General features: G+C 70.4%; 59 protein-coding genes and 1 pseudogene (1 of these 60 only partly in view). 40 read left to right on the plus strand and 20 right to left on the minus strand.

Annotation, left to right across the window (positions count from 1 at the left end; translation table 11 throughout):
- Positions 1-120 precede the first annotated feature (120 nt).
- Complete coding sequence (locus JWN97_RS17100; protein WP_297625398.1) at positions 121-564, minus strand: MOSC domain-containing protein; 444 nt, start codon at positions 562-564, stop codon at positions 121-123.
- A gap of 174 nt (positions 565-738) precedes the next feature.
- On the opposite strand from JWN97_RS17100, the pseudogene JWN97_RS17105 reads away from it, so the two are divergent.
- Positions 739-1,011, plus strand: a pseudogene (locus JWN97_RS17105) (DUF664 domain-containing protein); the annotation flags it as partial.
- Here the strand turns inward: JWN97_RS17105 and JWN97_RS17110 are convergent.
- A complete protein-coding gene (locus tag JWN97_RS17110) occupies positions 984-1,793 on the minus strand; it encodes a GntR family transcriptional regulator (protein ID WP_363321308.1) in 810 nt (269 codons plus the stop codon). The pseudogene JWN97_RS17105 and the gene JWN97_RS17110 sit on opposite strands and share 28 nt — an antisense overlap.
- A 172-nt stretch (positions 1,794-1,965) precedes the next feature.
- On the opposite strand from JWN97_RS17110, the gene JWN97_RS17115 reads away from it, so the two are divergent.
- The 25 genes from JWN97_RS17115 (at position 1,966) to JWN97_RS17235 (ending at position 31,731) form a co-directional block, all read left to right on the plus strand.
- Complete coding sequence (locus JWN97_RS17115) at positions 1,966-2,307, plus strand: PaaI family thioesterase (protein ID WP_297625403.1); 342 nt, start codon at positions 1,966-1,968, stop codon at positions 2,305-2,307.
- A 27-nt stretch (positions 2,308-2,334) separates the two neighbouring features.
- Positions 2,335-3,270, plus strand: coding sequence for an FAD binding domain-containing protein (locus JWN97_RS17120; RefSeq protein ID WP_297625406.1), 936 nt, complete (start codon positions 2,335-2,337; stop codon positions 3,268-3,270).
- The gene (locus JWN97_RS17125) at positions 3,267-5,597 is read left to right on the plus strand and encodes a xanthine dehydrogenase family protein molybdopterin-binding subunit (protein WP_297625409.1); all 2,331 of its coding nucleotides are present in this window, start codon (positions 3,267-3,269) and stop codon (positions 5,595-5,597) included. Before JWN97_RS17120 ends, JWN97_RS17125 begins: the two co-directional genes overlap by 4 nt.
- A complete protein-coding gene (locus JWN97_RS17130; RefSeq protein WP_297625411.1) occupies positions 5,594-6,103 on the plus strand; it encodes a 2Fe-2S iron-sulfur cluster-binding protein in 510 nt (169 codons plus the stop codon). Before JWN97_RS17125 ends, JWN97_RS17130 begins: the two co-directional genes overlap by 4 nt.
- Positions 6,100-7,038, plus strand: coding sequence for a polysaccharide deacetylase family protein (locus JWN97_RS17135; RefSeq protein ID WP_297625414.1), 939 nt, complete (start codon positions 6,100-6,102; stop codon positions 7,036-7,038). The genes JWN97_RS17130 and JWN97_RS17135 overlap by 4 nt, the downstream gene beginning before the upstream one ends.
- A gap of 287 nt (positions 7,039-7,325) precedes the next feature.
- Entirely contained in the window at positions 7,326-7,982 is a 657-nt protein-coding gene (locus JWN97_RS17140) for a hypothetical protein (RefSeq protein WP_297625417.1), read from the plus strand.
- Positions 7,982-8,977 (plus strand): asparaginase, encoded by a 996-nt coding sequence (locus tag JWN97_RS17145; protein ID WP_297625420.1) that lies wholly within the window; start codon positions 7,982-7,984, stop codon positions 8,975-8,977. Before JWN97_RS17140 ends, JWN97_RS17145 begins: the two co-directional genes overlap by 1 nt.
- Before the next feature lie 51 nt (positions 8,978-9,028).
- The gene (locus tag JWN97_RS17150) at positions 9,029-9,733 is read left to right on the plus strand and encodes an SRPBCC domain-containing protein (protein ID WP_297625423.1); all 705 of its coding nucleotides are present in this window, start codon (positions 9,029-9,031) and stop codon (positions 9,731-9,733) included.
- Between the two features lie 23 nt (positions 9,734-9,756).
- Positions 9,757-11,412: a class I adenylate-forming enzyme family protein gene (locus JWN97_RS17155; RefSeq protein WP_297625425.1), complete on the plus strand. Its 1,656-nt coding sequence runs from the start codon at positions 9,757-9,759 to the stop codon at positions 11,410-11,412.
- Positions 11,409-12,428 (plus strand): NADPH:quinone oxidoreductase family protein, encoded by a 1,020-nt coding sequence (locus JWN97_RS17160; protein WP_297625427.1) that lies wholly within the window; start codon positions 11,409-11,411, stop codon positions 12,426-12,428. The genes JWN97_RS17155 and JWN97_RS17160 overlap by 4 nt, the downstream gene beginning before the upstream one ends.
- A gap of 141 nt (positions 12,429-12,569) precedes the next feature.
- On the plus strand, positions 12,570-13,832 hold the full coding sequence (locus JWN97_RS17165; RefSeq protein ID WP_297625430.1) for an ABC transporter substrate-binding protein: 1,263 nt from the start codon (positions 12,570-12,572) through the stop codon (positions 13,830-13,832).
- Positions 13,833-13,908: 76 nt separating this feature from the next.
- The gene (locus tag JWN97_RS17170) at positions 13,909-14,775 is read left to right on the plus strand and encodes a branched-chain amino acid ABC transporter permease (protein WP_297625433.1); all 867 of its coding nucleotides are present in this window, start codon (positions 13,909-13,911) and stop codon (positions 14,773-14,775) included.
- 38 nt (positions 14,776-14,813) lie between these two features.
- Complete coding sequence (locus tag JWN97_RS17175; protein WP_297625436.1) at positions 14,814-15,782, plus strand: branched-chain amino acid ABC transporter permease; 969 nt, start codon at positions 14,814-14,816, stop codon at positions 15,780-15,782.
- The gene (locus JWN97_RS17180; protein ID WP_297625439.1) at positions 15,779-16,543 is read left to right on the plus strand and encodes an ABC transporter ATP-binding protein; all 765 of its coding nucleotides are present in this window, start codon (positions 15,779-15,781) and stop codon (positions 16,541-16,543) included. Before JWN97_RS17175 ends, JWN97_RS17180 begins: the two co-directional genes overlap by 4 nt.
- On the plus strand, positions 16,530-17,246 hold the full coding sequence (locus JWN97_RS17185; protein WP_297625442.1) for an ABC transporter ATP-binding protein: 717 nt from the start codon (positions 16,530-16,532) through the stop codon (positions 17,244-17,246). Before JWN97_RS17180 ends, JWN97_RS17185 begins: the two co-directional genes overlap by 14 nt.
- A gap of 38 nt (positions 17,247-17,284) precedes the next feature.
- Complete coding sequence (locus tag JWN97_RS17190; protein WP_297625446.1) at positions 17,285-19,585, plus strand: xanthine dehydrogenase family protein molybdopterin-binding subunit; 2,301 nt, start codon at positions 17,285-17,287, stop codon at positions 19,583-19,585.
- A complete protein-coding gene (locus JWN97_RS17195; RefSeq protein ID WP_297625449.1) occupies positions 19,582-20,241 on the plus strand; it encodes a (2Fe-2S)-binding protein in 660 nt (219 codons plus the stop codon). Before JWN97_RS17190 ends, JWN97_RS17195 begins: the two co-directional genes overlap by 4 nt.
- Positions 20,238-21,128: an FAD binding domain-containing protein gene (locus JWN97_RS17200; RefSeq protein ID WP_297625451.1), complete on the plus strand. Its 891-nt coding sequence runs from the start codon at positions 20,238-20,240 to the stop codon at positions 21,126-21,128. Before JWN97_RS17195 ends, JWN97_RS17200 begins: the two co-directional genes overlap by 4 nt.
- Entirely contained in the window at positions 21,125-22,405 is a 1,281-nt protein-coding gene (locus tag JWN97_RS17205; RefSeq protein ID WP_297625454.1) for an SRPBCC domain-containing protein, read from the plus strand. Before JWN97_RS17200 ends, JWN97_RS17205 begins: the two co-directional genes overlap by 4 nt.
- A gap of 12 nt (positions 22,406-22,417) precedes the next feature.
- Positions 22,418-23,611 (plus strand): XdhC/CoxI family protein, encoded by a 1,194-nt coding sequence (locus JWN97_RS17210; RefSeq protein ID WP_297625457.1) that lies wholly within the window; start codon positions 22,418-22,420, stop codon positions 23,609-23,611.
- 87 nt (positions 23,612-23,698) lie between these two features.
- On the plus strand, positions 23,699-25,165 hold the full coding sequence (tcuA, locus tag JWN97_RS17215) for an FAD-dependent tricarballylate dehydrogenase TcuA (RefSeq protein ID WP_297625460.1): 1,467 nt from the start codon (positions 23,699-23,701) through the stop codon (positions 25,163-25,165).
- A 772-nt stretch (positions 25,166-25,937) separates the two neighbouring features.
- Positions 25,938-26,582: an urea carboxylase-associated family protein gene (locus tag JWN97_RS17220; protein WP_297625463.1), complete on the plus strand. Its 645-nt coding sequence runs from the start codon at positions 25,938-25,940 to the stop codon at positions 26,580-26,582.
- Positions 26,583-26,690: 108 nt separating this feature from the next.
- Positions 26,691-27,659 (plus strand): DMT family transporter, encoded by a 969-nt coding sequence (locus JWN97_RS17225; RefSeq protein WP_297625466.1) that lies wholly within the window; start codon positions 26,691-26,693, stop codon positions 27,657-27,659.
- Between the two features lie 43 nt (positions 27,660-27,702).
- Positions 27,703-29,112, plus strand: a complete 1,410-nt coding sequence (locus JWN97_RS17230) for an MFS transporter (protein WP_297625619.1) — start codon at positions 27,703-27,705, stop codon at positions 29,110-29,112.
- Positions 29,113-29,286: 174 nt separating this feature from the next.
- Positions 29,287-31,731: an immune inhibitor A domain-containing protein gene (locus tag JWN97_RS17235; RefSeq protein ID WP_297625470.1), complete on the plus strand. Its 2,445-nt coding sequence runs from the start codon at positions 29,287-29,289 to the stop codon at positions 31,729-31,731.
- Positions 31,732-31,809: 78 nt separating this feature from the next.
- Here JWN97_RS17235 and JWN97_RS17240 read toward each other — a convergent pair whose 3' ends face one another.
- The gene (locus JWN97_RS17240; protein ID WP_297625472.1) at positions 31,810-32,205 is read right to left on the minus strand and encodes a hypothetical protein; all 396 of its coding nucleotides are present in this window, start codon (positions 32,203-32,205) and stop codon (positions 31,810-31,812) included.
- A 38-nt stretch (positions 32,206-32,243) separates the two neighbouring features.
- A complete protein-coding gene (locus JWN97_RS17245; RefSeq protein ID WP_297625474.1) occupies positions 32,244-33,347 on the minus strand; it encodes a prolyl oligopeptidase family serine peptidase in 1,104 nt (367 codons plus the stop codon).
- An 87-nt stretch (positions 33,348-33,434) separates the two neighbouring features.
- On the opposite strand from JWN97_RS17245, the gene JWN97_RS17250 reads away from it, so the two are divergent.
- Positions 33,435-34,280, plus strand: coding sequence for a sigma-70 family RNA polymerase sigma factor (locus JWN97_RS17250; RefSeq protein ID WP_297625476.1), 846 nt, complete (start codon positions 33,435-33,437; stop codon positions 34,278-34,280).
- An 18-nt stretch (positions 34,281-34,298) separates the two neighbouring features.
- On the opposite strand, the gene JWN97_RS17255 is transcribed toward JWN97_RS17250, so the two are convergent.
- Positions 34,299-34,916 carry an ATP-dependent endonuclease gene (locus JWN97_RS17255; protein WP_297625479.1) on the minus strand — a complete coding sequence of 206 codons (618 nt, stop codon included), beginning with the start codon at positions 34,914-34,916 and terminating at the stop codon, positions 34,299-34,301.
- Positions 34,917-35,027: 111 nt separating this feature from the next.
- On the opposite strand from JWN97_RS17255, the gene JWN97_RS17260 reads away from it, so the two are divergent.
- Positions 35,028-35,255: a hypothetical protein gene (locus JWN97_RS17260; protein WP_297625622.1), complete on the plus strand. Its 228-nt coding sequence runs from the start codon at positions 35,028-35,030 to the stop codon at positions 35,253-35,255.
- Positions 35,256-35,273: 18 nt separating this feature from the next.
- Here JWN97_RS17260 and JWN97_RS17265 read toward each other — a convergent pair whose 3' ends face one another.
- Positions 35,274-35,588, minus strand: a complete 315-nt coding sequence (locus JWN97_RS17265) for a hypothetical protein (RefSeq protein ID WP_297625481.1) — start codon at positions 35,586-35,588, stop codon at positions 35,274-35,276.
- Positions 35,589-35,687: 99 nt separating this feature from the next.
- Between JWN97_RS17265 and JWN97_RS17270 the strand changes: the two genes are divergently transcribed.
- Complete coding sequence (locus tag JWN97_RS17270; protein WP_297625484.1) at positions 35,688-36,260, plus strand: DUF664 domain-containing protein; 573 nt, start codon at positions 35,688-35,690, stop codon at positions 36,258-36,260.
- A gap of 7 nt (positions 36,261-36,267) precedes the next feature.
- Here JWN97_RS17270 and JWN97_RS17275 read toward each other — a convergent pair whose 3' ends face one another.
- On the minus strand, positions 36,268-37,200 hold the full coding sequence (locus tag JWN97_RS17275) for an MBL fold metallo-hydrolase (RefSeq protein ID WP_297625487.1): 933 nt from the start codon (positions 37,198-37,200) through the stop codon (positions 36,268-36,270).
- A gap of 85 nt (positions 37,201-37,285) precedes the next feature.
- Here JWN97_RS17275 and JWN97_RS17280 point away from each other — a divergent pair, with 85 nt between their 5' ends.
- Together JWN97_RS17280 and JWN97_RS17285 are read left to right on the plus strand one after the other, a co-directional pair.
- Complete coding sequence (locus tag JWN97_RS17280; RefSeq protein WP_297625490.1) at positions 37,286-37,423, plus strand: hypothetical protein; 138 nt, start codon at positions 37,286-37,288, stop codon at positions 37,421-37,423.
- Positions 37,424-37,501: 78 nt separating this feature from the next.
- Entirely contained in the window at positions 37,502-37,654 is a 153-nt protein-coding gene (locus tag JWN97_RS17285) for a hypothetical protein (RefSeq protein ID WP_297625493.1), read from the plus strand.
- Between the two features lie 4 nt (positions 37,655-37,658).
- On the opposite strand, the gene JWN97_RS17290 is transcribed toward JWN97_RS17285, so the two are convergent.
- Positions 37,659-37,868: a hypothetical protein gene (locus JWN97_RS17290; RefSeq protein WP_297625497.1), complete on the minus strand. Its 210-nt coding sequence runs from the start codon at positions 37,866-37,868 to the stop codon at positions 37,659-37,661.
- 106 nt (positions 37,869-37,974) lie between these two features.
- Between JWN97_RS17290 and JWN97_RS17295 the strand changes: the two genes are divergently transcribed.
- Positions 37,975-38,352, plus strand: coding sequence for a DUF1304 domain-containing protein (locus tag JWN97_RS17295; protein WP_297625500.1), 378 nt, complete (start codon positions 37,975-37,977; stop codon positions 38,350-38,352).
- A 19-nt stretch (positions 38,353-38,371) separates the two neighbouring features.
- Here the strand turns inward: JWN97_RS17295 and JWN97_RS17300 are convergent, their stop codons facing one another.
- From JWN97_RS17300 to JWN97_RS17320, 5 genes are all read right to left on the minus strand, one after another.
- A complete protein-coding gene (locus JWN97_RS17300) occupies positions 38,372-40,030 on the minus strand; it encodes an NAD(P)/FAD-dependent oxidoreductase (protein WP_297625502.1) in 1,659 nt (552 codons plus the stop codon).
- Positions 40,031-40,102: 72 nt separating this feature from the next.
- Entirely contained in the window at positions 40,103-41,947 is a 1,845-nt protein-coding gene (locus JWN97_RS17305; protein ID WP_297625505.1) for a Na+/H+ antiporter, read from the minus strand.
- A 47-nt stretch (positions 41,948-41,994) separates the two neighbouring features.
- Entirely contained in the window at positions 41,995-42,546 is a 552-nt protein-coding gene (locus JWN97_RS17310) for a dihydrofolate reductase family protein (protein ID WP_297625508.1), read from the minus strand.
- A gap of 32 nt (positions 42,547-42,578) precedes the next feature.
- Positions 42,579-43,067, minus strand: coding sequence for an SRPBCC domain-containing protein (locus tag JWN97_RS17315; RefSeq protein WP_297625511.1), 489 nt, complete (start codon positions 43,065-43,067; stop codon positions 42,579-42,581).
- A gap of 5 nt (positions 43,068-43,072) precedes the next feature.
- The gene (locus JWN97_RS17320) at positions 43,073-43,447 is read right to left on the minus strand and encodes a metalloregulator ArsR/SmtB family transcription factor (protein ID WP_297625514.1); all 375 of its coding nucleotides are present in this window, start codon (positions 43,445-43,447) and stop codon (positions 43,073-43,075) included.
- A 187-nt stretch (positions 43,448-43,634) separates the two neighbouring features.
- Here JWN97_RS17320 and JWN97_RS17325 point away from each other — a divergent pair, with 187 nt between their 5' ends.
- On the plus strand, positions 43,635-44,531 hold the full coding sequence (locus tag JWN97_RS17325; RefSeq protein ID WP_297625517.1) for a serine/threonine-protein kinase: 897 nt from the start codon (positions 43,635-43,637) through the stop codon (positions 44,529-44,531).
- A 7-nt stretch (positions 44,532-44,538) separates the two neighbouring features.
- Here JWN97_RS17325 and JWN97_RS17330 read toward each other — a convergent pair whose 3' ends face one another.
- Entirely contained in the window at positions 44,539-45,222 is a 684-nt protein-coding gene (locus JWN97_RS17330; RefSeq protein WP_297625520.1) for an alpha/beta hydrolase, read from the minus strand.
- Positions 45,223-45,316: 94 nt separating this feature from the next.
- Here JWN97_RS17330 and JWN97_RS17335 point away from each other — a divergent pair, with 94 nt between their 5' ends.
- Complete coding sequence (locus tag JWN97_RS17335) at positions 45,317-46,276, plus strand: WYL domain-containing protein (RefSeq protein ID WP_297625523.1); 960 nt, start codon at positions 45,317-45,319, stop codon at positions 46,274-46,276.
- Here JWN97_RS17335 and JWN97_RS17340 read toward each other — a convergent pair.
- On the minus strand, positions 46,266-46,898 hold the full coding sequence (locus tag JWN97_RS17340) for a hypothetical protein (RefSeq protein WP_297625526.1): 633 nt from the start codon (positions 46,896-46,898) through the stop codon (positions 46,266-46,268). The genes JWN97_RS17335 and JWN97_RS17340 overlap by 11 nt on opposite strands.
- A 50-nt stretch (positions 46,899-46,948) precedes the next feature.
- On the opposite strand from JWN97_RS17340, the gene JWN97_RS17345 reads away from it, so the two are divergent.
- Positions 46,949-47,119 (plus strand): hypothetical protein, encoded by a 171-nt coding sequence (locus JWN97_RS17345; RefSeq protein ID WP_297625529.1) that lies wholly within the window; start codon positions 46,949-46,951, stop codon positions 47,117-47,119.
- Here JWN97_RS17345 and JWN97_RS17350 read toward each other — a convergent pair.
- Complete coding sequence (locus JWN97_RS17350; protein WP_297625531.1) at positions 47,116-47,715, minus strand: LysE/ArgO family amino acid transporter; 600 nt, start codon at positions 47,713-47,715, stop codon at positions 47,116-47,118. The two genes, JWN97_RS17345 and JWN97_RS17350, sit on opposite strands and share 4 nt — an antisense overlap.
- Positions 47,716-47,834: 119 nt before the next feature.
- Between JWN97_RS17350 and JWN97_RS17355 the strand changes: the two genes are divergently transcribed.
- The 3 genes from JWN97_RS17355 to JWN97_RS17365 all read left to right on the plus strand — a co-directional run bounded on the left by JWN97_RS17355 (position 47,835) and on the right by JWN97_RS17365 (position 51,964).
- The gene (locus JWN97_RS17355) at positions 47,835-48,614 is read left to right on the plus strand and encodes an ABC transporter ATP-binding protein (RefSeq protein ID WP_297625534.1); all 780 of its coding nucleotides are present in this window, start codon (positions 47,835-47,837) and stop codon (positions 48,612-48,614) included.
- Position 48,615: 1 nt separating this feature from the next.
- On the plus strand, positions 48,616-51,168 hold the full coding sequence (locus JWN97_RS17360) for an ABC transporter permease (protein ID WP_297625537.1): 2,553 nt from the start codon (positions 48,616-48,618) through the stop codon (positions 51,166-51,168).
- Positions 51,169-51,268: 100 nt separating this feature from the next.
- Positions 51,269-51,964, plus strand: coding sequence for a hypothetical protein (locus JWN97_RS17365; RefSeq protein ID WP_297625540.1), 696 nt, complete (start codon positions 51,269-51,271; stop codon positions 51,962-51,964).
- Between the two features lie 7 nt (positions 51,965-51,971).
- Here JWN97_RS17365 and JWN97_RS17370 read toward each other — a convergent pair whose 3' ends face one another.
- Positions 51,972-53,030 (minus strand): DNA polymerase IV, encoded by a 1,059-nt coding sequence (locus JWN97_RS17370; RefSeq protein WP_297625542.1) that lies wholly within the window; start codon positions 53,028-53,030, stop codon positions 51,972-51,974.
- Positions 53,031-53,076: 46 nt separating this feature from the next.
- Here JWN97_RS17370 and JWN97_RS17375 point away from each other — a divergent pair, with 46 nt between their 5' ends.
- Both JWN97_RS17375 and JWN97_RS17380 read left to right on the plus strand, forming a co-directional pair.
- Positions 53,077-53,292, plus strand: a complete 216-nt coding sequence (locus JWN97_RS17375) for a hypothetical protein (protein WP_297625545.1) — start codon at positions 53,077-53,079, stop codon at positions 53,290-53,292.
- A gap of 115 nt (positions 53,293-53,407) precedes the next feature.
- Positions 53,408-53,650 carry a hypothetical protein gene (locus JWN97_RS17380; RefSeq protein ID WP_297625549.1) on the plus strand — a complete coding sequence of 81 codons (243 nt, stop codon included), beginning with the start codon at positions 53,408-53,410 and terminating at the stop codon, positions 53,648-53,650.
- 6 nt (positions 53,651-53,656) lie between these two features.
- Here the strand turns inward: JWN97_RS17380 and JWN97_RS17385 are convergent, their stop codons facing one another.
- The 3 genes in view from JWN97_RS17385 to JWN97_RS17395 are tightly spaced (at most 55 nt apart) and all read right to left on the minus strand, a layout consistent with a single transcriptional unit that may run on beyond the window.
- Positions 53,657-54,859 (minus strand): cysteine desulfurase-like protein, encoded by a 1,203-nt coding sequence (locus tag JWN97_RS17385; RefSeq protein ID WP_297625552.1) that lies wholly within the window; start codon positions 54,857-54,859, stop codon positions 53,657-53,659.
- A gap of 41 nt (positions 54,860-54,900) precedes the next feature.
- Positions 54,901-55,935 (minus strand): succinylglutamate desuccinylase/aspartoacylase family protein, encoded by a 1,035-nt coding sequence (locus JWN97_RS17390; RefSeq protein ID WP_297625556.1) that lies wholly within the window; start codon positions 55,933-55,935, stop codon positions 54,901-54,903.
- Between the two features lie 55 nt (positions 55,936-55,990).
- Positions 55,991-56,163: the 3' end of a hypothetical protein gene (locus JWN97_RS17395; protein WP_297625559.1), read on the minus strand. Its footprint extends 310 nt past the window's final position; only the last 173 of its 483 coding nucleotides appear in the window; its start codon lies off the right edge, out of view; the stop codon is at positions 55,991-55,993.

Genomic DNA, 56,163 nt, shown 5'->3' on the forward strand with positions numbered 1-56,163 from the left:
CCTCCAGGTGGTGGAAGCGGTTCTTAGACAGCTCCACTCCACGCCCGGAGGTCTTCGCCTTCCAAGCTCATTCAGATCGTGTCGTCACACGATCTCGACCAACGTGCCCGATCAGTACACCTAGCCCCGGCTCGAGGTGGCCTCGTCACCGACCCGGATGGTCCCGGAGCTGAGCAGCCGGAAGACCGTGCCGCCGCGCGGGGACCGCAGTGCCTGCATCGCGCCCGGACCGAGGTCGTCGTCGAGGAGCCGGCAGGGCGCGGCGATGCGCACCACCTCGAGCTCGACGTCGCCGATCCGGAACCGGTCACCGGGCCTGGTCGGGACGGGTCCGCGGTCGAGGGTGATGTTGCGGCGGGTGAGCCCGGGGTCCACCGGTCGGCCGAGCGCCTCGGCCGCGGCGGCCAGGTCGTCGAGCGCCTGCACGGTCACGTGGCGGTGCCTGCTCCCGTGGTAGCGGTCGCCGACGAGACCCGCGCCGGCCTCGGCCTCGACCGCGTCGACGGACTTCGTCGGCAGCCGTCGGCCGGGGGCGACGTGGAGTGAGTGGACGCGAGATGGCACGTCGCGACCGTACGTCGCCTCGACAATGCGGTCGCCCCTTGTCCGGCTCCGTGGGCATGATCGACGGATGGACCACCACCTCCTGGACCCCAAGACCGCCCTCCAGCGACGCGGCCGTCGCGGACCTGCCGCTCGACGCTCGCGGCGCCGTGCCGTGGTGGCCCGAGGAGCACCGCGACGTCTCCCTGGCCCGCATCGTCGCACGTCATCAGCGACACCACCCGGCACGCCGGCCACGCCGACATCCTGCGCGAGGGCATCGACGGCGCGGCCGGCCTCGCCATCTCGTCCCCCAACCTGCCCGACCTCGACTGGCCGGCGTACGTCGCCCGGCTGCAGCAGGTGGCCGACCGGTTCCCGCAGCAGACCCTCACGACCGAATCGGCCGACGTCCGGGCGCTACCAGGGCGAGGAGTGCCTCACACCGTCGAGTCGGTCGACGCGTGATGGCCGGTCCACAGCTTGAGCCGGATGTTGCGCGACTCGGTGAAGTGCTCGGTCGCCAGACGCGAGGCCTCGTCGCCGTCTCGGTTCTCGATCGCCTCAACCAGGGCGACGTGCTGGTCGTTGCCGCGCTCCCAGCGACCCGGAAATGCAAGCGTGGTTGCCGGGTAGCGACCGAGATGCAGTCCCAGGCGGTTGAGCAGATCGATCATGGACCGGTTGTGGGTGGCCCTCCACACGGAGCGATGGAACCGGTCGTTCGCGGCGGCCATCGCCGCCGGCTCGGGTGAGCCCATGTCGATCATGGTCTGCGCAAGCTCGTGCATCTGCAACAGGTCGTGCATGGTGCGTCGCTCGGACGCCATCCGCGCCGCAGTCGCCTCGAGCGCGATGCGCGTCTCGTAGAGGTCCAAGACGTCTTCGGGGCTGTCCTCGCGCACGCTCAGTCCACGATCGGTTCGCACGACGATGCCGTCCTGCTCCAGGCGCGTGAGGGCCTCGCGGATCGGGGTGCGGCTCATCTGGCACCAGTCGGCCAGCGCCGTCTCCACAAGGGGCTCGCCGGGGCGCAGGTCCCCACTCACGATGGCTTGGCGGATCCTGTCGTAGGCGCCGCGCTGTCGCGCAGTGGATGCCCGTCCCCGCGAGGGCCCAGAGGGTGAGGTTCGTGGGCTGCTGCTCGTCGTCATGACATACCTTCCGGGATACCGAAGCTCGGTGACATCCGTCTCGGGACTCGATCGGTGGCAGTCATCGTGCTCTATGCTGTGTACGTTAGTATGCATGCCCGGTAATGTGAAGCCGTCCCATTCCGGCGCGAGCGCCGATGACTCGTCGTCCAGGTTCTCCAGGCTTGGTGCGCTCGCGCGGGACGCCGAAGGCGGGGTTTCGCCGGCCGAGGTGGTCGACGTTCCGCCCGGCTCAGCCCTCGATCTGGCGCAGGTGCAGTTGACCCGCGTGACCACGTCCTCCGCCGAGAGCCGCGCTCCCGTGTCGCGTGCGCTGCTCAACCAGCGGGGGACCGTGCAGGGCGGGGTGTACTCGGTGATCGCCGACGCGACCGCTGGCTGGGCGACCGAGGCCTTCCTCGGCAACGACTCCTACACGACCACCGCGGTCACCAGTCAGCTCGTCGGCGTGGCTGTCGAGGGCGACGTCCTGGTGACGCACGCGCACGTCGTGCACGGCGGGCGTCGCACGGTCGTGGCTTCTGCTGAGGTCTACCGCCGCCGCCCCGGCTCGAGCGACCGCCTGGTGGCGTTGGTCACCTGCCAACAGCTGGTTCTCGAGGCGTCCTGAGTTACACCCACGTCACAACTGCGCGAAATGCTTGCATGTGACGGCATTCATCTGCATACACTGACAACCCGACGACCTGAGGAGGCCCTTGTGGTGCGTGTTCTACGTCCGACAACCTTGGACGAGGCGCTCGCAGTGCTGCGCCACTCCGACGAGGACACGAAGGTTGTGGCCGGAGGCACCGCGCTGATGCTCATGATGCGCACCGGGTTGCTCTTTCCTGACACCCTCGTCTCGCTCGAAGACATCGCCGGCCTGGACTACATCAACATCGACGAGCGCGAGGTGCGACTGGGTGGTCTGACCACCCTGCGCACGATGGAACGCTCGAAGGACCTGTCGGCGGTCCTGCCGACCCTCACCCAGGCGCTCCCGCTCGTGGCCAACCATCGGGTCCGCAACCGCGCGACGATCGGCGGCAACCTGTGCGAGGCCGACTACGCCTCGGACCCGCCGTCGATCCTCGTCACGCTGGACTGCCAGGTGCGATTGCGCAGCACCCGCGGTGACCGCCTCGTCCCGCTGCGCGAGTTCCTGGTCGACTACTACGAGACCACCATCGAGCACGACGAGCTCGCCGTCGAAGTGATCATCCCGCGACCGGACGCAGGCACGCGCACCCACTACGTCAAGTACGTGAGCCGGACCTCCGAGGACCGTCCCTGCGTCGGTGTCGCAGCCTCGCTGCAGGTCATCGACGGCACATGTCGCGCCGTGAACGTCCAGGTCGCCGGAGCCACCTCCACGCCCTTCAGCGTCCCCCGAGCCCTGGCCGACTGCGTCGGACAGGCACCCACCGATGACCTGTGGGCACATGTCGCGCACGCCTTCGAGACCGAGATCGAGCCCATCGACGACGTGCGCGGTTCCTCTGCCTACCGGCGCCAGGTCACCGGCCGGCTCGTGAAGCGAACCCTGCGTGGCCTGACCCAGAACCACCCGAACGGAGCGACCCGGCTGTGAAGACACCCGCTGAGATCAACCACGACGGTGCCGTTGCGGTCGAAGCCGGCTCGGCCATCGGCAAGTCCGTCGACATGTACGCCGCCCGGTCCCGGGTCGACGGGAGCATCGACTTCGCCCTGAATGCCGAGATCCCCGGCATGCTGCACGCCGCGCTGGTGCGCAGCACCGTCCCGCACGCCGAGATCGTCTCCGTCGACGTCTCGGCGGCCCTGGAGATGGACGGCGTGGTCACCGTGATGACCGCCGCCGACTTCGAGAAGCCAGGCGCCCCGGCGCGCCACTACGGCCCCGTCATCAACGACCAGCCCGTGCTGTGCGGCCGCAAGGTCCGCTTCGTCGGCGACCCCATCGCCATCGTCGGCGCGGAGTCGGCTGAGATCGCCCGAGCCGCCGCCGAGCTCGTCGACGTGGAGTACAAGGAGCTCCCGGCCATCACCTCGGTCGACGAGGCGCTCGCCGCCGACGCCGATCTGGTCCACGACCAGCCGCCGCGGGCCCGCCGGCGCAGCTACTCCGACATCCGTCTGCTGGGTCGCGAGGGCAACGTCTGCACCAAGTTCCAGGTTCGCAAGGGCGACGTGGACGCAGCCTTCGCCGAGGCCGACCACATCATCGAGGACGTCTACTACAGCCCCGCCGTGTCTCACGTGACGATGGAGCCGCACGTCGTCCTGGCCTCCTTCAACCCTCAGGGCCTGCACGTGATGAGCAGCACCCAGGCGCCGTTCGCGGTCCGCGACACCCTGTCCGAGATGTTCGACCTCCCGTCCTCGAAGGTGCGAGTCACCGTGCCGCCGATCGGTGGCGGGTACGGCGGCAAGACGTATGCGAAGGTCGAGCCGGTGACCGCCGCGCTGGCCTGGCACAGTGGCCGGCCGGTGAAGCTCGTGCTGTCGCGGGAAGAGGAGTTCCTCACCACGACCAAGCACGCCGCACAGATCCACATGCGGTCCGCGGTCAAGTCCGACGGCACCATCACTGGACGCGACGTGACGATCTACTTCAATGGTGGCGCCTACGCCGACATCAGCCCGCGCCTCATCAAGAACGGCAGCTACAGCTGCGTCGGCCCCTACCGCATCCCGAACGTGCGCATCGACTCCTACGCCCTGTACACCAACCAGGTCCCTGCCGGTGCGTACCGTGGCTACGGCGTCTCCCAGGCCGCGTGGGGGTACGAGAGCCAGATGGACCAGATCGCCGACGCCCTCGGCATGGACCCCGTCGAGCTTCGCCACCGCAACCTGCTCAAGCCCGGCGACGAGTTCGCGACCGGCGAGATCATGAGCGAGGCCGTCTACGACGAGCTGCTCGACATGGCCGCCGAAGCCGTCGACTGGCCCGACGACGCCCGCGTCGACCTGGGCGAGGACATCGTGCGCGCCAAGGGCGTCGCGGTGATCTTGAAGTCCACCATCACCCCCTCGACCAGCCACGCCGTGGTCCGTCTCGACAACGACGGGTCGGTACACGTCTTGACGTCGTCGGTGGAGATGGGTCAGGGAGCGCACACCGTCCTGGCGCAGATCGCCGCGCAGGAGCTCGAGGTCGACATCGAGCACGTCAGCGTCAGCGCACCCGACACCGCCTACACCCCCTACGACCAGACCACCAGCTCCAGCCGCACCACCCGGGCCATGGGTGGCGCAGTCTCGAAGGCGGCCGCCGAGGTCCGCGAGCGCCTGCTCGAACGCGCCGCGGACATGTTCGACGTGTCCGCTGACAAGTTGGTCCTCAACGAGGGCAAGGTCGAGATCCGCGATGTCCTCGACAGCGGCATCTCCATCCCGGACGTGCTCGCGGAGTCCCGCACCGGCAGCATCGTGGGTCAGGGCGAGGTCATCACCGCCGGTGGCCTGGACCCGGAGACGGGTCAGGGACTGGCCAGTGACCACTGGCACCAGGGCAGCGCATCGGTCGTGCTCGACGTCGACCTCGCCACCGGGAAGATCTACCTCCGTTCGCTCTACGCCGCCGCGCTCGCCGGTCGGGTCATCAACCCGAAGCTGGCCAAGCTGCAGATGCACGGCAGCATGATCTTCGGCATCGGCCACGCCCTGTACGAGGAGCTGATCTTCGAGGACGGGCAGCTGACCAACCCGAACATGTCCGACTACGCCATCACCTCGATGGGCGACCTGCCGAAGCTCGAAGTCGGGCTGCTCGAGGAGTCGGGGGCCGCCACCATTCATGGACTGGGGGAGACCACGCTGCCTCCTGTCATCGCCGCCATCGGCAATGCCGTTGCGCGAGCCACCGGAGCCCGGGTCCGTCGGCTCCCCATCACCCCCGAGCGGGTCATCGAAGCACTGGAGGCGCTGTGAGCGGGACCGAGGAAGTCAAGGACGTCACCTGCCGGATCAACGGCGAAGAGGTGACCCTGAGCGGAGAGGCGGCAGGCTCCACGGTCGCAGCGCTGCGGGCACGTGGCCTGTACGGCGTGCGGGAGACCTGCGGGCTCGGCGTGTGCGGGACGTGCACCGTGCTCCTCGACGGAGAGCCGGTCAGCACCTGCATCCTGCCCAAGTTCGCCCTCGAGGGCCGCGACGTCGTCACTGTCGAGGGAGCCGCCACGGCCGGTGAGCTGAGCGAGCTGCAGAAGCAGTTCATCGAGTCCCAGGCGTTCCAGTGCTCCTTCTGCACGCCTGGCTTCCTCGCCAGCGCCCAGGCGCTGCTGGACCGCACGTCCGGTGAGCTCACCCGCGGCGAGGTGGAGGAGGGCTTGCAGGGACACTTGTGCCGGTGCGGCTCCTACGACGCGATCAACGACGCGATCATCGCGGTCAGCCGACGTCGGGGGGCCAGCGACCCGGACGCGGGCGTCGCATGACCTGGGCGCACGAGCGGCCGTTCGAGCCCGTCCACGACCGACTTCCCTTCCAGCCCATCACGGCCCGGTCTTCGCCGGCGTGGCCTGGCGGGGCGAGGCTGGCGGTGTGGATCGTCCCCAACGTCGAGCACTACGAGTACCTGCCGCCCGCCGGGGCGCAGGACCCCTATCCGCGCGGACCGCACCCCGACATCCGCAAGTACAGCTACCACGACTACGGCAACCGCGCCGGCTTCTGGCGGATGCTGGAGGTGCTGGACCGGTGGGAGATCCCGTGCACCACCTCACTCAACGTGGCCGTCCTGGACCACTATCCCGAGGTCGCAGAGGCGATGGTCACGCGCGGGTGGGAGTTCATGAGTCACGGTCTGTACAACACTCGCTACCTCACCGGGCTCACCCAGGACCAGGAGCGCGACTTCCTCACCGAGGTCGACGACCTCCTCTTCTCCCGCACCGGCCGACACTTCGCCGGCATGCTCGGTCCCAACATCTCGGGCAACCCGTGGACGCCCGACCTGATGGCCGAGCAGGGCATGACCTACCACGCCGACTGGGTTCACGACGAGCGACCCGCGCCGCTGCTGACCCGGTCCGGCCGACGCCTCGTCGCGCTGCCCTACACCTACTCGCTCAACGACGCACCGCTGCTGATGCGCTCGCACCGCGAAGGCGAGGCGTACACGAAGATGTGCACCGACCAGTTCGACGAGCTCTGCGAAGGTGAGGAGCACGTGGGCCGGATGATGTGCCTGTCGCTGCACCCGTTCGCGATCGGCCAACCGCACCGGGTCGAGGCGCTCAACGCCGTCCTGGCTCACCTGCGCTCGCGCGACGACGTGTGGATCGCGACCGGGTCCATGATCGCTGAGCACTACCTGAACACGGCGTTCGAGGACGACCTGTCCCAGGCCACCGGTGGGGGCGCAGCATGATCGGCGGACGTGCCACCGGGGGGTCGCGCGCCCTGAATCTCACCTCCGCGGATCGGCCAGCTCGTCCTGGCTACGACCACGGGTGGTTCCGCTATCGGCCCGTCCACACCTCCTCCGCGCCGGCGTGGCCGGGCGGACGCCCGCTCGCGGTTGCGGTCATCCTCGACGTGCGGTCAGCCGAATGGGAGCGCGTGGCACCAGCAGTTCCGGTCCCCGGAGGGCGCGGAGTCGCGCCCTATCCCGACTACCCGCGCCTGTCGCATCGCGAGTTCGGACACCGTGTCGGCGTGTGGCGCCTGAGCCAGGTGCTCGGCGAGCTGCAGATCCCCTGGACCGGCGTGCTCGACGTGATGACCGCCGAGCACTACGCCCCGGTCCGGGAGCTGGTCGTGGACCAGGCGTCCCAGATCGCAGCTGGCGGACTCAGTGCGAGTCGTCCGATCACCTCCGCGATGGTCGAGCAGGAGGAACGCGCCTATGTGAAGGCAACCCTCGAGCGGCTTGATGCAGCGCTGGGCGCGACACCGACGACGTGGATGGGGCCTGGCTGGTCCCAGTCGGCACTGACCCCCGGCATCCTGGCCGACGCGGGCGTGAGGGTCATGCTGGACTGGGGGAACGACGACGCGCCCTACCGCGTGGAGGCGGCCGCCCCGCTGTGGTCGGTGCCCGTGTCGTGGGAGCTGACCGACGTCGCTGCGATGCTCGAACGCGACGTGGAGCCGGCGGTGTACGCCGAGTCGGTCGAGCGGGCGATCGACGTGCTGGTCCGCGATGGCGCCCAGACCCCCCGCATGCTCTGCCTGCACCTGCATCCGTGGCTCAGCGGTGAGGCGTTCCGTACCCGAGCGCTGCGGCCGGTCCTGGCGCGCCTCGCCCAGCGAGACGACGTGTGGCTCGCGACACCCGAGCAGATGGTCGTGCACGCGGCCGGCGACATCTGATGTCCTCGCGCCCCCGCATCGCGCTGATCAGCACCGGTGGAACCATCGACTCCCTGGGGCACGACCGCACCGATCTGGCGTTCTACACCGAAGCGCGCTCACGTTTGCCCGAGGGGGAGCTCCTCGCCGCCGTCCCCGAGATCACCGAGGTCGCCGACATCGAGCCGGTCCCGTTCGAGCGGGTCCCCAGCTACCAGCTCTCGGTCCAGTCGTGGGCAACCCTCGTGCAGACGGTGCAGCAGCTGACGTGTGATTCCCCATGCGACGGCGTCGTCATCACCCACGGCACCAACAGCCTCGAGGAGACCGCGTTCCTGCTCAGCCTGACCGTCGACTGCCTCAAACCGGTCGTGGTCGTCGGCGCGATGCGACCGTTCAACGCACTCGCCGCGGACGGGCCGCTGAACCTGCTGCAGGCGGTGCGCCTGGCCGCCTCTCCGCACGCGCTGGGTCACGGCGTGCTGGTGGTCTCCAACGACACGATCTTCGCCGGTCGAGACGTGGCGAAGGCGACGACATTTCGTGCCGATGCGTTCACCGGCGCGGACATGGGCCCGGTAGGACACGTCGAGGCCGACGGCAGCGTAGACCTGCGGATGCGACACGACTCGAACAGCACACCCGTCTTCGACGTCGGCGACGTCGCGCGGATGCCTCGCGTGGACGTCGTGATCTCCTACGTGGGCGCAGACGGCGCCTTGATCGACGCAGCGGTGGCCGCCGGTGCGCGAGGGATCGTCTCCGCCGGCACCGGTGGGGGACGACCCACCGCCGCCGAGGACGAGGCACTCGAACGCGCCGTCCGGGCCGGGGTGGTGGTGTGCCAGTCCACCCGGGTCCCCACGGGGAAGGTGCTGCGCTCCCCGCAGATGAAGGCCGCCGGCAAGGTCGTCGCGGGCGCCCGGCCGGCATGGCAGGCGCGCATCGCGCTGGCTCTCGCGCTGACCAGGAGCCAGCAGCCGGACGAAGTCCAGACCTATCTGGACCGCCTCTGAATACAGCTGTATGCTGCGATGTACAACTGATTCCACGGAGGTGGCTGGTCCATGCAGATCGACAACGAGTTCCAGGTGCAGGCGCCCCCCGGTGAGGTGTGGGACTACCTCCAGCGCACGGAGGACGTCGTGGAGTGCATCCCCGGCGCCGCGATCCTGGAGAAGCTCAGCGAGGACGAGTACCGCGGACAGGTGACCGTCAAGCTCGGCCCGCTCGCGGTCGTCCTGCAGGGCACGGTCACCATCGATGAGCGCGACCACGACGCGCGCACGATGAAACTCACCGGACGGGCCAAGGACACCAAGGGCCGCGGCGCGACCGATGCCGGCGTCGTCGTCGACATCGTCGCCCAGGGTGAGGGCACCCAGGTGACGCTGGTGTCCGACGTCAAGGTCACCGGCAAGATCGCCCAGTTCGGGCGCGGAGTGATGAAGGACGTCAGCCAGCGCATCGCCGATGAGTTCGCCCGTAACCTCGAGGCGCGCCTGACCGGCCCCGTGGCGCCCGAGGCACAGCCGGACCCCGTTGCCGAGGAGCTGCCCGGCAGGGCGGCCACCCCGTCGCGCCCGGTCCAGGCGGCCCCGTCGGCCGCGGGCCCCCGGCACGCTGCCGCCGTCCCGGGGCAGGCTGCGCCCTCGGTGGGCGGCATCCGACTGGTCGCTGGCGCGCTCATGCGCGCTCTCGGATCGGCGATCGGCAACATCTTCCGCAAGCTGGCCAAGCCCTTCACCGGCGACAAGAGCGGACGCCGCTGATGGTCAACCGCATCCTGACGCGGTTGGACCCTGTCCAGTCAGAGGGTTACTACCGCGAGGGGCGCTGGCGCGCCGACTCGCTGTGGGACGTGTTCCAGGTCGGCGCGTACGCGCACCCGGAGCGCCCCGCGATCGTCGAGCGCGCACGTACCCACACCTACCGCGACCTGCTCGATGCGGCCGGCCGGCTGGCCGGTTGGCTGCACGAGCAGGGCCTGCGCGACGGTGACCGGGTGGCGGTGTGGCTGCCGAGCCGGGCCGAGGTCGCGGTCGCGGTCCTGGCGTGCGCCCGGTTGGGCCTGGTCTGCTGCCCCTCCCTCCACCGCGACCACACCGTCGGACAGGTCGTGGAGCTTGCCGAGCGCATGCGAGCGGCGGCGTTCATCGGCCAGCCCGGTTACGGCGCTGACGCCGAACGTCACGACATCTTCGCCGAGCTGGGCACGCTGGCCACGTCGCCGGCCACGCTGCACGTGGCGCCGCTCACCGACCCGAGCAGCCAGCCGGACCAGCCGGGGGAGCCGGGGATGTTCGCCGACCTCGCCGCGAGCCCTGCGCCGCCGGCGCACCGCACGCACGCGGACGCTGTGGTCTACCTGGCCTTCACGTCGGGCTCGACCGGTGAACCCAAGGGTGTCATGCACTCCAGCAACACGTTGCTGTCCCCAGTGCGCGCCATGGCCCGTGACTGGGCGCTCGGCGGTGACACGGTGATCTACTCGCTCTCACCGTTGAGCCACAACCTCGGCTTCGGTGCGATGCTGACGGCCTTGACGAACGGCGGAACCCTCGTCGCGCACGACCTTCCGCGTGGCGCCAGCGTCGCCGAGCGCATGGCCGAGACCGCCACCGCGTTCGCGTTCGGTGTGCCCACCCACGTCATCGACCTGCTCGGGGAGATCGAGAGGGGTCACGGGCAGGGACTGCGCCTGCGAGGGTTCCGCATCTCGGGCGCGGCCGTGTCCGAGGACGTGGTCCTGAGACTGCGCGCACGTGGAATCACACCGCAGACCGGCTACGGCATGACAGAGGCCGGCTCCCACCACTACACGCGAGCCGAGGATGCCCCCGAGCTGATCGCCGAGACCTCGGGACGCCCCTTCGAGGGCCACGAGGTCAAGATCGTCGACCGGGAGGACTCCACGCGCGAGCTGCCCGCCGGCGAGGTCGGACAGATCCTGGGCCGCGGTCCGAGCATCACCCTGGGCTACTTCGACGACCAGCGCGCCACCGAGGCCAGCATCACCGACGACGGGTGGCTGCTGACCGGTGACCTGGGGTGGCAGGACGAGAACGGCTACATCCGCATCACCGGTCGCAAGAAGGACGTCATCATCCGCGGCGGTCACAACATCTTCCCCGCACGCATCGAAGGACTGGCCGGCGGCTGCCCCGGCGTGGCGGCCGTCGCGGCCGTGTCCGTCCCCGACCCGCGTCTGGGGGAGAGGGTCTGCCTGGTCGTCACGTCCAAGGAACAGCCGCCCGCGGCCGACGACGTTCTCCAGCACCTGGACCGGGCAGGGCTGTCGAAGTACGACATGCCAGAGTTCTATGCCGTCATGGGCGCACTACCCCTGCTTCCCTCCGGCAAGGTCGACAAGCGCAAGATCGAGGCGCTCATCGCCGACAAGGCCGTCGCCATCGAACCCGTCCGATTCACCGAGGGAGCCAAGGGATGAGCGAGCGGATGCAGGCAGTTCTCATCTCCCAGTTCGCCGACCTCGACGCCGTCGAGGTCGCCGAGGTCGACCGTCCCGAACCGGGCCCCGAGGAGGTGCTCGTCGGCGTCGCGGCGGTGCCGGTGAACTACGTCGACCTGGTCACGATGCGGGGCGACTACCAGTTCAAGCCGACCCTGCCCTACATCCCGGGCAAGGGCCCGGCCGGAACGGTCCTGGCCATTGGTTCTGAGGTCACCGACGTCAAGGTCGGGGATCGTGTGCTCGCCATGGCCGAGTACGGCGGGTACGCCCAGGCGTGCGTGGTCCGGGCTGACCAGGTCTACGTCCTCCCCGAGCAGCTGAGCTTCGAAGACGCGGCGGCGATGTCGCTGGCCTTCGACACCGCCTGGATGGCCCTGGTGGATCGTGCCCGCATCGAACGCGGCGACCGTGTCCTGATCCTGGGCGCGAGCGGCGCGGTCGGCTCCGCCGCTGTGCAGCTCTCGCGTGCGCTGGGCGCTCGCCAGGTCATCGCGGGCGTGTCGCGCCCGGACAGGTTCGACGAGCTGAAGTCCTTGGGCGCGGACGACGTCGTCGACTTGTCGGAGGCACCCCTGCGCGAGACCGTGCGCTCCCGTGTCCTGGACCTCACGGACGGGCACGGCGCAGACGTGGTCATCGACATGCTCGGTGGTGACCCCTTCGACGGTGCGGTGCGCGCCGTGGCGTGGCGGGGTCGGCTGGTGATCGTCGGGTTCGCCGCGGGACGAATCCCCACGCTGAAGATGAACTACGTGATGTTGAAGAACATCGAGGTCTCCGGCGTGCAGATCAGCGACTACCGCAAGCGCACCCCGGATCTGATGCGCCGCTGCTATGCGCAGATCTTCGAGTTCACCGTCGCAGGTGCCATCGCCCCGCCGACGTACGATGCCCGCCCGCTGAGCGAGTGGCGCAGCGCCGTCGAGGACCTCTCCAACCGCGCCACGACCGCCCGGTTGCTGCTGCAGCCGCCGCCGCGGCTAGACGGCTGAACGTCGTAACACAACGGTAACGCGGACACCATTGACGTGTCGTGTACCACTGCATACAGTGGCACAACGTTGCATCCGGGGGGCACGTACCGCTGTCGCAAAGGTCACAGCGGCTTCACCCAGAACGAGGAGCTTGGTCGCATGAACCGGTTTCGCAAGAGCGTTGCACTCTCCGCCACATTGGCGCTCGCAGGTGTACTGACTGCCTGCGCAGGGGCCGACACCGGCACTGCCGGCGGGGACGACGGCGTCTTCAAGGTCGGGCTGTTGCTGCCCTCCGTCGGGCCGTTCGCCGGCATCGCCGAGGACCAGGCAGACGGCTTCCGCCACTACGTCGAGGATGTCGCCGGCGGCGAGTTCGGCGACACCGAGGTCGAGATCGTCACCGGCGACGAGGGCAACGACCCCACCATCGCGCAGGAGTCCATCCAGCGCCTCGTCGAGAAGGAGAATGTCGACGCCGTCGTGGGCGTCATCAGCAGCGCGGTGGCCTACGCCGTCGCTCCTTACATCGCCGAGTCGGGCGTGCCCACGATCTTCACCGCGACGACCGCCGACGACCTCACCCAGCGTCAGCACGCTCCCAACATGTTCCGCGTGAGCAACGCCGCCTCGCAGATCATGCTGCCGTTGGGGGAGTACGCCTGCAAGGACGCCGGCTACAAGACCGCCGCCATGGTCAGCCTCGACTACTCGTTCGGCTGGGAGGCCATGGGCGGCTTCGCCAAGGCCTACGAGGACGCGGGCTGCACCATCAAGCAGGAGCTCTACACCCCCCTGGGCACAGCCGACTGGGGTTCGGTCGCGCAGAGCATCGACAAGTCCGTCGACGTCATCATCCAGACGTCCTCGGGCTCTGACGCCGCCAAGTTCCTCCAGGCCTACCGCGACTTCGGCCTCAGCGACATCCCGATGATCGCCAATGGTTTCGGCACCGACCTCTCCACCCTTCCCGAGGCGTCGCAGCGTAAGCTCGCCACGCCCATCGAGTCGGTCATGTACTACGCCGAGGCCCTCGACACCCCTGCGAACAACGAGTTCCAGGAGGCGTTCCAGAAGAAGTACTCCTACACGCCCGGCATCTACGCCGAAGCCGCGTACGTTGCCGGCATGGTGCTCGACGCCGCCGTCGCCGACCTTGACGACATCAACTACGAGACCCTCAGCGAGGCCATCAGCGGCGTTCAGCTGGACGACGCTCCCCGCGGGGCGCTGCAGTTCGACGAGTACGGGCAGGCCAACCTCCCGGTGTACCTGCGACAGATGAAGAGCGTCGACGGCGAGTTGAAGAACACCGTCGTGAAGACGCTCGGTGAGGACCTCAGCCAGTTCTGGACCTTCGCCCCCGAAGAGGCGATGGACGAGAAGCCCTACAACGACCTCAAGGGCACCTGGGTCAACTGAGTCGACGGCCCGGGACCACCCGTAGCACGTGGTGGTCCCGGGCCGTGCTACTCGGCGACGCGAAACGGAGAATGCAATGGAGATCGAGATGGTGCTCGCACGCACCCTCAACGGCTTGTCGTACGGGGCGCTGCTGTTCTTGGTGGCCAGCGGACTCACCCTGACCTTCGGCCTCATGCGCACCCTGAACCTGGCTCACGGAGCCTTCTACCTCCTCGGCGGATACCTCGCCCTGGAAGTGCTCAACACCACCGGCAGCTACTGGGCTGGACTCGGCGCCGCCATGGTCGCCGTCGGCTTGCTGGGAATGCTGTTCGAGCGCGTCCTGCTCCACCGGTTCATCGGACGAGAGCTGCAGCAGATCATCGTCACGATCGGTCTCGCGTTCTTCCTCTCCGACCTCATGCTCGGCTACTTCGGCGGAGCCCCGAGGAACCCACCGCGTCCGCCCGGGCTGACCACCTCGCTGGAGGTCGGCGGGCTTACCTTCCCGTGGTTCCGCATCGCACTCATCGTGATCGCGCTCCTGGTCTGGTTCGGTCTGTGGTTCCTGGTCAACCGCACCCGCGCCGGCGCCCAGATCCGTGCCGCTGTCGACGACCAGGAAATGGCTCGTGCAGTCGGCATCAAGGTGCCGCTCATCTTCATGGTCGTCTTCGCCTGCGGCTCCGCACTCGCTGCGTTCGCCGGCGTGTGGGGCGGAGCCTTCACCGGCCTCGAGCCCGGCACCGAGTTCCAGATGCTGATCATGGCCCTGGTCGTGGTGGTCGTCGGGGGCCTCGGATCGGTCAACGGCGCCCTGCTGGCCGCCGCCCTGGTCGGACTGGTCGACGAGTTCGGGAAGACGCTGTTCCCCGAGTTCGCGATGTTCACCGTCTTCGCCCCGGTGGCACTGCTCCTGGCAGTCAGGCCGCAGGGCCTGTTCGGAAAGGCGAACGCATGAGCACGCTGACCCAGCCCCGCACGCGAACGGCACTCACCGTGCTCGGGCTCGCGGTGCTTTTCGCGGCCCTGTTCCTGGCGCCGTTCTTCGTCCCGCTGTACTACATGTCCATCGTGACGCGCATCGTGATCATCGGAGCGTTCGCCGTCGCGTTCAACATCGTCTTCGGCTTCGGCGGCATGCCCTCTCTGGGCCACGCAGCATTCTTCGGCCTCGGCGGATACATGATGGGTCTCGGCGTGACCCGATGGGACTGGGGCCTGGGCACCATCCTCCTCGGCGTGGTCGTCGTGGGTGCCGGGCTTGGACTCGTGCTGGGCATCTTGTGCCAGCGCGTCAACGGCATCTACCTGCTGCTCATGACGCTCGCCGTCGGACAGGCGATCTACGGACTGGTGTTCCAGAACGCCCGCATCACGGGCGGCGACATGGGCATCAGCGGAGCCTTCCGGGACGTCCTGCCCTTCGAGATCGCCTCTCGCCAGCAGTTCCACCAGTTCGCCGTCATTGTCTGCGTCGCCGTGATGGCCCTGCTGTGGTTGTTCATGGTGTCCCCGGTGGGACGCGCGATCGTCGGACTGCGCGAGAGCGAGAGCCGTATGGGCAGCCTCGGGTACAACCCCGGCATCTACAAGGCCGCTGCCTTCGTCGTCTCCGGCCTGGCATGTTCGTTCCTCGGCGCGCTGTACGCCCTGCAGCGAGGGTTCGTCGGCACCGACGGCCTCGAGTGGACCCTGAGCGCAACGGTCCTCCTGGCCGCGATCGTGGGCGGCTCACGCTACTTCCTGGGCCCGTTCGTCGGCGTCGCAGTGATCGTCGCCATCGAGGCGTTCTTCCAGGAGTACACCGAGCGGTACACCACCATCTTGGGCATCTTCTACATCCTGACCATCCTGGTCCTGCCCAACGGCATCCTCGGCATCGGACGAGGCCGCAAACCGCCGGGCGACGAACCGGCCCCCCTGGAAGACCACGCCCGACCTACCGAACGTGAGGCAGTCTCATGAGCGCCGCACCCGCCATCGCAGCCCGTGACATCAAGGTCCATTTCGGGGGCCTGAGGGTCCTGGACGGGATCGACCTCACCGTCGACAGCGGCGAACGACGCGCACTGATCGGTCCCAACGGCGCCGGGAAGACGACGCTGTTCAACGTCCTGGACGGGCACATCAAGCCCACCGCCGGCAGCGTCGAGCTCTTCGGCGAATCAGTCGGCGCCCTCAAGCCGCACCAGCGCGCCCGCAAGGGGCTGGCTCGCACCTACCAGATCACCAATCTGTTCGCCGACCTCACGGTGCGTGAGAACGTGCACCTGGCGTTGGCTGCGGTGCGCGGACTGGACCGCAACAAGTTCTGGAGCCCGCTGACCCGCATCCCCGGCGTGAAGGCCCGCGCCGAGGAGCTCCTGCGCACCTGGGAGCTGTGGGACCGGCGCAGCACCACCGTCGCCGAGCTCGCCTACGGGCAGCAGCGGGTCCTCGAGATCGTGATGGCGCTGGCCAGCAACCCCAAGGTCCTCCTGCTCGACGAACCGACCGCCGGCCTGTCCCGGCGAGACGCCGAGATCCTGGCCCAGGTCGTCGACGCCCTGCCCACCGACCTTGCCCTGCTCGTCATCGAGCACGACATGGACATCGCATTCCGACTCTGCGGCCACGTGACTGTCCTGGCAGCAGGAGCCATCCTCGAAGAGGGCAGCCCCGCACAGATCCGCAAGTCGCGTGCTGTCATCGAGACCTACCTGGGAGAACACGATGACGTTGCTTGAGTGCGAGGGACTCGACACCTACTACGGCGACAGCCAGGTGCTCCACGACACGTCGCTGAGCATCGGCCCCGGAGAACACATCGGCGTGATCGGCCGCAACGGCATGGGCAAGAGCACGTTGGTCTACACGATCATGGGCATCGTGCGCGCCCGCCGCGGACGCGTGGTGTTCAACGGCAAGGACCTCACCGGCGCGGCCCCGGAGAAGGTGGCAGCCGCCGGCATCACCCTGGTGCCCCAGGGCCGGCGCGTGTTCGGTTCCCTGAGCGTGGGGGAGAACCTGCGCGTCTCGCACGTCGACCGCGGGTCTGGGGGGTGGACCGTCGACGAGGTCTGCGACCGTCTCCCGATCCTGCGTGACCGCTGGTCCCAGCCGGCCGGTCAGATGAGCGGCGGTCAGCAGCAGATGCTCGCCCTGGGCCGTGCGCTGGTCGGCAACGGCGACCTCGTGCTCATGGACGAGCCCAGCGAGGGCCTCGACCAGCACCACCTCGCGTTGGTCGTCGACGTCGTCCATGAGCTCCGCCGACGTGGCACTGCGGTCCTGGTCGTCGAGCAGAAGCTGCGCTTCGCCCTCGACATGGTCGACGAGCTCAACGTGATGGTGCGCGGCCAGTTCGTCCAGACCATCTCCACCGAGCAGGCCCGCAACGACCCGAGCGTGCTCATGGAAGGCCTCGGCTTCGGCTCTGCCGCCGTCTGAACCACCCGCACACACCATCGAGGGTTGGAGGTAACACCGTGCTCGACGCGCGAGACCGGGTGACGGGCCGTACGCCGTACGTCATCAACCACGACCTGCCCGGCATGCTGCACTGCCAGGTCGTGCGCTCGACGCTGCCACATGCGCGGATCCTGGGGGTCGACACCTCGAGGGCATCCGCCGCGCCTGGCGTCCGAGCCGTGGTGACCGGCCAGGACCTGCTCGCGATGGACGACGTGGGGTCGCGGTTCGGTCCCGTGCTCACCGACCAGTCGGTCCTCGCCCACGACGTCGTGCGCTACGTCGGCGAACCGGTCGTGGCCGTCGTGGCCGAGACGGCCCGCGCTGCCGCCCTGGCCGCGGAGCTGGTCGAGGTGACCTACGAGGCGATGCCCGCGGTCTTCGACGCCATCGAGGCGTGCAGCGGTCAGGCGCCCAGGCTGTTCACCGAGGTGCCTGAGCGCGACCCGATGTTCGTGGACATCACCTTGCGCTCGGATCATGAACGCAACATCTGCAACACCTTCACCGTCGAGCGAGGAGACGTCGAGGCCGGTTTCGAACAGGCCGACCACGTCTTCGACGAGTGGTACGACAGCCCCGCCGTGGGGGCCGTCCCCTTGGAGACGCATGCCGTGGTGGCCGATTGGCGCCCCGACGGCGTCACCGTGTGGACCAACACCCAGACCCCGCACATCGTCCGCCGCCAGCTGGCCTTGCTGCTGCGCACCACCTTGAGCAGGGTCCGTGTCATCGTGCCCGCAGTCGGCGGGGGGTTCGGCGCCAAGGCCTACGCCGCCATCGAGCCCGTCGCCGTGCTCATGTCGAAGATCTGCCGCGCACCGGTGCGCATGCACCTTCGCCGCGACGAAGAGTTCGTCACGATGACCAAGCACGCCATGAAGGTCCGCCTGCGCACCGGCGTCACCGATCAGGGCGACATCGTCGCTCGTGAGGCCACCGCGTACTACAACGCGGGCGCCTACGCCACGATCAGCCCCCGCAAGGTGATGTTCGCCGGCTACGGCCTCAACGGCCCGTACCGGATCCCGAACGTGCGCATCAACGCTCACGCGGTCTTGACGAACACCCCGCCGGCGGGCGCGTACCGAGGCTTCGCCATCAATCAGGCCGCCTGGGCGTATGAGAACCAGATGGACACCATCGCCGAGCATCTCGGCATCGACGCCGTCGAGCTGCGTCGCCGCAACCTGCTCGTCGACGGAGACACCTTCTGCACCGGCGAACAGCTCGATCACCTCAACTTCGTCGACATGCTCGACACCGTCGCCGAGAAGATCGGGTGGGGCCAAGGTCCCGCCGTGGAACGTGACGGCGACGTCGTGCGCGCCTGGGGCGTCAGCGCGGTCATCGAGGGGACCATCACCCCCTCGACGTCCGCTGCGGCGGTGCGCGTCAACGACGACGGCAGCGTCGTGGTGTTGACCAGCTCGGTGGAGATGGGTCAAGGGATCCGGTCCGCGCTGGCCTACAACGTCGCCGAGCACCTCGGTGTGTCCACGGACGACGTGCAGGTCTCCTACGTCGACACCGACCTGACCCCCTACGACCAGCAGACCACCGCCAGCCGATCCGCGTTCTCCATGGGCGAAGCCCTGGGTCGTGCCTCCGAGGACCTCATCGACAAGATCCGCCACCTCGCCGCAGGCCTGCTCGAGGCACCTGTCGAGGAGATCGAGTTCGACCAGGGCGCGGTTCAGGTCCGGGGAGTGCCCGACACCCGCATGAACATGGGCGACGTGATCCGACGCACGATGAGCGGGGACGTGCTGGGGGAGGGCACCTTCACCACCTCCGGCGGACTGGACCCGTTCACGGGTCAAGGCATCGGTTCTGCGCACTGGCACCAGTCCATCGGCGCCGCGCAAGTCGCGGTGGACCTCGCCACCGGACGTGTCACCCTCGAGCGCTACCACGGAGCCGTGTTCGCCGGAAAGGTCATCGACCCGCTCGGCGCCCAGCATCAGTGCGAAGGTTGCCTGCTGTTCGGCGTCGGAAACGCGTTGTTCGAGGAGCTGGTCTACGCCGACGGGCAGCTGGTCAACGGAAGCCTCGCTGACTACATGGTCCCCACCTTGGAGGACCTACCACCTGAGCGCACCTTCGACCTGGTTGAGGACCCTGAGCGTGCGGAGCCGCACGGCCTCGGCGAACCGGCGCTGCCGCCCATCGCCCCCGCGATGAGCAACGCCGTCTACCGGGCCACCGGAGTGCGCGTGACCTCCCTGCCTCTCACCTCCGAACGTGTCTACCGGGCATTGCAGGACGTGAAGGCACCGGCTCCATCAACGACCGGAGCAGAAGGCGGTGTGGCATGAGCAACGACGAGGACACCCTGGTCCTTCTGCCCGACGAGGACGGCGACGTCCAGCTCACCTTGAACGTGAACGGGCACCAGCGCAAGGTCACAGCCCGCCCCACGCAGCCCCTGCTGGAAGTCCTGCGGGACGAGCTGCGTCTGCACGGCGCTCGAAGCGGCTGCGGTGTGGGAATCTGCGGTGCCTGCACCGTGCTGCGCGATGGCGCGGCCGTCAACAGCTGCCTGACCCTGGCCGGCCTGTGCGCCGACGCCGAGATCACCACCATCGAGGGCCTCGACGGCGGCGAAGACGACCTCTCGCCGGTCCAGGATGCGTTCTTGCGTCACCGTGCGTTCCAGTGCTCGTACTGCACCTCGGGGTTCATCCTCGCCCTCGAGGCACTCCTGCTCAGGAACCCTCGCCCCACTGAGAAGGACGTTCGCGACGCCTTCAGCGGTCAGGTGTGCCGGTGCGGCAGCTACACGCAGATCATGGCCGCGGCGCTGGAGTTCGTGGCCGGGGAGTCAGTCACCGAGGAGTCCGCCGCCCTGGAGTCGACCGCGGAGTCCGCGGCTGAGGAAGCGGCGGCACGTGAGTCCTCCGGTGCTTCTGTCGCCGGATCCATCGCCGATGAGCTCGTCCCGGGGGACGCGAAGGCAGGCGGAGACCAGTGACCTCACCGCCCATCTTCTTCCCCCGAACGCTGAGCGATGCCTGCGAGATCCTCGCGGACTACGACGGGCAGGCCAAGGTCGTTGCGGGGGCGACCGCCCTGTCGCTGCTCATGGGTCAGAAGCTTGTTGACCCCGAGGCGCTCGTGTCGTTGAGCAGGATCGCCGACCTCGACCAGATCACCGTCACTGAGGGGGTGGTGACCCTCGGCGCGCTCGTCAAGCACGCCGATGTCGACCGGTCCGAGGTCGTGCGGGAGCACGCGCGCGTCCTGGCGCAGTCCTTCGCCGTCGTCGGCAACCCGCGCATCCGCGCAGCCGCGACCGTGGGTGGCGTCCTCGCCGAGGCCGACTACGCCTCCGATCCGCCGGCACCCGTGGTGCTCCTCGACGGATGGGTCACGGTGGTCGGTCCGGGTGGAACCCGTGAGATCGCCGCCTCGGACTTGTTCGTCGGCTTCTACGAGACCAGCCTCGAAGCCGACGAGGTCATCTCCCACCTTCACGTTCCCGTGACGGACCCGGCCGCCTACACCTCGTACCTGAAGTACTCCTCCAGGTCGGCAGAGGACCGCCCGTGTGTCGGCGTGGCCGTGTTGGTCCACGTCGGCGTCGATGGTTCCTGCGCGGACGTGCGAGTCAGCGTCGGCGCAGCCGCGGAAGTCCCGCTGCGGTTGCGCGAGGTCGAGAAGGAGGCCGTCGGTCACGTGCTCGACGACGCCCGCATCGCCCACATCGCCCAGGCGTACGCCGATGCCCTGGACCCCATCGAGGACGTACGCGGAAGCGGTTGGTACCGCACCGAGATGACTCGAAACCTGATCTCGCGCGCCCTCGCGAACGCACGCGACACTGCGCCCCGAGCAACTGAAGCAGGAGAGAAAGAATGATCGTAGACAGGCGGATCGTCATCGACGCCGCGGCTGCCGAGACGTTCAAGCGTGTCGTCGACATCCCGTTCGTCGGCGAGTGCCTTCCCGGCGCGTCTGGCATTCGCGACGAAGGAGATGGCGTCTACGCCGGCAACTTCATCGTCAAGGTGGGGCCGGTCAAGGTGAATCTCGAGGGGACCGTCAGCATCACCGAACAAGACGCCGACGCACGCCGCGCGGTGCTGCAGATGAAGGGTTCGGACCGACGAGTCGGCGGCGAGGTCGTCGGCCGCATGGACCTCGCTGTCGAGGAGAGCGGCGATGCCGCGTCACTGCTGGTCGTACACACCGAGTTCACCATCTCGGGCAAGCTCGGCCAGTTCGGACAGGCCGTCATGCTGAAGAAGGCCGACCAGATCACTGAGGGCTTCGTCGACGAGTTCTCCCGACGCATGACCGACCTTCGCGTGGCCGCGGCCGAACAGGGTCACGTCACGGCGCCCGAGACGCCCGCGCCGGTCGGTGCCCCCGAGGCCGAGGGTGGTCCGCAGGGTCTTGCGGGACCCGTGGCGGCTGCGGTCGCGCCCGGAGTCGTTGCCCGCCCCGAGCCGGTCGTCGTGGCCCCGGTCGACATGGTCGACCCCATGCCGCTGCTGCACGCCCTGCTCGGTCTGTTGCGCCGCAGCCGGCACTTCACCCACGTCGACTCCCGTGCGGACCTGGCGGAGAAGTCCGCGGGCACCGAACCCGTGTGGGTCACTCACGAAGCCATGCGCTCCGGTGTCCGCGGAGCCGACGTCGCACCTGCGCCGGCATATGTGATCGAGGCACGCCTGGGCAGGGCCGAGGACGTGCCCGCCTTCTGGCGCGACGCCACGCGCGCAAGCCTGGACGGGGCCGCAGCCATCGCGCTGACGCCGATGGGACCTGCTGTCGCCGACGTCTCCGTGCTTGCTCGGCTCGGTTCAGCGCTCGCCCTGCACACCGGCCGCCCGGTGCTCGTCGTCGCGACGACGCCGTGGTCGCTGATGTCGGTGGCTCGAGTGGCCCAGACCGGCGTCGTGCACGGCATCGTCGCTGACACCGGTGCCATCACCTCCGCAGAGGCGACGACGTGGATGTGCCTGGCCGTCGAGGAGGTCCGGCGAGCCGGCCTCGAGTCGCCGCTGGTTGCGGGACCCAGCACGTCGCGCGCGGACGACGACGCCCTGCGCGCTGCCGGCGCGGACGGTGTCATCCGACGCCGCACGTCGCGCAACCCCGTCAGGCGAGTCGCTGCGGCTCGAAGGCGCTGACAGGGCTGCACGATGCGTGAGGTCCTCGACGAGTTGCTCGCCTGGTGGTCGGCCGGGGAAGTAGTCGGCGCCGGAACGGTCGTCGACACGTTCCGCTCGGCTCCCCAGCCGCCTGGAGCAACCATGCTCGTCGGACCAGACGGCACCGTGGCGGGCTCGGTGTCCGGGGGGTGCGTGGAAGGCACTGTCTACGACCTCGCTGCGGCGGTGCGAGAGACCCGAGAGGGGGCACTGCACTGGTTCGGGGTCTCCGACGACGACGCCTTCTCCGTCGGGCTGACCTGCGGCGGTGAGCTCGCGATCCTCATCACCGCCATCGATCAGGCCACCTTCGCGGACTTCGACCAGTTCGTCGACGACGTGAAGGCGGGTCGCCCCGTAGCGCTGGCCACCATCATCGAGCATCCCGACCCGACGCGCATCGGGCGACGGCTCGTCCTGCGACCCGCCCAGCCCCACTCCACGGGTGGGACCTCCACAGGCGACCTGGGTAGCGAACGGCTCAACCGCGCAGTCCTCGACGACGGACTGGGCCTTCTGTCGGCTGGCCAGGACAGCGTCATCGAATACGGTCCAGAAGGACAACGCCTCGAGCACGGATGCCGCGTGTTCGTCTGCTCCTTCGCCCCGGCTCCGCGGCTGATCGTGTTCGGCGCCATCGACTTCGCCAAGTCGATGACGACAGCCGGGCGCTTCCTCGGCTACGACGTCACCTTGTGCGATGCCCGTCCGATCTTCGCCACCTCCGAACGGTTCCCCGACGCCGATCGGGTCGTGGTGGACTGGCCGCACCGCTACCTGGCGGCCGAGCGAGACGCCGGGCGTCTCGACGCGCGCACGGCACTCACGGTCTTGACTCACGACCCGAAGTTCGACGTACCACTCCTCGAGGTGGCCCTTCGCCTGCCCGAGGTGGGCTACGTGGGGGCGATGGGGTCGCGTCAGGCGCACGAGGACCGATTGTCCAGGCTGCGCGAAGCCGGTGTGACCGCCGCTGAGCTCGCACGTTTGCGCTCGCCCATCGGTCTGGACCTGCGCGGACGCACCGCGGCCGAGACGGCGATGAGCATCGGCGCCGAGATCGTGGCGCTTCGCTGGGGCGGCACGGGGGCGCCGCTCTCGCGTGTGAACGGAAGCATCCATCAGCATGCAAGTGCGGACAACGCAACCACGCGCGAAGACCCTCGTCATCCGCGCCGGCGCTGACACGCACGAAATTCATGGCTGCAACGGCTTGTGCTCGACCGCCGTCTCTGCATACAGTTGTATTCAGACGATACGAGAGGCGGCAAAATGTCGAAGCGAGTCATTGTCGTAGGCGGGGGCAACGCAGCCCTGTGTGCGGCTCTTTCTGCCCGTGAGAACGGAGCAGACGTTGTGGTGCTCGAGCGCGCCGACGGCGACCTGAAGGGCGGCAACACCGCCTTCACCGCGGGCGCGATGCGCGTGGCGTACGAGGGAGTCGACGACCTGCTCACCTTGATGCCCGAGCTGACCGAGGACGAGCTGGCCACCACCGACTTCGGCAGCTACCCCGCGTCGGACTTCTTCGACGACATCGCACGCGTCACCGAGTACCGGACCGACCCTGAGCTCGCCAGCGTCCTGGCCGACGAGAGCCTGCCGACGCTGCAGTGGATGAACAAGCAGGGCGTGCGGTTCGTGCCCATCTATGGTCGCCAGGCCTTCAAGATCGACGGCCGCTTCAAGTTCTGGGGCGGTCTGACCGTCGAGGTGTCCGGCGGAGGCCCCGGCCTGGTCGACGCACTCACCAAGGCCGCCGCCAATGCCGGCGTGCAGGTCGAGTACGGCGCACGCGTGCTCTCGCTCGTCGCAGGTGACCAGGGCGTGACCGGGGTCACGGTGCGGCAGAACGGCGTCACCCGGGAGGAGCACGCAGACGCGGTGATCCTCGCCAGCGGCGGCTTCCAGGCGAACACCGCCTGGCGGACCCAGTACCTGGGCCCGAACTGGGACCTGGCCAAGGTGCGCGGCACCCAGTTCAACACCGGCGACGGTCACGACATGGCACTGCGTATCGGCGCCAGCCCCGCGGGCAACTGGTCCGGCTGCCATGCCGTCAGCTGGGAGCTCAACGCGCCGGAGTTCGGCGACATGGCCGTCGGTGACCACTTCCAGAAGCACAGCTACCCGTGGTCGGTGATGATCAACGCCGAGGGCAAGCGATTCGTCGATGAGGGCGCAGACTTCCGCAACTACACCTACGCCAAGTACGGACGCCGGGTGCTTGAGCAGCCCGGCCAGTTCGCCTGGCAGGTCTTCGACAGCAAGGTCAGCCACCTGCTGCGCGACGAGTACCGCATCAAGCAGGTCACCAAGGTCACCGCGAACACCCTCGAGGAGCTCGCCAAGAAGATGGACGGCGTGGACCCCGAAGGCTTCCTCGCCGAGATCCGCGCATACAACGCAGCCATCGACCAGGACGTCGCCTTCGACCCGAACGTCAAGGACGGACGTGGGACCACGGGTCTGGCGGTCAACAAGACCAACTGGGCCAACACCATCGAGGACGGGCCGTTCGAGGCCTACGCGGTCACCTGCGGCATCACCTTCACGTTCGGGGGCCTGCGCATCAATCCCGACGCCCAGGTGCTGGACACGGACCAGCGTGTCATCCCCAACCTGTACGCAGCAGGCGAGATCGTCGGCGGCGTCTTCTACTTCAACTACCCGGGTGGATCGGGACTGACGAACGGTTCCGTCTTCGGGAAGATCGCCGGAGCGAACGCGGCTCGCTAGTGCGGTCTTCGGCGGTTGCGGGCAGAGTGCGTCGACGCATCCAGAGAAACGCTCCACGGGATCATGGGAGGACACCTGTGTCGACGATGGCCGCACCACCCCTCTCGGCGAGTGAGAAGCCGACGACCTACTGGTTCACCGCATGCCAGTTCGTCGTCCGCACGGAGGACGAGGGGTTCACGCGAGAGGCCGCCTCCTTGGCACACGCCAAACAGATGGGAACCACCGTGACAGCGTGCGGGGCCTACGCCACGAGCTGGCACCGACTGTGGGAGGTGCCGTTCACCAGCAGGGTCAAGAACCCGTGTCCGCGGTGCCTGGAGGTGCTGGCCGAAACCGGGCCCGTCGAGCCCACCGGTCGGCGCCCGCGAGGTGGCGCCGACCGCCCGTGATCGCAGCGCCCCAATCGACGCAACCGGATCGAGGCCGAGATGACACTTCAAGGCGACAACCCAACGTGTCATCGCGTCCTCCCCTGGAAGCGTCCAGAAACGACCGGATGGGCGCGAAGGCAAGCACGGGAGGAAGACCCTGATGTGGGGACCGACCCGCTGTGGGCCACGACCGCGCGCGAGACAGGGTGGGCACCGGACTGGGAGCCCGCACCGGAGTAGGCCCGCCTGAGGACGAAGACCGGAGGCTTAGAAGGCCGGAGTGCAGATCGCGCCGAACAGATGCCCCGCCGCGGCGGGGCCGGCAGATCTCTCGTCTTCGCCAGGTGTGCGGGTCCGTATGCATGTATGCCGATGAACATTGACGACAGGAGATTGCGTTGATTCCCACTGAAGCCCTGACTGGCTCGTCCATCGTGTTCGACGAGGTGCTCCCTGCGAAGCAGGGCACCGCGTTCGAGATGGCCGCGGGCCAAGTGCTGCGCATCGTCGATATCGAGGGCCAGCAAGTGCCGGACCTGCTGTGCCTCAACAGTGCGGACTACACCGACAAGTTCTCTCCGCCGAACACGCAGCTGCTCAACCAGACGATCTTCCTCAAGACCGGGCACCACCTGTACTCAACACGGGCCGAGAAGATGATGACCATCATCGAGGACACGGTCGGAGTCCACGACGTGATCAGCGGCGGCTGCAGCGCCGCCACCAACGAGTTCCGTTACGGCGTTCGTGGTACGGCCAGTTGCCGCGGAAACTTCGAGAAGGCGCTCGCTCCCTACGGCGTTCCCGAGGCCGAGATCCCCTACAACTTCAACATCTTCATGAACGTCACGGTGTCGCCAGAGGGTGCGACCGCGATCGAGGAGTGCCCGAGCAAGCCCGGCGACTACATCGATCTCCTGGCGGACATGGACGTGCTGGTGGCGATCTCGAACTGCCCGCAGTCGCGCAATCCCTGCAACGGCTGGAACCCGACGGCGCTCCGCCTGATCCTTCACGAGCCGGGGGCACGGGTCGGCGCCTGAGCGGTCGCGTACGGCGGTGTAGGCGCGGGCGTGCGAATTGACGAGCGGCTTCTCAGCCAGCTGGGCAACCGTCGGAGGCCGGCCGCGCGGGGCCGATATCTTGACCCCGTGCAGGACGTCCGCGTTGCCCGAAACCTGGTCGGGGCAGTTCTCGTCACGACCTCGGCGGTCGCGTTCGGGTCGATGGCGATTCTCGGGGTCTGGGCACAGGAGGATGGCGCAGGCACCTGGCCTCTACTGATGCTCCGGTTCGGCATCGCCGCCCTGCTTCTGCTCATCATCGTCCGCGTCCGCCGGATCGAGCTGCCGTCACCGCGCCGGATCGCGGCGCTCGCCGCCATGGGTGGGATCGGCTACGTCGGTCAGTCGTACTGCTACTTCAGTGCGCTGCAGCACGCCGACGCCAGCACGGTGGCGCTGCTGCTCTACCTGTATCCCGCACTCGTCGCCGCTCTGGCCGCCGTGTTCCTCCACGAGCGACTCGCACCGTCGACAGTTGCCGCGCTGGTCCTGTCCCTGGCCGGCACCAGCCTTGTCGTCGGAGCGGGGACCGGGGAGCCCAAGGGGATCGCCCTGGCGGTCGGGGCAGCGTTCATCTACTCGGTCTACATCACCGTTGGCAGCCGGGTGATCCAGGGCGCCCACCCCCTCGTGGTCGCGCTCACCGTGTGCACGGCCGCCGCGACGGTCTGCGCCACAGCCGTCCTGGCCGGCGCCGCTCGGGGTCGTGAGATCCAGCTGCCAGAGTCGGCGCCCGGCTGGGTCGCCACTGCAATGATCGCCGTGGTCTGCACGGTCATCGCCATCGTCACCTTCTTCTCCGGCATGCAGCTGCTGGGACCCACCCGCACCGCCGTCCTCTCGACACTCGAGCCCGTCGTCACCGCGGTACTCGCCGTCACGCTTCTCTCACAGGTCCTGTCGCCCACGCAGATCGCTGGTGGGGTGCTGGTGATCGCAGCCGTGATCTGGCAGGCCACGCACCGCCATCCCGGCGTGACCTCACCCCGGGGCGGGGAACGCTCCCTCGCCATGAGCCTCCCCGATCACGGCTCGTGCCAGCAGCAGCGAAAGTAGGAAGCGGGAAGTCGGTGACTCCGCCTAGGGTCGTCGCGTGCCCATGGACGAGCTGGACCCGGTCCCTGCGGACCCCGCCGCAGCGCAGGTCGAGGCGCACCTGCCGCCCGGGGTGACCCGCGGCCCGGAGACCCTGCGCGCGTTCCGGCAGGTGCTCGGCAACACCCTGGTCGCCAACGTCACGTCGAGCTACCTCTGGTTCGCGCTGACCTTCTGGGCCTACCTCGAGACCCGCTCGGTGATGGCGACCGCGATCATCGGTGGCGGCTTCATGCTGTTCAGCGCCGTCTTCGGCACCTTCTTCGGCACACTCGTCGACCACCACCGCAAGAAGCACGTGATGGTCGTGTCCTCGACCGTCACGCTGGTCACCTACGCGGCCTCGGGTGGCCTGTGGCTGCTCCTCGGCGAGGACCGGCTGGCCGACTGGGGCAGCCCGTGGGTCTGGCTCTTCGCGGCGGTGATCCTCGTCGGCGGTGTCGTCGAGATCCTGCGCAACATCGCGCTCTCCACGACCGTCACCCTGCTGGTGCCCGAGGACGGACGCGACAAGGCCAACGGGCTGGTCGGCACCGTGCAGGGCATCGCCTTCATGATCACCAGCGTGTTCAGCGGCCTCAGCGTCGGCCTGCTCGGCATGGGCTGGACGCTGGCCGTCGCGATCGCGCTGACGGGGGTGTCCCTGCTCCACCTCGTGCCGATCTCCATCCCCGAGCTCGACCCCGAGGCGGAGGAGGGCGGCTCCCGCTTCGACGTGCGAGGCGCCGTCGCCGCCATCCGGCTCGTGCCGGGACTGGTGGCGCTCATCCTCTTCTCGACCTTCAACAACCTGGTCAGCGGCGTCTACATCGCCCTGATGGACCCCTACGGCCTGACGCTGTTCAGCGTCGAGGCCTGGGGCATCGTCCTGGGCGTCACCGGGCTCGGCTTCGTCGTGGGCGGCGGGCTGGTGGCCAGGTTCGGCCTCGGCGCCAATCCCGTGCGCACCCTCCTGCTGGTCAACCTCGGCATCGCGGTGCTCGGCATGGCCTTCACCCTGCGCGAGTGGGCGTGGCTCTACGTCGTCGGCATCTTCGCCTTCATGGCGATCATCCCGGCCGCGGAGGCGGCCGAGCAGACGATCCTCCAGCGGGTGGTCCCGTTCCGCACGCAGGGCCGGGTCTTCGGCTTCGCCCAGAGTGTCGAGCTGGCCGCGAGCCCGATCTCGGCCTTCATGATCGGGCCGATCGCGGAGTTCTGGCTGATCCCCTACATGGAGTCCGCCGAGGGTCGATCGACGTGGGGCTGGCTGGTCGGCGAGGGCGAGGCGCGCGGCGTCGCCCTGGTCTTCCTGGCCGCGGGAGCGATCATGCTGGTGACCGTCCTGGTCGCGCTCGCCTCCGCCCCCTACCGTCGCCTCTCAGCTGCGTACGCCGCCGCACCGACGCAGCAGCTCGAGGCCCAGCCCGGCTGACCTCGACGCTCGGTGACCCGGACGACCTGCGACCCGCACGACCTGCGACCCGCATGGCCGTTTCCCTCATCGAGGGGCTGTTCAACGCGGGTCCCGCGACCTAGGGTCCGGAGGGCAGGGAGTCGTCGTGGCCGATCCAGCCCGCCTTCCTGCCTCTCGGAAAGGAAGAACCTCGTGAGATCCACGACCCTCGGGCTGTCCTTGGCCCTGATCACCGGAGCAGGGGCGCTCAGCCTCGCCCCGGCCGTCGCCGCCCCCGCGGCGGACCCCCACGCGGGTGAAGCGCACGCGACGAACTCCGACCACGTCCTGCCCAACCCGGAGGCCGAGAAGCAGTCGGCACTGCGCCAGCAGGCCTGGGCCGACGTGCTCAGCGGTGAGGCGTCACCGCAGACCATCAACGGCAACAGCGTCCTCAAGCTCGGCAAGAAGCCGGCCGCGCCAACGCGCGGCAACGCGCGCCGCAAGGGCCGGACCACCGAGGACCAGTACGTCGAGCTCAGCAACGAGCGCACCGACAAGGTCTTCGTGTTCCTCGTCGACTTCGGCAACCAGCGCCACCCCAACTACCCCGACCGGGACACGGCACCGGCCATCCCGGGTCCGGTCACCTTCGAGGGACCGGGGTTCAACGAGATCCCGCAGCCCGGTCCCGACGACAACTCGACCCAGTGGCGCAAGAAGTACACCAAGAAGTACTACCAGGACCTCTACTTCGGTGACGGCGAGCTCGCCGACTCCCTGAAGAGCTACTACGAGCGCCAGTCCTCGGGTCGCTACAGCGTCGAGGGCATGGTCACCGACTTCACCACCGTCCCCTACAACGAGGCCCGCTACGGGCGCAGCGACGGCTACCCCTGCGCGAGCAACGTCTGCAGCAACACGTGGGCGCTGGTCGAGGACGGCATGACCCAGTGGGTCGCCGACCAGAGGGCCGCCGGCAAGACCGACGCCCAGATCAAGCGGATCGTGTCGCAGTACGACATCCGCGACCGCAACGACTTCGACGGTGACGGCAACTTCGACGAGCCGGACGGCTACATCGACCGGTTCCAGATCATCCACTCGGGTGGCGACCAGGCCGACGGCGACCCGACCTACGGCGAGGACGCCATCTGGAGCCACCGCTGGAAGGCGTTCCAGGACCGGGTCGGCAGCCAGGGCCCCGCGGGCAACCTCGACGGCGGCACGCAGATCGGCAACACCGGCATCTGGGTGGCCGACTACACCGTGCAGCCCGAGAACGGCGGCATCTCGGTGGTGGCCCACGAGTACGGCCACGACCTCGGCCTGCCCGACCACTACGACACGGCCGCCTCGGGCGACAACCCGGTGAGCTGGTGGACGCTGATGGCGCAGAGCCGCGTCTCCGCCGCGGGTGACCAGGGCATCGGCACCCGTGCCGCCGACCTGGGCGTCTGGGACAAGCTCCAGCTCGGCTGGCTCGACTACGAGACCGTCGTCGCGGGCCAGGACCGCACCATCGACCTCGGCCCCCACGAGTACAACTCCGCCAAGGCGCAAGGTGTGGCCGTCGTCCTCCCGGACAAGCAGGTCAGCACGACCCTGCCGACGCCTCCCGAGGGGACCAAGCAGTGGTTCAGCGGCTCCGGCAACAGCTACGCGGCCTCGATGGCGCGCACCGACCTGGCCGTCCCGGCCGGGACGACCACGCTGTCGCTGAAGGCGGCGTGGAACATCGAGGAGGACTACGACTACGGCTTCTTCGAGGTCCAGTCCCCGGCCGGCACCGGCACGTGGACGCCGATCGACACCGCGTCGATCGACCCGGACACCGATGGGGACGCCGACCCCGCCAACGACCCCGTCGCCGAGGCCGGCCTCGACGGCGTGAGCGACGGCTACGTCGACGCGACCTTCGACCTGTCGGCGTACGCCGGCCAGACCATCGGGTTCCGTGCCCGCTACGTCACCGACGGTGCCGTGCAGGGACAGGACCCCGACCTGGGCTGGTCGGGCCTGCTGGTGGACGACATCCGCGTCACCAACGGCACGACCACGGTCTTCGCCGACGGCGCCGAGACCTCGCCCAACGGGTGGACCCTCGACGGCTTCCGCTCGGTCGGGGCGAGCTACGACACGGCCTACGACCAGTTCTACCTGGCCAGCAACCGTGCCTACGTCTCCTACGACAAGTACCTCCAGACCGGTCCCTACAACTTCAGCTTCGCGGACCGGCCGGACTTCGTGGAGAAGTTCCCCTACCAGGACGGCCTCCTGGTGAACTACTGGGACTCGTCGTACTCCGACAACAACACCAGCCAGCACCCCGGTGGCGGCCTGGTGCTCCCGGTCGATGCCAACCCGCAGGCCCACTACAACCTGCAGGGCGTGCCGTGGCGCGGTCGCATCCAGACCTACGACGCACCGTTCGGCCTGCAGACGTCCGACTCGTTCTACCTGACGGCCGGCGGACAGCGGAGCTACGTCCGTGGTCGGCCGGCGAACCCGCTGTTCGACGACAGCGACCCCAACCGCTACTTCCAGCCGTTCGTCGACGCGGGCCTGCCCCGTGTCGGGGTGAAGGTGGCCGGGGCCGGCGTCTCGATCCGGGTGCTCTCGCAGAGCGGCACGAGCATGCAGGTCCGGGTGCAGTGACCCGTCACCGCTGACACACCGCACGACGGCGGGGCCGGGAGCTTGGTGCTCCCGGCCCCGCCGTCGTCCGTTCGGGGCTCAGGTCACGACGGTGACCCGGCTCGCGCGCACGACCGGGCCACCGCAGCCCAGGGCCGTCAGGTCCGGCGCGCCGGTGACCTGCACGCGGTCGCCGAGCACGAGCCCGGTCGCCGGCTCGCCGACGATCGTCCAGGTCGTCGCGTTGTCGTCCTCCACCACCACGCAGTCACCGACCTGCACCACCTCGCCGACGACGCGGAGCTTCTGCAGCCCGTCGCTCGGGGGAGTGGTCGGGGGCGGCGTCGGGGGTGGGGAGGACGTTGTCGGGCTCGACGAGCGCGGGGTGTCCCCCTCCGGGTCCTCCGCCGTGGTGCTGCCGCCGCCGTCGGCGCAGCCCGCGACGAGCAGGACGAGGACGGCGGTCGTGACGACGGCGGACGCGCGCGGGTGCATGGGGATGGGACGTCGGGCGGGCCCGGGGCGCTCCCGGATCACGCGGGCATGCGGGCCCGCAGGAAGCGCACCGTGCGGTCCATCGCCGCGACGAAGGTGGGACCGAACGCGTGCCCGTCGTCGTACCACTCCAGGGTCGAGTCGACGCCGGCCGCGGTGAGCGCGCGCTGGCTGGCGCGGGTCCACGGCGGCGGGCAGGTGTCGTCGAAGCGTCCGTGGACGAGCAGCACCGGCTCGCCGATGTCGCCGAAGGCGGGGCGGGCGGACACCCCGCGCCAGAACTCCGGGTCCTCCCCCGGCAGGCCGTGCCGTCCCCGGAAGGACGCCCGCAGCTCGGCGAGCGGGGCGTCGGGGCGCTGGAACTGGTCGAAGTTCTCGGCCTCGAGGCTCGACACCGACGCCCACCCGACGCCGGCGGCGAAGAGTCCCGGCTCGGCGGCCAGCGCCTTGATCATCACGCCGCCACCCATCGAGCGCCCGAACAGCGCCACCCGGTCCGGGTCCACCGCGACGTCGCGCGAGCCGCTCAGTGCCCGCGCGGCGGCGATGACGTCCGCGGAGTAGCCGAGGCGCACGGCCTGCTCGACCCGCGGGTCGTCGCCCGACTCGGCGTGGTTGCGGTAGTCGACGTGGAGTGCGACGTAGCCGCGCTGGGCGAGGAACCCGCGCTCGCGGGTCATGCCCTGGCCGCGGACGTAGTGGGCCGGGTCGATGTAGCCGTGGGCGAGCACCACCGCGGGGAACGGTCCACGCCCGGTCGGCACGTTGAGCACGCCGCTGATCCGCAGCGGTGCCGTGCCCGCGCCGGCGGTCGTCGAGGCGAAGGTGACGTCGTACGACGTGTAGTCGGCCGTGCGCTCGCGCACCGTGCCGAGCCGGAGGCCGCCGCCGGTGAGGTCCGCCGCGGCCAGGGCGGCCACCGAGATCGGGGGTGGCGCGTCCTCGGTGGGGTCCGCGCTGGGCTCGTCGGTCGGCTCCTGCGACGGTGCGTCCGAGGGGCTCGCGGACGCGGTCGACGAGGGAGTCGGTGACGGTGCCGAAGGGGCCCGCGTCGGCTCGGGAGGATCGGGCGTCCCCGAGCAGGCAGCGAGCAGGGGCAGGGTCGCCAGTGCGGCGGCGCCGCGGCGCCAGGAGCCGTCCATGGATCCAGTGTGCGTGAGTCCTGGTCACAGATCGGCGCGCTCGTTCGTCAGTGGTGTGGGAACAATGACCGTGGAGAGGGTGGGCCCATGGACCAGACGGAGATCTTCGAGGCCGAACGGCCGCGACTGCTGGGCATCGCGACGCGGGTGCTGGCCGACCATGCGGAGGCCGAGGACGTGGTCCAGCAGGCCTGGCTGCGGCTGGACCGCGCGGTGTCGCGGGACGCGACCGAGATCGACAACCTGCCGGCCTGGCTGACGACGGTGACCACCCGGTTGTGCCTGGACCGTCTCCGGTCGCGGACGCCGGTGCCGGTCGAGGAGGTGGAGCTCGCGGGGACCGCGCCCGACCCGGCCGACGACGTGGCGCTCGCCGACACGGTGGGCATCGCACTGCAGGCGGTGATCGACCGGCTGTCGCCGCGCGAGCGGGTGGCCTTCGTGCTGCACGACAGCTTCGGCTTCGAGTTCGGCACGATCGCCGCCGTCCTCGACACCACTCCCGCCGCGGCGCGCAAGCTCGCCTCCCGCGCGAGGGCCAAGGTCGCGCAGCCGGCGGCCCAGGACACGCTCGCGGACTGGGAGGTCGTCGACGCGTTCATGGCGGCCGCCCGCGAGGGCGACTTCGAGCGGCTGCTCCAGCTGCTCGCCCCGGACGCCGTCGTCGGGGCCGACGAGGCGGCGGTGCTCAGCGGCACGCCGGCCTCGATCGAGGGTCAGGGCGAGGTCGCGGCCTTCTTCAACGGCAGCGCCCACTCGGCGCTCGCGGTCTTCGTCGGCGACCGGCCGGCGGCGGCGTGGTACCTCCGCGGCGAGGCCAAGGTCGTCTTCGACTTCGCGGTCGCCGGGGGCAGGGTCGCGGGCATCACCTTCCGTGCGGAGCCCGCCGTCCTCGCCCAGGTCGTACGCCGCTCCGGTGGCGAGCGCGCCTGAGCCACGCGGTGGCCCTCGTCATCGCGTGCGGTCGAGGACCGCGACGAGGGGCGCCGGCACCGCGTCCACCGGCAGGGCCTCCACCAGCCACCCGGCGTACCGGGTCTTGCGGTGCGAGCCCGCACCGAGGAAGCGGCGCAGCTGCGCGGCGAAGTCGCGGGCGCGCCAGTCGGGCTGCTGCTGCAGGGTGCGGAACGACGTGAGGTCGCCGTGCGCGGCGAGGACGGACTCGGCGAGGTCGTGGCCCGCGGCGCGGATCACCTCGTCCTCGAGGTCCCGCACGCAGACGAAGAACCCCAGCGCGGCCAGGTCGTCACGGTCGCGTGGCCTGCCGAGGCCGGCCCGCGCCAGGTGGCGGCGGAGGTAGTCCTCCTCGGCCTCGTCGCAGAGCCCGACGAGGTGCAGCGCGGCGCCGCGCGGACCCAGGGTCCTGAGGTGGTGGGGCATCGCGTGCGCGCCGCCGCACGGCACGATCACGACACCCTCGGCGTCGAGGTCGCGGCCCTGACGCTCGGCGAGCGCCTCCAGCGCCGCCTGGTCGCTGATCCCCTCGACGAGCACTGCCGTGCGCGCCTCGGCGATGCGCGCCAGGGCGGCGGCCGTCGCGCGCTGCGGCGCACCCGATCCGCCCTCCACCCCGACCCCTTCCGCCCCGCTGTGTCACACCTGGTGCTCGCCGATCGTCATCATCGTGAGGGCACGGACAGGCCCCACGCCACCCCGACGAAAGGACGACCCGTGAAGACCATGACCTGCCGACAGCTCGGTGGCCCCTGCGACCTCGAGCACCGCGGTGAGACCCACGACGACGTCATCAACGCCCAGGACCAGCACCTCAAGCAGGCGGAGAAGGACGGCGACGCCACGCACCAGGCCGCGCGCGACGAGATGAAGGGTCGCTGGCGGCACCCGAAGAAGTCGCTCGGGTGGTACCGCGACATGAAGGCCGCCTTCGCCGCGCTCCCCGAGAGCTGACGCTCGCGTGGACGGGGGTCAGCCGGTGCGCCGGTCGGCCAGCAGCCAGGCGGCTCCGGCGCTGACCGCGGTCACCCCGAGCACCGACGGCCAGGTGCCGACCTTCGTCGCCAGTGGGTGCGAGACCCCCATCGCGGTCCAGTAGGCCGCGGAGAGCCCGGCCACCAGCGGCGCGCCGCCGACGGCGTACCACTGCCGCGCCGCCATCACGTTGGCGCCGAGCATCGCGGCCCCGCCGAGGGGACGTACGCCGGTCTGCTGGGCCAGCGCGAAGCCGCCGACGAGGCCGGCGGCGAGCAGGGGAGCGGTGGGGATGCGGGTCACGTCGGGCACGCGGAAAGCCTATCCAGCGGGTCCATGGTCAGATCGGGCCCCTCTCCGGGGTGCGCATGCGGCAGCGGATCGTCCGGTAGCGGGTCTAGCGTCGTCGCCATGGCTGCTGACCGCACCGACACCTGGGTCCCTCCGCCCTGGGAGCCTCCCCTCGCCGGCACCGAGGCCGAGCACCTGCTCGGGGCGCTGGGGCGGCTCCGCACCACCCTCCGCTGGAAGGCCGACGGTCTCGACGAGGCCGGGCTGCGCCACCGCATCAGCTCCTCGAACCTCTCGCTCGGCGGACTGCTGCTCCACCTGGCGATGGGCGAGGACTACTACCTCACGACCAAGCTGCGCGGCGAGGAGCTCGTCGAGCCGTGGCGCTCGCTCGGCCACGACGGCACCGACGAGTGGGAGTTCACCACCGAGAGCCTCTCCGCGGCGCAGACGTACGACGTCTTCGACGCGGCGGTCCGCCGCAACGAGGCGCGCATCGAGGCCGCGCTCGCCGAGGGCGGGTTGGGCCTGGTCGCGCACGTCGACGACGGCAACGGCAACCACCCGAGCCTGCGCCGCCTGCTGTGCGACCTGCTCGAGGAGTACGGCCGCCACACCGGCCACGCCGACCTGCTGCGCGAGGCGGTCGACGGCCGCGTCGGCGAGGACCCGCCGGACGACTGGGCCCCCTGAGTCCGGCTCAGGACAGGCCCGACCACGGGTCCTCGCGCCGCCACAGCGTCGGGAGGTGGAGCGCGACGCCCTGCGCCCGGGCCAGCTCGCCGAGGACCCGCATGGTGACGCCGAGGTCGTCGCCGGCGTGGGGGAGGGCCCGCAGCGGGAGGTCGAGGCCGCGGAAGAAGTCGTCCCAGTGGGTCAACACCACCCGGCGAGCACCGACGGCCTCGACGGTCTCGGCCCAGTAGGCACGGATGTAGCCCTCGTCCATCACCCCGAGCTGACCGATGCCGAGGTAGGCCACCTCGGCCCGTCGTCCGGCCAGGGCGCCCTCGACGAAACCGGCGCTGCCCTGCAGCAACGCCGTACGGCCGCTGGCGTGCTCGACGAGGATCGACCAGGCCTGGCCGCACCGGTAGGCACCCGTCCTCACCGGCGGCACCACCGGCTCGTCGATGGTGCCCGGGAAGCGGTCGGGCGGGCAGTGCGAGGACTCGACGTGGGTGAGGGTGAAGGCCCCGAAGGCCTGCGGCCGGCCCGGGGTCACGAGGGCGATGCGGGTCGGGTCCAGCCCGGCGCCGCGACCGACGTTGGCCGCCGACTCCCCGCCGACGAGCACCGCCCCCGTCTGCGCGGCGACGACGGCCGAGTCCATGACGTGGTCGAAGTGGGTGTGGACCGGCGCGACGGCATCGAGGCGACGTCCGCCCGGCCCGAACCCGAGCCGGTCGAGCGCGGCATCGATCCTGGCGGCGTCTGGGGCGAGCCGCCCCAGGAGCACGGTCGGGAGGGACGGCCGGGAGAAGAAGCCGTCGGTCATCACGGCGCTCTCGCCGTCGTCGACCAGCAGGCTCGCGACCCCGAGGAACGTCACCGCGAGACCGCCGTCGGCGGCGGGCACGTCGAAGCGGTCGGCGTACTGCTGCAGGTCGGGGCGGCCGAGCTTGAGTCGCATGCGCGACAGCCTAGGGAGACCGCGCGGTTTGCCGGGTGCCGCAGAAGGGCATCCACAGGGCATGTCGACCTGCCAGGGTGGGTGCGTGAGGTCGGACCGTGGTGTGCTCGCCGCGGCGCTGCTGGCGCTCTCCGCGTGCTCGTCGGGCGACCCGACGGACCCCGCCACCGGTGGGGCCGGCGCCCAGGGCAAGGTCCGGACCTTCGACAAGCCCGGTGGGTGACGTGCCTGGTCCGGAGGGCTTCGCCTACGAGGTGCGCGGCGGCGAGGTCGTGATCAGCCACACGGCCGTCGTGCGACGGTGCTGCGCGGGAGTGCTGCCCACCGCTTCCTCGCCGACGTCGAGGACGGCGACGAGGCAGACGGGCAGGAGCTGATGGCGCGCGTCACCGGCAACTACCGCCGCGGCAACGAGCGGACGGCGAAGAACCACCCGCGCAACGCGGGTCGCTGACCACCTACTTCGACGGCTCCGGGGTGTCGACGTCGGCGCACTTCACCTTGGGGTTGATCCCGGTGTAGTTGAGGGGTCCCGCCACGATGTTGAGCGCGATGTCGCTCGCCTCGGAACAGTTGGTGTCCGTGTCGTCGAAGTAGCCGCGCTGGAAGGCGGCGAAGGCGCCGATCACCAGCCAGATCACCAGCACGATGCCGATCAGTCGTCCCATGGAGGGCCTCCTCGTGTCGTCCGGCCGGGTGGCCAGTGTTCGATCATGCGCACGTTCAGACCGCCGCTGCCACCCACCCAGGGGTGTCCGGCCCTAGTCTCGGCCCATGACGATCTTCGCTGTCGGGTTCGCGGTGCTGGCCGCGGCGCTGCACGTCTACATCTTCGTGCTCGAGTCCTTCCGCTGGACCGAACCGTCGACGCGCAAGACCTTCGGGGTCTCCGAGGCGGATGCCCGGGTGCTGGCGCCGATGGCCTACAACCAGGGCTTCTACAACCTCTTCCTGGCCATCGTCACCCTCGTCGGCGTCGCGATGCTCAGGACCGAGCACGTCGGCGGCTCGGCGCTGGCCCTGGCCGGCACCGGCTCGATGCTCGCCGCCGCGATCGTCCTGGTCACCCACGACCGCACCATGGTCCGCGCCGCCCTGACCCAGGGGACGCTGCCCGCGCTCGCGGTACTGTTCCTGCTGCTGGAGCTCTGACCCGAGGGCGCCGACCCCGCTAGGCGAGGTAGGTGTGCACCTGGGAGACCACGGACGCGCCCTCACCGGTGGCGGAGGCGACCCGCTTCATCGAGCCCGAGCGGATGTCGCCGATCGCGAAGATGCCGGGCAGGGTCGTGGCCAGGTCGACCGGTGGCAGGTCGTCGGCCCAGTGCTCGCGCGGGATGTCGCGGCCGGTGAGGACGAAGCCGTTGGTGTCGAGCACCACCGACTCGGGGAGCCAGCCGCACTCGGGCACGGCCCCGAGGAGGAGGAAGAGGCCGCGCGCCTCGACCCGCTCGTGCGTGCCGCTGCCCACGTCCTCCATGTCGAGCCACGCCAGGTGCCCGACGTCGTCCGGGCCGCCGTCGACGACCCGCGTCGAGCCGCGCACGGTGATCCGCGGGTTCCACTCGATCTCGTTGATGAGGTACGACGACATGGTGGCGGTCAGGTCCGGTCGGCGTACGACGAGGGTGACGCTGCTCGCGAAGCGGGCGGCGTGGACGGCGGCCTGCCCGGCGGAGTTGCCGCCGCCCACGATGACCACGTGGTCGCCGGCGAGCTCGCGCGCGGCGGCCATCGCGGCGCCGTAGTAGACGCCGCGGCCGACCAGCTCCTCGAGCGAGTCGACGCCGAGGCGGCGGTAGGTGACGCCGGTGGCGACGAGCACGGTCCGGGCGTGCACGTCGCCGCCCTCGGTGTGCACGACGTGGGCCCCACCGTCCGTCGCCGGCGTCACTGCGGTGGCCGGCCAGCCGGTGAAGAACCGCGTGCCGAACCGCAGCGCCTGGCCGCGGGCCCGCTGGGCGAGCCGCATGCCGGAGATCCCACGAGGGAAGCCGAGGTAGTTGCGGATCATCGAGCTGGTGCCCGCCTGGCCGCCGATGGCCTCGGCCTCGAGGCAGACGGTCGAGAGGCCCTCGCTGGAGGCGTACACGCTGGCGGCGAGACCGGCCGGACCGGCGCCGACCACGAGCAGGTCGACCACCTCGTCGAGCTCGATGTCGTCGGGCCGGCCGTAGAGCTGGTGGGCGAGCGCCCGCACGCTCGGGCAGTGGCCGCACCACCCGACGAGCGAGGACACCACCGGCCATCGCCCCTCGTCCTCGGGGCAGTTCTCCATGACCGCGCGGCCGATCTCGCTGTCGGGGTGGTGCACGCCGGCCGGCAGGCCCACCCGGCTCAGGTAGTCGAGCAGCTCGCGGGTCAGCGCGTCCTTCTCAGGGGTGATGATCCGGACGTTCTCGACCACGGGGGTCGCGACGGTCGCGTTCCACTCGTTGAGCATCTCGCCGACGGCGCCGTGGAACTCCTCGTCGCGCGGACCCTGCGGCATCAGGAGCAGGGCGTCGACCTTGCCCGCGGCGACCGCGTGTCGGAAGGTCTGGTTGTCCTCGCGGAAACGGCTGATGTGCGACACGATCAGTCGCCGTGCCGTCGGCACGACCTTCCGGGTGCCGCCGATCAGCGCGTAGAGCTTGTCCTGGTCGTGGTCGCTGTCGATGACGAACAGCGCGACCTGGTGGCCCGAGCCCATGAGGTCCTTGGCGGTGGCCTTGGCGGTGACCTCGTCGCCGACCAGGCGGACGTCGTACTCACGCTCGTAGCGCGCGAACGCCTCGCCCAGCTCGACGGCGTGGTGCGCGGAGGCGATGACGATCGCAGGCGCTCCCATGTCACGAGCCTAGTCGTGCGCGAGGAACGAGCGCAGGCGTGGCGAGGGAGGTCGAGCAAGCCCGGTCCGGGCTCAGCCGGTGAGGTTGTGGACGTAGCACCAGCGCCAGGACTCGTCGGGCTCCGCGGACTGCATGACCGGGTGGAGGGTCTCGTGGAAGTGCGCGGTGGCGTGCTTGCCGACCGAGGAGTCGCAGCAGCCGACGTGGCCGCACGCCAGGCACTGCCGCAGCGACACCCATCGGGTGCCGTCGGCCAGGCACCGCGCGCAGGACGGGTCGGCGACCGTCTCGATCGCCGGGTAGGCCTCGAGGTCGTCGCACTGGCGACCGCCGGCGAGCGACAGGGACCCGATGCGAACGCGCTCCGGGGCGTCGGTGCCGGCATCGAGCATCGACTCCTCGATGTCGAGCATCCCGAGCACCTGGCTGACCACATCGGACGGCACCTTGCCCTTGTCGCGGACCAGCAGCACCTTGGCGCGCTCGGCGTCGATCATCTCCCCGCGGATCCGGGCGTAGAGCTCGGACGGCGTCTCCTCGTCCTCCGCCGTGGCGAGCTGCTCCCAGGCGGCGAACGAGCGCTGGTCGAGGCGCGACCGGATCTGGTCGGAGACGCCGTGGTGGTCGTCGTACTCCAGCTCCTCGAGCTTGGCGAGACCGGCGTCGGCGGCCTGCTGGAGGAGCGCGGCCCGGGCCAGCGCGTCCTCGGCCGGGTCGGGTGCGGGCACGTCGAGCAGCCGGGTCAGCAGCGGCAGGGTCAGCCCCTGGAGGAACAGCGTGCCGGCCACCACGGTGAACGCGACGAGCAGCAGCACCTCGCGGTGCGGGGCGTCGTCGGGGATGACGAAGGCGGCGGCCAGGGTGACCACCCCGCGCATCCCGGCCCACCCGATGAGGAAGGTCCACGAGGCCGGCAGCGGGTCGGGGCGCATGCTGCGGAAGAGCCAGGTGAGGAAGACCCAGGCGAGGCGTACGACGATGACGGTGGCGAGCGTGGCACCGCACACCAGCGCTATGTGTCCGGGCGACAGCGTCGAGTCGGCCACGTCGGCGAGGATCCAGTCGAGCTGGAGGCCGATGAGCAGGAAGACCGTGTTCTCCAGGATGAAGGCGACGGTGCGCCACGTGATCCGCTCGGTGATCCGCGACTGCGCGCTCTGGATGATCGGCGCCTTGTGCCCGAGCAGGAGGCCCGCGACCACCACCGAGATCACCCCGGACGCGTGCACCTCCTCGGCGGCGACGAAGGCCGCGAACGGCGTCAGGAAGGAGATCGCGGTGTCCATCAGCGGGTCGGTGACGCGCGTGCGCAGCCAGGCCACGAGCAGGAAGAAGCCGATGCCGATGGCGACTCCGCCGCCGGCGGCGCGGAGGAAGTCCACCCCCACCTCGGTCATCGCGACACCGCCGTAGAGGGCGGCGGTGGCCGTGCGGAGCGCGACGAGCGCGGTGGCGTCGTTGAGCAGCGACTCGCCCTCGAGGATCGTCACCACCCGTCGCGGCAGCCCGATCTTCCGGGCGACGGCCGTCGCGGCGACCGCGTCCGGCGGCGCGACCACCGCACCGATCGCGATCGCGGCCGCCCAGCCGATGCCGGGCACCAGCCACTGCACGACCGCGCCCACCGTCAGGGCGGTGAGCACGACCAGGACCACCGAGAGCCGCAGGATCGAGCCCCGGTTGGCGTTGAAGTCGACCAGCGACGTCTGGATCGCCGCGGCGTAGAGCAGCGGCGGCAGCAGCCCCAGCAGGACCACCTCGGACTCGAGGTGGATGGTCGGCACGCCCGGCACGTACGACGCCGCGGCTCCGACCACGATCAGCAGGAGCGGCGCCGGGAAGCGCAGGCGCTCGCTGACGGCGGTGGCGGCCAGGACGACGGCGGCCATCGAGACGAGCAGCAGGGCGAGCTCCACGCAGTGATTGTCGCGGCTGGCGGTCGATCAGGCCATCGCGTTCACCGTCAGCGGACGACGTCGTAGACCTGCAGCGTGATCCCGTTGGAGTAGGCCGCGTGCTCGGTGAGCGCCAGCCTGGTCTTGTCGCCCTCGGCGAAGAGCCGCTTCCCGCCGCCGAGCAGGAGCGGGAAGACGAGCAGGTGGTAGCGGTCGACCAGCCCGGCGGCGGCCAGGCCCTGGGCGAGGGTGGGGCTGCCGTGGACGTGGATCTCCCCGCCCTCGGTCTGCTTCAGCTCGGCGACCTCGTCGAGGGACCGCAGGACCGAGGTGTTGTTCCACTCCGGGTCCTGCAGCGTCGAGGAGACGACGTACTTGGGCATCGCGTTGTAGCTCGCGAACTCCTCCATCGAGGGCCACACCGGAGCGAACTCGTCGTAGGACTGCCGCCCGATGAGCAGCGCCGTCGCCGCCACGGTCTCGCGGCCCTTGATCTCGTAGGCCGCGGCGTCGAAGTCGACGTCCTTGAAGGTCCAGCCGGCGTGCGGGTGCTCGCCGCCGCCGGGCGAGTCGACGATGCCGTCGAGGCTGATGAACTCGGTGACGACGATGGGACGCATGGGGTGATCCTCTCGGTGGTGACGGGTGTGGGTCAGGAGGCGAGCAGGTCGTCGATCTGGTTGATGGCCTGGGTCGAGCCCTCGACCACGCCCATGCCGAGCACCTTCTGCAGGTCCTCCGCAGATGCGTAGGTCGACCTGTAGGTCGCCCGCGTGCCGTCCGCGGTGGCCGCGAAGTCGAAGGCCTGGGACGACTCGGGCATCTCGGTGTTGGGCTCGAAGCTCTCGTCGCGGGCGAAGCCGTCGCGGAAGGTGAAGCCGCTCGGCTCCTCGACGCCGGTGACCGACCAGTAGGCGTAGAACTTCTGGCCTTCGGGGCTGGTCATGTAGTAGTTCATCCGACCACCGGGAGCCAGCTCGTGGTCGACGAAGGTCGCGGGGTAGCCGGGGGGACCCCACACGCGCTCGAGCTGGCGCGGGTCGGCGTAGACGCCCCACACGCGCTCCACCGGAGCGGCGAAGTCGGCGGTGATGGTCAAGGTGAGGGCGTCGAGGTCGTGCTGGACGTTGGTGACAGGCATGTCGATCAGTCCTTCTCAGTGGTGGTGGGGGTGTCGGTGGAGGTGTCGGTGGCGAGGAGCTCGTCCATGCGGGAGATGCGGCCGCGCCACAGGGCCTCGAGCTCGCTGAGCATCACGCCCACCGAGCGCACGGCCTCCACGTCGCCGCTGGCCAGGGCCTCGCGGCCCTGCCGACGCTTGGTCAGCAGGCCCGCCCGCTCCAGCACGGCGACGTGCTTCTGGACGGCCGCAAAGCTCATGTCGTAGCTCTGCGCCAGCGCCGAGACGGAGTGCTCGCCGGCCAGCACGCGACGCAGGATGTCGCGCCGGGTCCGGTCGGCGAGGGCGTGGAACCAGGCGTCGGCCCGGTCCTCGCTCTCACTGCCGTGGTGCTCGGTCATGGGACAAATGTACAACCATATGGTTGTACGTTGTCAAGGGGTTTCGACCCCTTTCGGGTGCGGCGCGACGGGTGCGTTGGCAGGTAACCTCGCACTGAGGTGCGATCTCTCGCGCCACGTCGCTGAGAGAAGTGGGGCACCCGCGGTGCACAGACTCGTCCAAGGCCTCCGGCTCGGAGGTCGCTACGTGCTGCAGGACCGCATCGCGGCCGGTGGCATGTCCGACGTGTGGCGCGCGGTCGACGACGTCCTCGAGCGCGACGTGGCGGTGAAGGTGATGCGCGCCGACCCCGACAACGAGGAGATCTTCGCCCAGCGCTTCCGCGACGAGGCGCTGCACTCGGCCGCGCTGATGCACGCGAACATCACGACCGTCTTCGACTACGGCGAGGACGACCACCTCACCTTCCTCGTCATGGAGCTGGTGCCCGGCCTGCCGCTCTCGGCGATCATCCGCGAGCAGGGACCCCTGTCACCGGACTCGGTGCGGTCGATCGTCGGGCAGGCCGCGCTGGCGCTCGGCGTCGCCCACGAGGCCCGCGTCGTCCACCGCGACGTCAAGCCCGCCAACATCCTGGTGCGGCCCGATGGCGTGGTGAAGCTGACCGACTTCGGCATCGCCCGCGCGATCGACGCGATCGGCCACACCCGGGTCGGCGAGATGCTCGGCACCCCCAACTACATCAGTCCCGAGCAGGCGCTCGGCGAGCAGGCCACCGGAGCCAGCGACCTCTATGCGCTCGGCGTCGTGGCCCACGAGATGCTCAACGGCCAACGGCCCTTCGACCGGGGCACGCCGATCGCCACTGCGATGTCGCACGTCAACGAGCCGCCGCCGCCGCTCGGCGACCACGTGCCGATCGAGCTGCGCGCGGTCGTCGAGGCGCTGCTGGAGAAGCAGCCGGGAGACCGTCCGGCCAATGCGCGCTCGGTCGCGCAGATGCTGGGCATCGCCGACAACGAGCTGTCCGGGCTCGCCGAGGGACTGGCCACGTCGGTGAGCGGCGAGTACGTCGACGACACCACGACGCCGGTGACCGACCTGCCGACCGTGGCCGCCCGGGCCGACGACCTGCTCGACTAGCGTCCGCTCACCTGCGGGCGTCCTCGTCGATCAGTGCCGCGAGCGCGGCCGGCTGGGTGAACATCGGCCAGTGGCCGGAGTCGATGTCGACGAAGTCCACGCGCGTGGTCTTGGCGAGCTCCGGGATGTCGCCGGCCTCCAGCCACTCCTTGGCCTGCTCCGGGGTGTACTCCGGGCAGACCATCGTCACCGGCACCGCATAGCGGCGCTCGTCGGTGAGGCGGACCGTCCCCTGGGCGATGGCCGCGGGCACGGCGATCGCGCCGGCGGCCACCCGCGCCTTCAGCTCGGGCGACATGTCGTCGGAGTCCGGGCCCTCGAAGGGCTCCCAGCCCGGGAAGGCCACCACGCCGTCGACGGGCTCGAAGAAGCCGAAGTAGGTCTCGCCGTCGCCGTTGGGCATGCCCCCGACCAACGCCACGCGGGTCACCTTCTCCGGGCGGGCGTCCGCCGCGACCCAGGCGAGGGCGCACGCGGCCGAGTGGCCGACCACGAGGGTCGGGCCGTCGGCGGCGTCGACCGCGGACACGATCGCGGCCACCTGGTCGTCGTACGTCGCCTGCACGTTGCCGTCGCCCTGCCCGGGGAGGGTGAGCGCGACGGGACGGTGGCCCAGGCTCTCCAGATGGGGGACGACCTCGTCCCAGGCGGACCCGTCGAGCCACATGCCGGCGATCAGGACGATGTCCATGGTGTTCTCCTCGTTGTCGGGGGGTCGACCCTCATGACCACCCTAGGAGTGGTTCCGGACGCTCTACGTCCGGATCGGGTGGCACCATCGACCCATGAGCGACATCAGCCCCACCGCGCGGGCGCTGCGGGCGCTGGACATCCTCCAGGGCAGGCCGGGGATCACCGCGAGCGAGCTGGCCGAGCGGCTCGGCGTCACCGAACGCGCCGCGCGCCGCTACGTCGCGATCCTGCGCGAGGCCGACATCCCGGTGGAGTCCACGCGCGGTCCCTACGGCGGCTACCGGCTCGGGCGGGGGCTGCGCCTGCCACCCCTGGTGTTCTCCGCGACCGAGGCCCTCGGCCTGGTGATGGCCGCGCTCGACTCCCAGCACGCCGTGGCAGACCCCGACGACCCGGTCGGCTCGGCGCTCGGCAAGATCCTGCGGGTGCTGCCGACCAACGTCGCGCGGCAGGCGGTCACCCTGCGCGAGACGGCGCGCACCGTGCCCGAGCGGTGGCCGGTGAAGCCCGACCCGAGCGTCACCAGCGACCTCGTCGCCGCCGTCGACGCGCAGCGCCGGGTCCGCGTCGGCTACCGCACGGCGGCCGGCAACGCCCGCACCTTCGAGGTCGACCCGTGGTCGGTCGTGGTGCGCTACGGCCGGTGGTACCTCCTCTGCTTCTCCCACCACGCCGACGAGCTGCGGACCTTCCGCGTCGACCGGATCACCGAGGTCACGCTGCTCGAGGAGACCTTCGACGTGCCGGCCGACCTCGACCCCGCGCGCGAGCTGGAGGCCAACCTCGGCAAGGGCTGGGAGTACGACACCCACGTCGTCTTCGACGCGCCGTACGCCGAGGCCCGCCACTGGATCCGGCCGACCCTGGGCGACCTGCGCGAGCTGCCCGACGGCCGCTGCGAGCTGGTCGGCAGCACCAGCAACGCGCAGGCCTACGCCGGTGAGTGGCTGGCCGGCGTCCCGTTCGCGTTCACCGTGGTCGGCGGCGAGGAGCTGCGCACCGCGGTCGCCGAGCTGGGGGCACGGTTCACCCGCGCCGCCGTCAGCCCTTGACCGCGACCTCCTTGCCGAGGCTCCAGCCGTCGGAGATGGGGAGGTAGTCGCCGCTCCAGAACTTGCCGGGGTCGTACCAGGTGGCGCGGCGGTCGTCGCGCAGGATTCCCATCTCGATGTAGCAGGTCGCCACGATCTCGGCGCAGAACGCCGCCTCGGGCGTGACCCGCTGGCCGCGCTTGCGGCGCGGGACGTAGGCGTCGCGCCCGCGCAGCCACCGGGCGCCGAGCTTGGTGAGGCTGGGGAAGGAGACGCCGTCGAGGCGCGCCACGGTGCGCAGCATCCCGTCCTCCTCCTGCTGCCCGATCTCAGGCTCGAGCTGGCGGAGCCAGGCGTCCTGCTCGTACTCCGTCTGCCAGCGCGCCACGGCCTCGCGCAGGTCGTGGAGCTGGACGCCGCGGTGGTGGCCGCCGGTCCACATGTCGACCTGCTTCTTGCCGAGCTCGGCGTGGAAGATCAGCGGCGGGAGGTCGTCGACGACCAGCGCGACGCCGACGTGGTTGACCGGCGAGTTGGTCACCGCACGGATCGCGCGGTCGGGTGCCCGTCGCCCGCGGAACAGCCAGATGTCCCCGCTGCGGGTGAGGTCCACCGCCTGGTCGAGGGTCACGGACGTTGCCATGCGCGGAAGTCTGCACCACGGCTCCCCGGGTGCGGACTAGAGTCGGCGGCATGCGCGTGTGGAAGCTCCTCGGCCTGGCGGGCATCCTGGCCGGTGTCGCCACCGGCGCGGCCGTCGCCCGCGACGAGCGCGTACGCCGTCACTACGACGCCGGCGAGATCCGCGAGCGTCTGCACGCCCGGCACGACGAGGCCGTGGCGCGGGACACGGAGTCGACCTAGCCCACCGCGAGCCGGGCCGCGATCGCCAGCATGACCAGCCCGATCGCGACGTCGAGCACCTGCCAGGCGCGGGGGTTCGCGAGCCGTGGCGCCGCGAGCCGGGCGCCGTACCCGAGACCTGCGAACCAGCCGATGCTCGCCACGCAGGCTCCCAGCGCGAACCACCAGCGGCCGGGGTCGCCGTGGGTCCCGGCGATCGACCCGAGGAGCAGCACGGTGTCGAGGTAGACGTGCGGGTTGAGCCAGGTCAGCGCGACGGCGCGGGCGACGACGCCGGTGCGCGCCTCGACGGCCGCGTCGCCCACGGCGAGCGCCTGCGGGCGACGGGCCCGCCGCAGCGAGGCGATGCCGTAGACGGTGAGGAAGGCGACGCCGAGCCAGCGGATGACCTCGATGGCCCACGGCGCCCGGTCGACGACGACACCGATGCCCGCGACGCCGGCGAGGATCAGGACGAGGTCCGACAGTGCGCAGATCGCCACCACCAGCCCCACGTGGCTGCGGCGCAGGCCCTGCCGGAGCACGAAGGCGTTCTGCGCGCCGATCGCGACGATGAGGGACAGGCCCGTCAGCAGCCCGGCCGCGATGTCACCCACGCGCCCAATCTAGGGTGACGTGGGCCGGCCGGACCCCGGGGCGTCCCTGACGGATGTCAGGGTCGGCTGCGGGCGATATCCCATGGCCGCCCGCTTCGGACCCCTGCGAGACTGGCCCCATGACTGAGCAGCCGACTGGGGAGGCGGCGCACGGCGTCGCCGCAAGCGCACGCGACCTGATCAAGGTCTACGGCAAGGGCGAGGCCGAGGTGCGGGCCCTCGACGGGGTCGACGTCGACCTGATGAAGGGCGAGTTCACCGCCATCATGGGGCCGTCCGGCTCGGGCAAGTCGACGCTCATGCACTGCCTGGCCGCCCTCGACACCCCGACCTCCGGGGAGGCCGTCGTGGACGGCACCTCGCTCGGGAGGCTGAAGGACAAGGACCTCACCACCCTGCGCCGCGAGCGGGTCGGCTTCGTCTTCCAGTCCTTCAACCTCGTGCCGACCCTCAGCGCGGAGGAGAACATCCTCCTGCCGCTCAGCCTCGCCGGTCGCAAGCCCGACCGCGAGTGGTTCGACCAGGTCGTCGACGCCGTCGGCCTGCGTCCCCGCCTCGGCCACCGCCCCAGCGAGATGTCGGGTGGGCAGCAGCAGCGGGTCGCCTGCGCTCGCGCCCTGGTCAGCCAGCCGTCGATCGTCTTCGCCGACGAGCCGACCGGCAACCTCGACTCCACCAGCAGCGCCGAGGTGCTGGGCTTCCTGCGCCGCAGCGTCGACGAGTTCGGCCAGACCGTCGTGATGGTCACGCACGACCCCGTCGCGGCGTCGTACACCGACCGCGTGCTCTTCCTCGCCGACGGCGTGATCGTCGACGAGCTGCGCAGCCCCGACCGCGACCAGATCCTCGCCAAGATGGCGCTCCTGCAGGACCTCGCCATCCAGAAGGCGGCGAGCTGACGTGCTCCTCCTGACCTGGCGCAACCTGCTCGCCCGCAAGGTGCGCCTGCTGATGAGCACGTTGGCGATCGTGCTCGGCATCGGCTTCCTGGCCGGCGTGATGACCTTCAGCACCGGCCTCAACTCGACCTTCGACAACATCGTCAAGGGGTCGACCTCCGACGCCCTGGTGCGCCCCGCGGGTGACGTCCAGGCCGCCAACGCGGGCGTCGGCACCACCCAGGTGATCAGCCCGGAGGACATCGACAAGCTCGGCGCGCTCCCCGAGGTGGCGGCGGCCACCGGCTCCGTCGACGGCGTCGGCTCCTTCCTGCTCGGCAAGGACGACAAGCTGGTCGGCGGCCAGGGAGCCCCGACCCTCGCGTTCAACTACGCGCCCGGCGAGAACATGCAGGGCGAGGAGATCCTCCAGCTCAACGAGGGCGGCTGGCCGGAGAAGCCCGGCGAGATCACCCTCGACTCGTCCTCGGCGGAGCGCGGCTCCTACGAGGTCGGCGACACGGTGACGATGATCGTCCCGACCGGGGAGCCGCGACGGACGTTCACGCTCGTGGGAACCGCGGACTTCAACGGTGGAGGCACGGCCGGCGCCACCCTGGTGCTGCTCGACACCGCCGAGGCGCAGGAGATCTTCCTCGACGGGCAGGACGCCTTCACCAGCGTGGCCCTGACCGCGGCCGACGGTGTCTCGCAGACCGAGCTCGCCGAGGCCGCCGACGCGGTGGCGCCCGCGGGCTTCACCGCCGTCACCGGTGACAAGGTCGTGAAGGAGACCCAGAAGCAGATCGGGCAGTTCCTCGACGTCATCTCGATCTTCCTGACGACCTTCGCGGTGATCGCGATCGTGGTCGGCGCCTTCATCATCTTCAACACCTTCTCGATCCTGGTCTCGCAGCGGGTGCGGGAGTCCGCGCTGCTCCGGGCGCTCGGGGCGAGCAAGAAGCAGGTCACCCGCTCGGTGCTGATCGAGGCCTTCCTGATGGCGGCGGTCGGTTCCACACTGGGCCTGCTCCTGGGGCTGGGGCTGTCGCGGCTCCTGGCCGGCCTCTTCCGCACCTTCGGGCTCGACATCGCCGGCGACGTGCTGACCCTGACGCCCTTCACGATCATCGCCGGCTACGTCGTCGGCATCCTCGTGACGATGGTCGCGGCCTTCGTCCCGGCCCGCAGGGCCGCCAAGGTGCCGCCCGTCGCGGCGATGCGTGACGACCTCGTGGTGCAGGAGAAGGGGATGGGTCGCCGCCTCGTGCTCGGCACCGTCGCCATGGTCGTCGGCGTCGCGCTCGCGGCCGCCGGCCTGGTCGGCGCACCGGGCACCGACGCGATCTGGATCGGTGCCGGCGCGGTGATCTGGGTGATCACCACCGCCGTGCTCGCTCCCGTCCTCGGCAAGCCCGTGCTGGTCGCGTGCCGCGCCGTCTTCGGTCGCCTGTTCGGCACGGCGGGCGTGCTCGCGGGTGAGAACGCGCTGCGCAACCCGCGTCGTACGGGCGCCACCGCCTCGGCGCTGATGATCGGCCTGGCGGTCGTCTCGGCGGTCGGCGTGCTGGCCTCCTCCCTGAGCGCGACCAACGACGCCACGGTGGACGACGCGTTCAAGAGCGACTTCCTCGTGCAGATGCCGACCTTCCAGGGCTTCCCGTCGCAGTACGGCGACCAGATGGAGGACGTCGACGGCGTCGACCTCGTCTCCCGCCAGCAGGGGACGCCGGTGAGCGTCGAGGTCGACGGCAAGCCCGACCAGACCTTCGCGATCGGCGTCGACCCGGGGTTCTTCGAGATCTACGACCTCACGATGGTCGACGGCACGGACTCCATCTCCGGCAACCAGATGCTCCTGAGCCAGGGCCGGGCCGACGACCTGAAGGCGGGTGTCGGCGACACCGTCGACGTGCAGTTCCCCGGCGGGAGGACCATCCCGCTGGAGGTGACGGGTGTCTTCGAGGACACCCCGACCACGGGCGGCATCACCGTCCCGCTGTCCGTGCTGGCCGACGCCGGTCTCAAGCGCAGCGACTCCACGCTCAGCATCACGCTGCAGGACGGTGCCGATCGCGGGGCGGTCCAGCAGGACCTCGAGGACGTGGTGAAGGACCTGCCGATCCTCGCGGTGCAGGACAAGGTGGAGTTCAAGGAGCTGATCAGCGGCCAGGTCAACCAGCTGCTCTACGTGATCTACGGGCTGCTCGCGCTCGCCGTGGTCATCGCGGTCATCGGCATCGTCAACACGCTCGGGCTGAGCGTCCTCGAGCGGACCCGCGAGATCGGGCTGCTGAGGGCGGTCGGACTCTCGCGGCGCAGGCTGCGACTGATGATCACACTCGAGTCCGTGGCGATCGCCCTCCTGGGTGCGGTCCTGGGGATGGTGCTGGGACTGGTCGTCGGCGTCGTGCTGCGCCAGTCGCTCAAGGACGACCTGACCGAGCTCTCGCTGCCCGTCAACAGCCTGCTCGTGTTCCTCGTGGTGGCCGTGATCTTCGGCGTCCTGGCCGCGGTCGTCCCGGCCATCCGGGCCTCGCGGATGAAGGTGCTGGCGGCGATCGCCACCGAGTAGCCGGGGGCGGTCTACCTCTCCACCATCCTCGGCGCCTGGCTGGCCGACCGGCTGATCGGCCCCGTGGCGGGAGTCGACTGAGCACTGGCATGCTCGTCAGGTGATCGAGTCCCTCGGGTGGGGTGCGTTGGCTGCCAGCTCGCTGGTGGTCGGCGCCGTCCTGGGGCTGGTGCGGTCGTGGTCGGACACGCTCGTCGGCCTCGTGCTCGGCTTCGGCGCCGGCGCCCTGATCGCGGGCGTGTCCTTCGAGCTGGCCGAGGAGGGCCTGCGCATCGGTGGGATGTGGCCGGTCGCCATCGGCCTCGCGCTGGGCGGGGCGACGTTCTACCTCGCCAACCGCTGGGTGGAGTCGACGTCCTCCGGAGGGGGTGCAAGCCTGGCGCTGGGTGCCTTCCTCGACGGCATCCCCGAGCAGGCCGTCCTCGGGATAGGCCTGGCCCAGGGCCAGGGTGTCAGCACGGCAATGCTCGTCGCGATCTTCGCCTCGAACCTCCCCGAGGCCATCGGGTCCTCCGCGGACATGCGGTCCGCGGGACGCAGCCCCCGCCAGGTGATGGGGCTGTGGGCGGCGGTGGCGGCCGCCTGCGCCCTGGCGACCACCGGCGGCTTCCTCGCCGCCGACGCCGTGTCGAACAGCACCAGCGCGCTGGTCGACGGCTTCGCCGCGGGCGCCCTGCTCACCATGCTGATCGACTCGATGGTCCCCGAGGCCAAGGACAGGGCGAAGGACCTGGCCGGCCTGGCGACGGTGGCCGGGTTCGCCCTCGCCGCCGGGCTGTCGTTGCTGGGCCAGTAGCCGAGAGTCAGTAGCCGCCCTCGGGCGGCACCATCTCGCCGCGGACCCCGAGCAGCCGCACGGGTCGCTGGTCGTCGAGCGCGAGGTAGAGCTCGTAGGCCGTCCGCGCGACGACCTCGACGTCGTAGGTCGGTGCGGCGAGCTTGCGCACCTTGGTGAAGGTGAAGAAGGGCGCGAAGCGGATCTTGAGGTGCACCCGCTGCACCGCGCGCTCCTCACGGCGTACGTCGTCCACGACCCGCGCCGCGAGGTCGGCCAGCGCGGCGTGCACCTCGTCGGGTGTGGTGAGGTCGGCCTGGTAGGTCGTCTCGCGTCCGTGGGCGCGGGCGACCCACGGGGTGTCGTCGGGCGTGGTGCGGCCGCCGCCGCGACCGAGTCGCCCGAGGTGCGCGCCGCTGGCGGGGCCGAACGCGGCGACCAGAGCCTCCTCGTCGGCCGCGGCGAGGTCGGCGACGGTGCGGATGCCGATCGCCTCGAGCCGCGCGGCGATCTTGCTCCCGACGCCCCAGAGCGCGGTGGTCGGGCGGTGTCCCATCACCTCCATCCAGTTGTCGCGGGTGAGCCGGAACGTGCCCTGCGGCTTGCCGAAGTCGGTCGCGATCTTGGCGCGCACCAGGGAGTCGCCGATGCCGATGGAGCAGTGCAGGTCGGTCGCCTCGAGCACCGCCGCCTGGATCGCCCGCGCCGCGGCCAGCGGGTCGTCGGTCTCGATGCCGACGAACGCCTCGTCCCAGCCGAGCACCTCGACCACGGCGCCCGGCGTCGCGCGCAGCGTCTCCATCACCCGCGCCGAGGCGGCCTCGTAGACCGGGAAGTCGACCGGCAGGAAGACGGCGTCGGGGGAGCGGCGCTTGGCGATCTTGAGCGCCAGCCCCGAGCGCACGCCGTGCGCGCGTGCTTCGTAGGACGCCGTCGAGACGACCGCGCGCTCGGTCGGGTCGCCCCGGCCACCGACCACGACCGGCCGGCCGACGAGCTCGGGGCGGCGCAGCAGCTCGACGGCGACGAGGAACTGGTCCATGTCGACGTGGAGCACCCAGTGCTGCCGCTCGCCCGGTTGGCTCACCCGCCCATTGTGGCCGAGAGGTCCGACAGCGCCGGCCGACCTGCGGATGGCCTACTCCGAGCTGGTGGTCGGTCGGCACCGGGCGCAGGCCCAGCTCGAGGCGGCACGGGCCGAGACGGCGGCGCTGCGGTCGCTGGCCAACGGCGCCAAGCTCCTCGACGACCACCCGTCGCTCGCACAGCTGCGGCTGGTCCAGGCGCTGCCGCCCGGCTCGCGGGTCGAGCTGGTGCAGCCGGGGCGCGGGTCGGCCCGCGAGGACTGATCCGGCGACATCGTGGAGCTCCGGTGCTGGACATCGGCACCGGAGCTCCACGATCTGTCTCCACCCACCTCTGCGGGCGGGTCGGCGCCTCGCCGTGCGGCGTACGGTCGAGAGCATGACCAGCGACGAGCAGACCGCCCCCGACGCCTACGCCGAGCACCCGGAGGACTCCGCCTTCCCCGGCGCGGGTGAGCGGGTCAGCGACGACGACCGGCAGCGGGCCCTCGACGCCGAGCCCGAGGGCAACGCGACGGTCGGGGACATGGTCGACACCGACGACGTCGACTCGAGCGCCCACGAGTCCGGAGCGGGTTCGGACGAGGTGGCCGAGCAGGCCGAGGGCCGACCGGTCGACTGAGCGGACTCAGGCCAGGAAGTCCGTCAGCCCCTCGAGCAGCCGGTCCACGTCGGCGTCGTCGGTGTAGGCCGCGAGCCCGATGCGCAGCCCCGAGTCGACCGGCAGCCGCAGCGCGCGGAAGGTCTCGTAGGCGTAGAACGTGCCGGCCGGCACGAGCACGTCGCGCTTCGCCAGGGCGTCGTACGCGTCCACGGGCAGGTGGTCGCGCAGGGTGAGGAAGAGCGTCGAGGTGCGGTCGGCGGCGCGCGAGTGGAGCGTGAGGCGGTCGCCGAGGTCGACCAGGCCCTCCTCGAGACGTCCGCGCAGGCGGAGCTCGTGGTCGGCGACGAGGGCGTACGCCGCCACCAGCCGGTCGCGGCGGGAGCCACCCTCCGGCGCCAGGCCGGCGATCAGGTCGATCGCCGCGGTGACCCCGGCGAGCATCTCGTAGGGGAGCGTGCCCAGCTCGAACCGCTCGGGCACCGCGTCGGTCGACGGCACGAGCTTGTCGGGGCGCAGGGTCTCCAGCAGCGCGGGATCGGCGACGAGCGCGGCGCAGTGCGGGCCGAAGAACTTGTAGGGCGAGCAGACCATCAGGTCCGCCCCCACGGCCGCGAGGTCGGGCGCCGCGTGGGCGGCGTGGTGCACCCCGTCGACGTAGACAAGTGCGCCGACCTCGTGCGCGCGACGGGCGACGCTGGCGACCGGCGGTCGCGTGCCGAGCAGGTTGGAGGCGGCGGTCAGCGCGACGACCCGGGTGCGCTCGTTGACGACCTCGTCGAGGTCGGAGAGATCGAGCTCCGCGGTCGCCGGGTCGAGCCGCAGCCACCGCACGGTGACCCCGGCGCGCTCGGCGGCCTGGACCCATGGGCGCACGTTGGAGTCGTGGTCGAGCTGGCAGAGGACGACCCCGTCACCGGCCGCCCACGTCTTCGCGAGGGTGCGGGAGAAGTCGTACGTCAGCTGCGTCGCGCTGCGGCCGTGGACCACGCCCTCGGGGACGCCACCCATCAGGTCGGCCACCGCCGAGCGGAACTCGCCGACGGCCTGCTCCGCGTGGCGCTGGCTGACGAGCGCCGCGCCGCGCTGTGACAGGGGACCGGTGAGCGTCCGGGCGATCGCCTCGCCCACCACGGCCGGGGTCTGGGTCCCGCCGGGGTTGTCGAAGTGCGCGATGCCGGAGGCGAGCGACGGGAACTCGGCGCGGAAGGAGCAGACGTCGAAGGGCATGCGGGTCCTCGTCTGGTCGGGAGTGGTCGGGCGATGGTCGGTCAGCTGGCGATGTGCACGACGGCGTCACCGGAGTTGACCAGGGGCGCCTCGGTGCGGCCGATCACGATGCCGTCTCGGCTGGCGTAGACCGCGCGCAGGGTGCGTCCGAAGGAGTCGAAGAGGGTGCCGAGCCGCTCGCCCTCGCTGACCTTCTGCCCGAGCGCGACGTCGAGGTGCAGGATCCCGGTGCGACGCGCACGCACCCACCCGCTGGACCGGCACTCCAGGCTCGGCTCGACCGGCGGCTCGACGACCGGCTCGGTCATGCCGAGCGAGGCCAGCACCCGCCGTACGCCGATCACGCCGGCGTCGACGGCGTAGGAGTCGAAGCGCAGGTTCTCGCCCGCCTCGTAGAGCAGCACCTTGGCACCCTGCTCACGGGCGGCGTGGCGCAGCGAGCCGTCGCGGATCTTGGCGTGCAGCATCACCGGGGCACCGAAGGCCTGCGCCAGCTCGCGGGTGCCCGGGTCGTCGAGGTCGGCACGGACCTGCGGCAGGTTGCTGCGCCGGTCGGACCCGGTGTGGAGGTCGATGCCGACCTCGCAGCCCGCCACGATCTCCTTCATGAAGAGGAAGGCGATCCGGCTGGCGAGCGAGCCGCGGGCGGAGCCGGGGAAGGAGCGGTTGAGGTCGCGCCGGTCGGGGAGGTAGCGGTCGCCGGTCATGAAGCCGAGCACGTTGACGATCGGCACCGCAACCAGCGTGCCCCGGAAGGTCTTGGGGTCCAGCCCGGCCATGACCTGGCGGACGACCTCGACCCCGGCGACCTCGTCGCCGTGGATGGCGGCGTCGATCCACACGCACGGCCCGTCCTCGCGACCGTGCACGACCCGCACCGGCAGGGTGACGTCGGCGCCCGTCACCAGGCGGGTGATCGGCAGCTCCAGCGCGCGCACCGTCCCGGCGCGGATCCGGACGCCGCCGATGGCGAAGGACTCGCGGGCCACTAGGACCTGCTCCGGGCGACCGGGGCGGGAGCGGCGGCGGGGGTCACGCTGCTCAGGGTAGTGGCCGTGGCCGCGGACAGGACCCACCCCGGGCACCTCCCGGGGGGAAGAGGTGACCGGGGCGGGTCGGTCCGTGGGAGCCTCAGCTCTGCTGGGTGGACGAGTCTGAGCCGGTGCCGGAGTCGGGGGACGTGCTCGAGCCGGTCCCGCTGTCCGGCTGGCCGTCGCCGTCGAAGTCGGGCGACTCGCCGGTCGTGCCGCCCTGGGTCCCACCGAGCTGGCCGTCCAGGTCGCCGCCCGGCGGGACGCCCATCG

It is taken from the genome of Nocardioides sp. (genome assembly GCF_025965415.1).
GTDB lineage: Bacteria > Actinomycetota > Actinomycetes > Propionibacteriales > Nocardioidaceae > Nocardioides.

Bases quoted from the DNA above. Each gene is read 5' to 3' on its own strand.
- JWN97_RS17300 (WP_297625502.1), bottom strand. From the start codon at position 40,030: ATGGGAGCGCCTGCGATCGTCATCGCCTCCGCGCACCACGCCGTCGAG.
- JWN97_RS17245 (WP_297625474.1), bottom strand. From the start codon at position 33,347: ATGGACGGCTCCTGGCGCCGCGGCGCCGCCGCACTGGCGACCCTGCCC.
- JWN97_RS17135 (WP_297625414.1), top strand. From the start codon at position 6,100: ATGACCTGGGCGCACGAGCGGCCGTTCGAGCCCGTCCACGACCGACTT.
- JWN97_RS17330 (WP_297625520.1), bottom strand. From the start codon at position 45,222: ATGGACATCGTCCTGATCGCCGGCATGTGGCTCGACGGGTCCGCCTGG.
- JWN97_RS17165 (WP_297625430.1), top strand. From the start codon at position 12,570: ATGAACCGGTTTCGCAAGAGCGTTGCACTCTCCGCCACATTGGCGCTC.
- JWN97_RS17385 (WP_297625552.1), bottom strand. From the start codon at position 54,859: ATGCCCTTCGACGTCTGCTCCTTCCGCGCCGAGTTCCCGTCGCTCGCC.
- JWN97_RS17340 (WP_297625526.1), bottom strand. From the start codon at position 46,898: ATGGCAACGTCCGTGACCCTCGACCAGGCGGTGGACCTCACCCGCAGC.
- JWN97_RS17290 (WP_297625497.1), bottom strand. From the start codon at position 37,868: ATGGGACGACTGATCGGCATCGTGCTGGTGATCTGGCTGGTGATCGGC.
- JWN97_RS17185 (WP_297625442.1), top strand. From the start codon at position 16,530: ATGACGTTGCTTGAGTGCGAGGGACTCGACACCTACTACGGCGACAGC.
- JWN97_RS17230 (WP_297625619.1), top strand. From the start codon at position 27,703: ATGGACGAGCTGGACCCGGTCCCTGCGGACCCCGCCGCAGCGCAGGTC.
- JWN97_RS17120 (WP_297625406.1), top strand. From the start codon at position 2,335: ATGCTTGCATGTGACGGCATTCATCTGCATACACTGACAACCCGACGA.
- JWN97_RS17150 (WP_297625423.1), top strand. From the start codon at position 9,029: ATGCAGATCGACAACGAGTTCCAGGTGCAGGCGCCCCCCGGTGAGGTG.
- JWN97_RS17240 (WP_297625472.1), bottom strand. From the start codon at position 32,205: ATGCACCCGCGCGCGTCCGCCGTCGTCACGACCGCCGTCCTCGTCCTG.
- JWN97_RS17180 (WP_297625439.1), top strand. From the start codon at position 15,779: ATGAGCGCCGCACCCGCCATCGCAGCCCGTGACATCAAGGTCCATTTC.
- JWN97_RS17335 (WP_297625523.1), top strand. From the start codon at position 45,317: ATGAGCGACATCAGCCCCACCGCGCGGGCGCTGCGGGCGCTGGACATC.
- JWN97_RS17375 (WP_297625545.1), top strand. From the start codon at position 53,077: ATGGCCTACTCCGAGCTGGTGGTCGGTCGGCACCGGGCGCAGGCCCAG.
- JWN97_RS17195 (WP_297625449.1), top strand. From the start codon at position 19,582: ATGAGCAACGACGAGGACACCCTGGTCCTTCTGCCCGACGAGGACGGC.
- JWN97_RS17270 (WP_297625484.1), top strand. From the start codon at position 35,688: ATGGCTGCTGACCGCACCGACACCTGGGTCCCTCCGCCCTGGGAGCCT.
- JWN97_RS17260 (WP_297625622.1), top strand. From the start codon at position 35,028: ATGACCTGCCGACAGCTCGGTGGCCCCTGCGACCTCGAGCACCGCGGT.
- JWN97_RS17380 (WP_297625549.1), top strand. From the start codon at position 53,408: ATGACCAGCGACGAGCAGACCGCCCCCGACGCCTACGCCGAGCACCCG.
- JWN97_RS17295 (WP_297625500.1), top strand. From the start codon at position 37,975: ATGACGATCTTCGCTGTCGGGTTCGCGGTGCTGGCCGCGGCGCTGCAC.
- tcuA (WP_297625460.1), top strand. From the start codon at position 23,699: ATGTCGAAGCGAGTCATTGTCGTAGGCGGGGGCAACGCAGCCCTGTGT.
- JWN97_RS17310 (WP_297625508.1), bottom strand. From the start codon at position 42,546: ATGCGTCCCATCGTCGTCACCGAGTTCATCAGCCTCGACGGCATCGTC.
- JWN97_RS17160 (WP_297625427.1), top strand. From the start codon at position 11,409: ATGAGCGAGCGGATGCAGGCAGTTCTCATCTCCCAGTTCGCCGACCTC.
- JWN97_RS17205 (WP_297625454.1), top strand. From the start codon at position 21,125: ATGATCGTAGACAGGCGGATCGTCATCGACGCCGCGGCTGCCGAGACG.
- JWN97_RS17170 (WP_297625433.1), top strand. From the start codon at position 13,909: ATGGAGATCGAGATGGTGCTCGCACGCACCCTCAACGGCTTGTCGTAC.
- JWN97_RS17275 (WP_297625487.1), bottom strand. From the start codon at position 37,200: ATGCGACTCAAGCTCGGCCGCCCCGACCTGCAGCAGTACGCCGACCGC.
- JWN97_RS17355 (WP_297625534.1), top strand. From the start codon at position 47,835: ATGACTGAGCAGCCGACTGGGGAGGCGGCGCACGGCGTCGCCGCAAGC.
- JWN97_RS17145 (WP_297625420.1), top strand. From the start codon at position 7,982: ATGTCCTCGCGCCCCCGCATCGCGCTGATCAGCACCGGTGGAACCATC.
- JWN97_RS17110 (WP_363321308.1), bottom strand. From the start codon at position 1,793: ATGCATACTAACGTACACAGCATAGAGCACGATGACTGCCACCGATCG.
- JWN97_RS17345 (WP_297625529.1), top strand. From the start codon at position 46,949: ATGCGCGTGTGGAAGCTCCTCGGCCTGGCGGGCATCCTGGCCGGTGTC.
- JWN97_RS17315 (WP_297625511.1), bottom strand. From the start codon at position 43,067: ATGCCTGTCACCAACGTCCAGCACGACCTCGACGCCCTCACCTTGACC.
- JWN97_RS17320 (WP_297625514.1), bottom strand. From the start codon at position 43,447: ATGACCGAGCACCACGGCAGTGAGAGCGAGGACCGGGCCGACGCCTGG.
- JWN97_RS17250 (WP_297625476.1), top strand. From the start codon at position 33,435: ATGGACCAGACGGAGATCTTCGAGGCCGAACGGCCGCGACTGCTGGGC.
- JWN97_RS17210 (WP_297625457.1), top strand. From the start codon at position 22,418: ATGCGTGAGGTCCTCGACGAGTTGCTCGCCTGGTGGTCGGCCGGGGAA.